Genomic DNA, 42,758 nt, shown 5'->3' with positions numbered 1-42,758 from the left:
CGTCCATTTCGGCTTCCAGCATTTGCTCAATCGTTTCTTTAAACAAGTCTTTGAGTAGTTGCTGAATGTCTTGCATATTATTGCATTCCTGTGCCAGTAGTCTCACCAGTTCGTTTTTGCTCACTTCCATGGGTAATATCTCCTTTATGGATATTGTTACCAATTACACGGAAGTTTAAACGCTCTCGCAATAACACGCTCAAAGGACTAGGATTCCTCTTCTTTTCAGATTATTATCGACAAGTAACTGCGTGAACTAAGGAACCGCCGTATACCGAACGGTACGTACGGTGGTGTGGGAGGTCGGCTACTCAATTAATGGGTAGCCTCCTACCCGATTATCCGGTTATCCGATAGTTTTACCAAAATGTGTTTCAAAAACATGCAACTTACGTTATCATGTAAGATATGTGCATTCTTTATTCTTTGTGTTAATGTACATCGGGGTTAAACAACGAGGGGAGAGAAAGAGTAATGAGTAAAAGAATTGCGGCTTTGACGCTCGCTATGATTCTTGTACTGACGGTCGCGCTCGTGGGTTGCAGCAAGAAGCTGGAACCGAAGGAAGCGGCTACAACAGCAGCAACACAAGCGATGACCATGACATCCTACGCAATGACCAGCAAGTTTACGATCAATGATTTGTCTTTTACGTCTCCGGAGACGCAGAGCGATCCAAGTGTCGGTATGGTTGTGAGCATGCTGAAAAATGCTGAAATGACACTGGACGGTCTATATCAGAAAGATCCGATGCAGACGGAAATGACTATTGGTATTAAATTAAAGGGTGACATGGCTATGGAGTTCTCCATTCCTATGGTCATGACTCAAGATAAAATGTACGTCAAAATCCCGAGCATTCCGTTCTTCCCGATGCCGGAAAGCATTGTAGGCAAGTTCCTTGTGCTGGATTTGAAAGAGCTTGCGGAGGAATCCGGTACGGAATTTAATCCTGCTTCCATGGATCAGGCTAAAGCTCAGAAGTTCTCCAATGAAGTGGTGGATGCTGTCCTGGCAGAATACGATGCTTCCTACTTTACGGATATCGCTCCTAAAGACGCGGCATTGCCGGAAGGCATTGACGCCAAACAGGTGGTTCAATTCAAAGTAACCAATGACAACTTCCAGCAGGCTGCAACGACATTTATCAACAAAGCGCTCCCTAAAGTGCTGGATATTATGTCCAAAGAAGAATATGCTGATATGCTGCAAGTGGAGAAATCCGAAATTGATAAATTCAAATCTGAGCTGGCATCGAACAGCGGCGAAGTAGCGAAGGATCTGGAAGAAGCGAAGAAATATCTGAAGGTGAATCAGTTTGATCTGAACACCGCAATCAATGCGGATAATTTCCCGGTATATCAAAGCCTGAACGCCAATGTTGATTTTAATGATCCGGAAACGCAGGAGAACATTAAGCTTTCTGTAACCGGCAGCGGTCAATACACTAAAATCAATGAGAAGCAAACCTTTGTGATCGGCATCCCTTCCGGCGACCAGGTGATTACGATGGATCAACTGGAACAGGAAATGTCGAATCTCGGATATTAATGTAAAAAGAATAGGCAATCACTTAACAAGGAACCATCCGGCCTCACAAAGGCAGGGTGGTTCCTTGTTTTCTGAGCTTATCGGTATATCGGTCGATGTATCAGTGCTTAGGGGTATCAGTTGTCTTGCAAAATGTCCTCTGCGAGGAGCGCATACCTGCGATGGTCCTGCCATTCCCCGTTAATGCACAGCATTTTACGGGCGATGCCTTCCTCCTGAAAGCCTGCTTTCTCCAATACCCGCTGGGAGCCTTTGTTGTGCAGAAGTGTGGCCGCCTGCAGCCGGTGCAGGCCCAGCGCTTTGAAGGAATATTGTACAATCAGCTGGATTGCTGCGGTCATATATCCTTTTCCCTGCTCTTGCTGAGCCATCATATATCCGACATCGGCATATTGGGCAACTCCCCGTACAATGTTGGAGATCGCGATCGTCCCGGCAAGACGCTCATCTTCAAGCGCAAATATCCCGAACTGGCAGCCGCTTCCGCTCTCCTCGCTCTGGATACGCTGCATCAGGAACTGCTGCTGCCCAGCCAGCGTGAAGAAGCTTTCCTCCCGCAATGGTTCAAAAGGAGCGAGAAAATCCTTGTTGGCACACCGAAGCTCAAGCAGCGCCTGAGCATCCTCCAACCGAAGGGGACGAAGCAAAATACCCTGCGAATGGTTATACAGCGTTAAAGACATGATAAGACCCTTCCTTTACAGAGGTAGTTCAAAAAGTCATCTTTTGATCACGAAGTAAGTCAGGAAGCGGACTCGACATCGAATCTTGAATTCAGCCGGGCCTAAGCGCATGCTTCCGAAGCATGTTTCCTACGGAAACATTTCAGGTGCTCACGTACCCCAAAGTACGCTCCGCTCCTCAGTCCCTAGCTTCATCCAACCTTCTCGGTGCTGAAAACCTGACTTTTTGAACACGTACTTACGATTATTCATTTCCCGCGCAGCTTGCGGAAGAAATTGGTCAACAGAGCCGAGCACTGCGGCTGCAAAACCCCTTGGATGACTTCGGTTCGATGATTGAACCGGGGCTCCTGCAGCAAATTCATCAATGTTCCGGCACAGCCGGCCTTGGGGTCGGTTGTTCCATAGATTACTGTTGGAATACGGGATTGTACAATAGCCCCTGCACACATTGGGCAGGGTTCAAGTGTTACATATAGGCGGCAATCCAGCAGCCTCCATGCGCCCAGGATTTCACTCGCCTGCTTGATGGCGATGATTTCGGCATGAGCCGTTGCGTCATGGGTGGTTTCCCGAAGATTGTAGCCACGGCCGATTATTTCGTCATTTTTTACAATAATAGCCCCGATGGGGACTTCCCCGATAGCTTCCGCCTTATTTGCTTCCAAAATGGCCTGATTCATCCAGTATTCATGCTGCTCGTCTGTCACTGGGGATAAGACTCCTTTCGATCATTGAATTATCCAGCGAACAAGCATTCCGTTGTTAACATGATGTGCACAAAATTGTGGATAAGTATATACTTACCCACAGAGTTATGCACAGCCTGTGTAGAATTCTGTGCATTTGTGGATAGGTTGTGGACTATTTATATTGTAGGCAAACCTTATAAAAATAACAACCACAGTCCGCGTTCAAACTCCCAATAGAGGAGCCCTCCGTGCCTCGTGGATACGATGTATGATGGTAAAAGGGGACACTTCTTCATTGGTTGTGCTTGTACAGGGAAAACGTTAAAATTGTCATCAAGGATGAGATTACAGAACGGGGTGTAAGTCAGTTGCGTATCAATAAATTTATAAGTGAGACGGGGTACTGCTCCCGGCGTGAAGCAGATAAGCTGGTGGAGAGCGGTAAGGTAACCATTAACGGGGTCGTCGCCGTACTGGGCAGCCAGGCCGAGGAAGGGGACGATGTTCGTGTTCACGGGCAGCCCCTGGGCAGTAAAGCCTCTGGACATGTATATATTATACTGAACAAGCCCGTAGGGATTACCAGTACAACAGAACTTCATGTTCGGGGCAATATTGTAGATTTTGTCGGCCATACGGAGCGCATCTTCCCAATCGGCCGTTTGGACAAGGATTCCGAAGGTCTCATTCTGCTCACGAATGACGGTGATATCGTCAACAAAATACTGCGGGCAGAGGGCAAGCATGAGAAGGAGTACATTGTAACGGTGGATCGGCCGGTAACGCCATCTTTCCTTCAGGGCATGTCCAGCGGTGTCAGGATTCTGGGACAGCGTACCTTGCCTTGCGAGGTTACCCGCATATCCGACAGCGTATTCCGGATCATTCTGACAGAAGGGAAAAACAGGCAGATCCGGCGTATGTGCGCTGCCTTCGGATACGAAGTGAAGCGTCTGCAGCGTATACGCATTATGAACATTCATCTGGGATCGCTTCGCACAGGCGCCTGGCGGGATCTAACGGACCGTGAAAAAGAGGAACTGGGCCGGATGCTGAACTATAAGCTGTTATAAAATACAGAAAGGGCCGCTGACATTCATTGTCAACGGCCCTTTCTTGGCGTGGCTCTTAGTTATTTCCGCCAGAGGTTGCACTGATGACCTGGGTGCCGTTCTGATACTTGCGGATGATGGAAATCTCCACCCGGCGATTCTTGGCACGTCCGACATTCGTGGAATTGGTGGTGGTTGGACGGTATTCCCCGTAGCCGATAGCGCTGAATTTTTGCGGATTGAGCTGCTTGTCCAGCAGCAGGATACGCATGAAATTCAAAGCACGGTCGGCGCTCAGCTCCCAGTTGGAAGGATATTTGCTGTTGGAAATGGGAACATTATCCGTATGTCCGGAGACAATAACATCATAATCCGGAAATTCATCCAGCAGAGCGGCAATTGAAGTAGCGAGCTTGCGGGCTTCAGGCTTAACGACCGCCTGTCCGGATGCAAACAGGGCATTATCAGAGATCGTAATCATCAACTGGGATTGGTTCAGCTTGGTGCTCAACTGCTCGGTTAATCCGCTTTCTTTGATATACTGATCTATTCGGCGTTTGAGCTTCTCCAGATCTTCCTGCTCACGGCGGGCAAGCTCCTTCTGGAGCTCGCTGGATGACTTGCTCTTCACGGGGTTCTCAACGTTCTCCTTATTCTTGCCCATATCCATGGACGGATTGTCGATTGGATTGGCGGAGGTGTTATCCAGTACACCGCTTCCTCCGCTGAAGGCGGAGCTCATCGACTTTGCCATTTGTTCGAATTTCTTGGCATCCAACGAGCTCATACCGAACAGAACGATGAACAAGGCGAGCAGCAGGGTCATCAAATCGGAATAAGGAAGCAGCCAGCTCTCGTCCGCATGCTCCTCATGCGGCTCGTGTCTGCCTTTTTTACTCACTGTCGCTCGCTCCCTTCTCATCGTCACTCATTTGAGCCCGCTCCGTAGGCGTGAGGAATACGGACAGCTTCTGACTGATGGCTATAGTGGATACACCGGATTGAATGGACAGCAGGCCTTCCACCATCATTAGCTTGATATCGACTTCCCTTTTGGACAGCCGTTTTAATTTATTCGACATAGGGTGCCATAATACATAACCCGTAAAAATACCCAAAAGTGTGGCGATGAAGGCGGCAGCGATCGCGTGAGAGAGCTTCTCCATGTCACTGAGATCGGCAAGAGCCGCGATCAGACCGACTACCGCCCCGAGCACCCCCAGTGTCGGAGCATACATACCGGCCTGGGAAAAGATCTGCGCACCGGACCGGTGCCTTTCCTCCGTTGCATTGATATCCTCCATAAGCACATCCCGTACGAATTCCTGATCATTGCCGTCAATAATCATCCGCATTCCGCTGCGCAGAAAGGCGTTGTCGATCTCTTCCACCTTGGGCTCAAGGGCGAGCAGACCTTCACGGCGGGTAATGGAGGCCCATTCCATAAATGTAGTGATCAATTGCTGGCGGTCAGGCAGCTTTTGCTCAGTGAAAATAATTTTGAAAAGCTTGGGTACTCTCTTCATGTCCGACATCGGGAAGGCCATGAATACACTGGCAGCTGTGCCTACAAAGATAATCATGTAAGCTGCAGGGTTATTAACCAAATTGACGACAGGCGCCCCTTTGAGGATCATGCCGACAACCAGGGATATGATCCCGAGTGCAAGTCCTATAATTGATGAAATTTGCATTGTACACCTCGTCCATGAGAAATTGGTAGAACATCCGGTCCGGCCAGGGGACATCCTTGCCCTCCAACGCATTTTGGTGAAACGGACTACCATATTTATCGACAAAAGCCCCTTTTTTTTTAAGGGGGATTTCACTGTATAATGAAGACAACGCTGTTAAATGACAATTTTGAGAACAGGATTCCAAATCCGGAATGGAGAAGAGTGGAGGGCTCACATGGGTGTTAAGCATGGAAGAGAATATGAACTTATTCTGAAGGAGTTGACAGACGCAGTAGGTCGTATTCCGGATAGTTACCTTTTTTTTGAAATGGAAGAGGAGGAATGGGAGCGTCTGGAGAGTGCGGAACGAGCTGAGGTTCAGGAAGCTCTGGCCGAGGATCTCTTTTACGCGCTTGGAGAAGAGTCTGTGATTACGGTCGGGAGCGGTGTCATCATTCATGACCGAAACCGTTACCGGATCGACATTCTGATCGGTGAAGAGGAGCTGACCTTCGTATCCCTCGTATAACATAGCCATTGGATTTCTCACCGGAGCCATGGTAATATGAACACGGTCATAAGGGCTGGCCCCAATAACATCAGGAACGGCTTCCGTATCACGGAGAGGAGCAGGAATACTATGCCTTTTACATTAGAAGAAATAGAGGCTCATCTGGAGAGATTAGAGGGCTGGGAGCTTGAGGAGGGACGCTGGATTGTTCGGAAATACGTCTTTTCCAGCTTTATGAGAGGAATCGCATTCGTGGATGAGGTAGCCGGTATTTCGGAAGCATTCAATCACCATCCGTTTATTACCATTGATTACAAGACGGTCACGCTGCGCCTCACCTCGTGGGATGAAGGCGGGATTACAGCAGTAGATATAAAAGAAGCACAGCAGTACAATGAAGCATTCGAACACATGCGTTCGGAGGATTAATCCTGGATTAACCTTGCAGCGGCAACTCAACGGACCGCAATAAGCGATCAAATGGCCAACGCCCTGGGTAGAGCTAAGACTCTGAATCCAGGGCGTTTGATATAGGGTCTGCGTCTTTTCCGCTATTGTAGACCATACAATAAAAAGGCTTCATCCCGTCCGGAGTTTGCCGCTCATAGGCATCGGTAATGCGAAAGCCTGCAGAACGGTAGGCCCTGATGGCCCGTTTGTTCCAGACAAGAACTTCGAGGTCGATCTCATTTTGCGGCGCCCGGCGCCTGGCTTCCTCAGCGATAGCCCGGACAAACTCCGCACCGTGTCCATGACCGCATAATTCCGGCCGCATTCCGAGCCCGAGACGGGTCACCTCTTCCATAGGAAAATATTGGGCAAACCCGCATAGGCCGCCTGACTCATCCAATACAGCGACATATTGGGAGCTTCGCAGCTCCGGGTTGGCAAATTCGATGTCGAGAGCCTTCATCTGCTCCCAAGGCAGCCAGCCATAAATGTCATAGGGCGGTTCATATTTCCACTCACTTATGGCAGTTGCCTGCTCTTCACTCATCGGAACGATCTGATAGCTTGTTGATCCGGTGGACATATTTTTCCCCCCTTACATATCCCTTCTTAAAAAGGGTACTTTGGTTAAGCCTGTTTGGCAACAAAAAAAGCCTCAATTCCGGCGGGAATCGAAGCTTCTGAAGTTATGATGTAAAAAATTTCTAATCAAGGGCAACAGATTCGTAAGTAGATGTACTCATGACACGTTTGGCACCAAGGTATCGATCAGCGTAGTAGCTTTCGCCCAACGAACTGACGGTGACACCACGTGATGAGGAGGAGTGGGCAAATCTGCCGTCACCTACATAAATTCCTACATGAGAAACTCCTCTTCCATTCGTGTTGAAGAATACCAGGTCTCCAGGTCTCATTTCATCCCGCGAAACAGCGGTTCCCGCTTCGAACTGGGTGGAGGATTGGCGGGGAAGATCAAGCCCAAGCTGGTCAAACACATAGCTCGTAAATCCGGAACAGTCAAATCCGCTCAGCGTGGTGCCGCCTGCTCTATAAGAGGTGCCTTTGGCATCCTGGATGACCAGGTCCATTTTGGAGTCCGCATATACGCTCCCTGCGCCGAATGAAAGGCTCACGAAGGCGATTGCTGCACTCATGGCTGCGATAGCTAGCTTCTTTTTCAAAAAAATACAAACCCCTTCCAACGCCTGCGAAGTTAGCTTAAGGGTTCGGTAGAAGGCTCCCCTATGATCCCTCTGATGCGAGATCAATTCACCCAAAACTGGTTCCCCCGCTTCCCGGTGCCGGGAATTCGGCTTTACTAGATATGCACCTTGAAGCATATGATCGTTCATGAACAGGTTGTCTAAAAAGGTTACAGCAATAATTACAAAGTTGTTACTATCAGTTCACAGGGACTATTGTAACAAAGGAAGCATAGTTTGGCAAATGTTTCATACGAAAAAATATAAGAAAAACGCCTATATGTTGGTTTGTAAAACCAATGTCAATGTGGGATATAACGGAGGATCACAGGTTGTCTAGTTTGACATCTCAGGCAGTGTGATCCAGGCTGAACAATTGGGTGAAACGACCAGAGGAACCGCCCATGGACCAAGGCGGTGGCAGACTTGCTGGGCAGCAGCACAGATAACAGAAACTACCGGGACAGTAGGTGCAACGGTAACGGAATAAGGGGCACAATTCTTTCAAAGAATGTGGCGCTCCATCATGATGTGTTTACCTGTTGTTTCAGAGATACTTTCTTTTTTTTGGCTGACTTGGTTAGAGCTGATGTTCAGTGTACTATTTGCAGAACATACATTTTTTACTTTGAACCTTGCAAGGATTCTGTGATTTAAAATTACATTCCATAGTTGCACAAAATTTTCCTATAGGCTATACTCTATTCATTGTAATTATTTGTATAATTCTTTGAATGGAGTGTTTGAGTGGCAGAAGATATTTTTCTTTCACCTAAGAATCTCTCGAAAATGAGAGTAGCAGTAGATATAACTGTTCCTACCGTTCCTGAAGCGCATGTTGTTACGCCGTTGATTTTTTTAACGAAGAATGGCGGAGAGTTGGCGGTTATGGATAAAAAACTCGCTCATAGCTTGCTGGAAGTTATGGTTATTGAAACTAGCAAGAGAGAGAAGAGGACGATAAATCAACTATCAGCAGAGGAAAATGTTCTGTATGTTGAACTTCTATCGTTATTCATTACTTTTATTAACAAAAAAGAGATTATTGAGAAATATAATCTAGATGGTACAGCGGCAAGAATCGTATTTAATTACGATCCATGGACACAAGATCGTGACGGTTTGCAGCCTGTAAAAAGATTTCATACCCACCTTTATATAGTAAATAACCAACATATAGATCAAATCGAAACGAATTCGACCACTTATGGCGAGATAGAAGATAGGTATTTAAGAAGGAGGTTGGTGGATCCTTTTAGTTTCTTAGGAGCGAGCCTTTTATTTGATATTCACCAGAATTTATTGGAAACAACGGATGTTGTTGCTCAGGTTAAGGAACCCAATCCTGAACAAATGATTGAAAACGGTTTACCGATAGGGTTAAATGTAAAAATCATTAATGAAAGCGCTGCCTTGAACAGAGAAGGTCTGCGAAAGTACATAGTGAAATTAAATGCACTTATTGAGCGTTCCTATAATGAATTATACCGGGCAATTACAGGTGAGGCTTCACCAGCAGAAAAATTTAAGCGTCATGATATTTTGAACAAGAAGGATGCTTTGGAAAATTTATCGGAAATAAGTTGGTTATCAGAAAGGAGTCTTCAAGGTCTGGAAGAAGCGATTGTAAAACTGAGATCGCCATCAGACAGGTTGTTTAAAAGGAAGCATCATCTTGATATGTTAATTTTTCATAATATATTAAATGGACTAGCCTATACTTTTTCTATTAGTTTATTAATACCTTCTGATTGTTCAAGAAGCGACGCTCTAGATATCAATATTTCGGTTAGATTGTTTGGAGATTCGGGTGGGGCAGGCATGTTTGGCTATGGGAATAAAAGCGCTGTTATGTTGCAACGTGGTAAGGGGATCTATAACAGCTTAGAATTAGCCGAAAGGCATAGTTTCCAGGCTGATCTTCAAAAATATTTAATGGAAGAGTTGAGTTCTAAATATGCATATAGGAAAATGGAGGCCGCACAAGCAAATAGTCTATTAAATCAATATTATGCAAATAAAGCAAAAATTAACTCCGAGATATCGCAAGAGATAATATTGAAAATTATCAATCATCATAGAAATAAATGAGAAGTTTCGTATGTAGGAGTAAAAAATTGAAGGAGATTAATGAGTAATGAATATCTATTCACAAACACCCCATGCAGCCGGAATTGATAATTATTATGATCATATCATTGAGCTATCACAGCTTTCTGAAAAATATGATTACAAAGGTATTCTTATTACTTACTCTACGAGTAATGTGAATCCTTGGTTAATAAGTAGTCTAATTCTTGATAAAACGAAAAAAATTAGGCCTCTTGTTGCTGTGCAACCGGATTCATTACCAGTCGATACACTGGTTAATATCTTAAAAAGTTCTATGTATTTGTACAATCGGGAAATCTCACTGAATTTAATTGACGGTACCTCGAAAAGACTGAAGGGTAGTATGGAAGCAAGTCATAAAAATGATCGCTATGAGTGGCTCATAAAGTTCATGGAGGAAACGAGAAGAGTTTTGTCAATTTCAATAAGTGATTACGATCATGGTTTATATAATCAAAAAGTATGCTTTTCCAACGAGAACAATTATCCAATTGATTTTTTTATGTCTGGAACTTCAAAAAATGCATTCGAGACGGCAAAGAGCGGAGCAGATGGTTTTTTAACAGTGCCTGGGCCAATCCATTCGTTTAAAAAAACGTTCAGCCCAATAGAGAATTGTGACTTTGGTGTTTGTTTTGGCATTATTGCCAGACCTACGAGTGATGAGGCCTGGAGGGTTGCTAAAGAAACATTTCCGCACTCAAGAGAAAATGACATTCAATTATTGCTTAAACGGAATTCTAAAATGAATGCAGTGAGAGGCTTAGCCGACTTAGCATTGGAGCAGGAAGTTTACGATGATGTGTATTGGTTAGGGGTATTTAAAAATGGTAAAAATATTTATCCTTATCTGGTTGGGAGCTACAATCAAGTGGCTGATTATTTGAAAGAGTATAAGAGGCATGGGGTCAGGTCGCTTATCCTGAATACACCATTTTCAAGAGAAGAATTTAGACATAGAGAGCAGGTATTTAAGAGAATTTAATATTGGACCTGGAGGAAATATGGATATTATACAAGTCGATCATTTATATAAGAAATACTCGGTGAAACAACAAAGAGAGGGATTAATAGGTGGTATTAAAGACCTTATTAAGCCAATATGGAACGAAAAAGAAGCAGTTAAACATATTAATTTTTGCGTGAAAAAAGGGGAGACGGTTGGTTATATAGGCCCAAATGGGTCAGGCAAATCTACTACAATTAAAATGCTGACCGGTATTTTGACCCCTTCGAGTGGGAAAATCATCGTGAACGGACTGGAACCTTATAAAGAAAGAAAGAAAAATGCAGTTAACATAGGTGTTGTTTTTGGGCAGAGAACACAGTTATGGTGGGACTTGGCTATAAGAGAATCACTGGAATTATTCAAATACATTTATCGGGTACCTGACAAGGTGTTTAGAGAAAATCGAGATAAAATGGTAGAACTGTTGAAGCTTGATGAATTTTATTCCACTCCCGTCAGACAGTTAAGTTTGGGACAAAGAATGCGTGCAGAGATAGCGGCGGCTTTTTTACATAGTCCATCTATCGTTTTTTTAGATGAGCCAACGATTGGTCTTGATGTTGTAGCAAAGGAGCAGGTGAGAAAGTTTCTTAGAGAGATCAACAAGGAAAAGGAAACGACAATCATACTGACTACTCATGATATGGATGATATTGAACAGGTTTGCGATCGATTGCTAATGATAAATGACGGAGTAATTATTTTTGATGGGAAGATGAAATCTTTCATCGATGCATATGGGAATGAAAGGATTATAACGGTCCAATTCGAGGAGCCTATAGCGAATATCGATATCGATTATGGAGATGTTTTATCTATTGAAGAAAACAAAGTGAAAATCTTGTTCCAGAAAGAAAAAATATCGGCTACACAAATTGTTCAGAACATGTCTCAAAAATATCCTGTAGTTGATTGCCACTTGGAAGAGCCCAAAATTGAATTTTTAATTAGACAGGTGTATGAGGGCAGGGAGTTGAATGGCAATGATAAAATTTTTGCATCCCGTTAAGACGTTTTATTATATTGCTCGTCAATCATTTCTAAACTCCATGGTATTTCGAGCCAATTATTTTATTGATTTTTTTATTGATATTGTATTTATCTATTTGAGTGTTTCACTTTGGAGTGTCATTTTTATGGATAATCCTGAAAACAGTATAGTAAGTAAATCTGAGCTTATTACTTATATGGGGTTGGCCAGAATTGTTGCCCGAATAGATATGGGGTTTGTTTGGGAGATACAAAACAGAATATTGAATGGAGAAATAGCGAGTGAGCTCACAAAGCCTATAAATATAAAATTTTATCATTTCTCGCAAGAGGTAGGGAGTTACTTTAATAACCTGATTATAAAAATACTTCCTATTTATTTATTAATGATTATAGTGTTTGACATGAAAACGCCTATTAATATAACTCAATTTTCATTATTTTTAGTAAGCTTGCTGTTTTCGTTCTTACTCATTTTTAATATCAATTTTATTACAGCTATTATGGCATTTTGGATTACTAAGTTATTTAGTCTTAGTGTTTTTAAGGATCAAACTATTCGATTATTGTCAGGAGCAATAGTTCCCTTATGGTTTTTTCCAGACTCTGTATTATCGGTAGTGAAATATTTGCCGTTTTCCGGAATTGTGTTTATGCCTATCAATATTTATTTGAATAAAATAACAAATGAAGAGATTATTAACGCTTTTTTAGTCCAGATAATTTGGATAATAGTCACTTCAAGTATAGGGAGATATTTGTGGTTTAGAGCCACGAGAAGGATCTCTATTAATGGAGGATAAGTATGTATGCTATCAAGCTGTATATAAGATCCATGATAGTTCAGATTAAGGGAAATCAGCAATATAGATTTAATTATTTTTTAACGATTTTTACTGTTATATTTCATTATTCTGTACAATTAATAGCAATTTGGATCACTTTAAACCATTATGAAAATATAAGAGGTTGGGATATTTATGAAGTAAGCTTTATTTATATGTTTTTTATTCTATCCTATGGGATCATGATTACTTTTTTTGCAGGTTTTCGGGACTTTTCCGGAATGATCCATAATGGCGAGTTTGATGTTATACTCGTTCGGCCTCACAATCCAATGCTTCAAGTGATGAGTGGACGATTAGAGCTTACATCGATTGCCCAAACAGTTAGTGGTATTATTTTGTTTTTTTGGTGTGACCATTATCTGAATATCAGTTGGTCCGCATATAAAATCTTTTTATTGATTCAAGGATTAATAGGAGCTGCTTTTATTCAGGCTGGTTTATTGCTTTTGTGGTCATCTTTAAGCTTTCGATTAATTAATACTTCGGCTTTAACCAGATTTGGTTGGATATTAAATGCTAATTATTTGACTTATCCGCTTGGCGTATTCAACAAAACCACAAGATTTCTATTTACACTCTTTCCTTTGGCTTTTATCAGCTATTATCCTGCTAATGCCATTCTGGAAAAAGATAATTTCGCTTTATCTTTATTGGGAAATATCAGTGGAGTAATAGGGGTTATATTTTTCTTGTTGATTTATTTATTTTGGGAACATTCCATACGTTATTATAAAAGTTCTGGAAATTAATTCATAATATGAAGGGGAAGCACTGTGATAATAAAAAATCAAGCTAAGGAGCTATATTCGTTTCTAATTTCTTCTTATTTGAATTCTGAAAATCCTTTTATTCTCTACGGAACGGAAAGAATATTATATGCAGAACTACATGATGAGATTGAAAAGTTAAGCAAATATCTTGAAGTGAATGGCATATCAGAAGGAGATTTAATTGCAGTAAAACTCCCTAGTTCGTATACGCTCATTTATATGTTATTAGCTTTATGGAAGCAAGGAGCGAGCGTATTTTTAATGGACACTCGATTGAAGCAGAATGAAGTAGAACTGCTTTTTGAACGAGTTAGGCCTAAGTTTTTTATAAAGAATGAGGATTTGCTCTCAATTGGCAGTATTTCAAAGCTTGATATTCTCATTGAGAGGATAAGTAAGCCTGCTCACATAGTAGAGGCTCCTCTATTGCTATCTACCTCAGGATCTACAGGACATCCTAAAATTGTGGGTAGATCCTTTGAGTCGATTTATAAGGAAATCATACGATATACAGCCAGTCCTAATAGTGTAAAGACTGAAGACGTTGTCATGATTCTCTCGCCAATTACTTTTTCGTACGGGGTGATGTCCGCTCTTCTACCAAGCTTGTATATGGGCGCAAGTATTGTGCTGCCCACTATTAGAACGAAGGATATTGTTTCTAACATCAAAACACATAAAGTATCAATGATTTATGGTGTTCCTTACCATTACATGTTGCTTCTTGCAACAAGCGATGGAGACATCAAGGATTTTTCATCTTTAAGGGCTTGTATTTCGGCTGGAGAGCGACTAAATGAAGATATTCATGAACAATTTGAAAATAAGTTCGGAATAAGAATAGGTCAATTATATGGGATGACCGAATTAGGTTTGATTGCTGTCGATCTCGAAGGTAAGTCTAAAAATTCAGTTGGTGTTCCGCTACTCCCTATAAAAATAGAAGAAAATCAAATTTTTGTTGAACAGCAGCATTCTCCTTACTTATTTACCCAGGCTGAATCCTTGTATGTTAAGCCTTGGTTAAAGACAGGTGATGTAGGGGATTTAGACGAGAGTGGATTATATATAAGAGGCAGAACCGATTCATTAATAATTAAAGCTGGTATTAAATTCTATCTGTCTGAAGTAGAGGAAATCATGAGAAGGAGTGATTATATCAAGGAGGTGGTCCTTACAGAAGAGTCTTCAACAAAGGATATCATTGCTTATGTGGAAACAAAGGGTGACATATCTCCAGAAGAAATTGTGAAGTATTGCAAGGGGAATATATCCAGTCACAAACTTCCTAGAAAAATAATGATTATACCGAGTATGCCACGGACGATGTCAGGAAAATTGGATAAAAAACAATTAACTAAAGTTGTAGCCAGGGAAATAATATTGTTATAGGTATTTATTGAAATAGAGATGGAGTGAAAAATATTGAATTCAGAAAAGCTGATTATCAAGAGCCTTGAGAAAGAAGAGTATATCAAGTATTATTTAACACTTGATTTGAATCAGGTTCATACCATATCTGAAATTAGAAAGGAATATAATGATGTCTACCAGTATCTTATTGATCAAAACATTCATGTCATTTATGAGAAGGGTTTTGGATTACTGGAGGCCAAGGAAATATTATTTAAAATAAGAAATGAAGTATCTTCTGCTTATAAAACGGAACTCGCACCATTTTCATATATAGAAGGAAGTCCGGCATACGGGTCAATGATTTCGAGTATTACGATTCACGGTATTTATAAGAAAAGCGACCATATTGATATCGAATATATAAGAAGCTCAGGCAGCTTCAATATCGGCACTAGAGTAACAACTAATGAAAAAGAATTAATCTATTTGATGAATCTCAATAATGTTCAGCGTGAATCCAATACTACGGAATTCGCAGCTACTTTCGAATGGCTTGAATCTTTTATGAAGCATAATCAATTACTAGGCCCTCATCTGGTAAGGACCTGGATCTACTTAAAAGATATTAACGACCATAACAACTATGAGAAGCTTAATACGGCTCGAAGAGCATTTTTTGAAAAATGGGACATTGATTATAGTGAAAAATCCAATGTTCTGCCAGCCAGCACTTGTATTGGGGGGATTGCAACCAATGATACAAGTATCTCTATGGATGTTATGTTTTTGAAAAATAAAACCAATCGCTCTTTAATAGATAGAGTATACACTTCTTTGTTAAATGAAGCAGAGGGGGAGGAGTACTTGTTTAGACCTACTTTTTCAAGAGCATTAAAAATAGAGGATGATGAGCATATCGAGATACAGCTTTCGGGAACAGCAAGCGTTAATGCAGCAGGAAAAACTGTGTATAAAAATGATGCTTACCAGCAAATCAAAAAGGCGTTAGAAAATGTTTCAAGTATGCTTGAAAAACACAAGCTTTCCTTTGATGATTTTTATCAATCGACTTGTTTTTTTAAGAGCAGAGAATATGTAAATATTTTTGAAGCTATATTAAATGAACTTGGAATGAAATGCTTCACGAAGACTTTTGTTGTTAATGACGTTTGTCGAGATGATTTACTGTTCGAAATTGATGGAGTTATTATGAAAAAAACATCTTAAATTACAATAATTGATCAAAGGGGAGATATTCTATGAAAAATGATGTAGCTGTACTAACAAAACTGGAAAATCTAATAGGAGATCTATTAAATACTCAAGAAAAGATTTTAACGGAAGAGAGTTTATCCAAATGGGGACTCGATTCGTTAAAGACGATAGAGCTAATTGTTATCTTAGAAAAAGAATTTGATATAATTTTTGATAATAATGATTTATTACTTGATAATTTTGGAACTATAGAAAAAATACTATTGCTATTGGCAAAAATGGACGTAAGAGTTTGTTAACAATTTAGGGATGTAATTTGGGGGTGGATGCTATGAATGAAAGAAAACTGCCGATAATAAGGCCAGATGTACATGGCTATTTGTGTAATGCCTACCCGCTTTCTATTGCAATGCAGCATAGTAAATCAGAAGCTTGGTTTTACAGTAATTACATTCAATTGATTTGTGCCGGTAATTTCCCGGAAGGTAAATTTTTTTCGTTCTATACATCTAACTTGCCTTGGTATGATTTCTTTTTAAGTTGCCCTCTCATCAACTATCAAAAAATCAACCAACGGTTTTTGGAAAAATATGAAGGTGGCCTAATCCGCTTTATTTGTGATTCTATCGATCAAAATCAATATATTCACCTGTACGTGGATGAAAGTTATATTTCTCATAAGAAGGCGTATAAGAAAAACGCTTTACCGCATGAAATGTTGATTTTTGGTTATAACAAAGAGAATTCAAGTTTTCATGTATCCGGTTACAATTCAAATGTTATATTTGGCGAATATGAGGTTACTTTTGAAGAGTTTTTATTGGCTTTTAACAATTGTGATAAAACTAAAAATAGAGAGTATATTTGTTTGTTGGCTTATAACGAAGAACATAACTATCATTTTGATCTCGAATTAGTTATTCAATCTCTGAAGGAACTTAGGTATAGTCTTAATTCATCCTACCATTATCGCTCGATGAGCCCGCCTTCTAACTGGATATTCGGATTATCTATCTATGATCATATTATTAAATACCTTGATACCGAAGTTAATTTCTTAAAGGAAAAGATTGATTTTCGGATTTTCCATACCCTGTGGGAGCATAAGGGTGTAATGCTGAATAGATTGAAATATTTGAAAGAGCATCATTATTTAAACGATGCTGACGAACTTATCAAGATTTATTCTGAAATTGAATCGGATTCTTTGATTTTAAGAAATATGGCTATGATGTATAACTTAAATGAAAACTCCGCTATTATTACTTCTATAACAGAAAAAATGACGCAGATTAAAAGCATAGAAGAAGCTGCTTTAAGTCGCTTGATTTCACAGTTGGAAAGTGTAGAGAAAAGTGAGAAGCTTCTGAGTCATTATTATCTATAAAGTGTTAGTTTTATGGTGATACATTGGCCATTTCCCCCCACTTGGTGGACAATGACGGCTAATTTTCCATGGGCAAATAAGGTGACCACTTGAATGACATCCCTTGTATCCCATCGCTCGTCGCGGCAGACTCAGCGTGGGTTTGCTCGGCTATAGGATAGCTTTGCAGGTTGGAACCACCCGTCAAGGCTGAATGAACGCTTCACGGCCTTGACGGGTTCACGGTCCCGGACAACTACTCCATCATCTTTTAGACGTTATGTGGCGGCAAAAACACCGGAGTATTACAGGGAGTACACGGGTATGGATACAAGATAAGTGATGGGAAAAAATGAAGTTGGGCCCGAGAATGGGCCCGCACCCAACGAGAAATATTCGTATGAATAGGCGCTCGAATCTAAAGGATGCCGTCAGGCGTTTTTTTTCTTGCAATTCTAGGAAGTTTATACTTTCTGAGTCTTAAAAAATAACTTCTGCCGCAAGCAGAGACATGAAGGATCAATATATCTCTTATCACTTGAAAGGCAAGTCTGGCATCATTTTACTCCTTGGTGAACGAATCACAAGCAGTATTCCATAAATGAAACTGTGCAGATGTGTGCCATATTGTAAAAAGTGAAGAAATGAAATGATAAGTCTGGTGAAGGATGAGTGCAAGCAACCCTGTCCACAGCCAGCCAGAAACGCTAAAGATAGAGAGCACGACGATGACAGATGCTCCGAGCACTGCGGATATTCCGATGCCGGGGAGAATACTCCGCATGCAGCAGGCGAGCGAGAACCATGCACCCCTCCCGCTGATCGTTCCGAACTGCATGTACATCACACATTGACGGATGAGCCAGGCCAAAATGCCCCATAAAACGATGTAAGGGAGAAGGTGGACGGCGGCAAGAAGCGGCTCTTGCAGCGAACCGGACAGAGTCTGCAACAGACTTGGTATAATCCAGTACCCGGGAAGCAGCAGCAGGCAGGTTTCAACCGTGTAATATAAAAGGGACGAACGCCAGAACAGGCGAATACCGGTGAGAAAGGAGCGCCGTCCCTGCTGTCTCTTCATATGCAGGCTGTAATATACACCCGCCCGGACCAACGGGGTCAGCAGCATGCGCAGCACGATGACCGCAAGCAGAACCCACAAATACAGATGGACGGAAGAGCTTTGTGTCAATGCAATCTGGCTTTCCATCCAGAATAAGGTCCGGTTGAGCTCGCTCTGGCCGCTTCCCGGATAGCGCAGCAGCAGGGGCACGATGCCCGACTCCGTGTACTTATAGTTGAATACTCCCCAAGCAAGACGGTAGATAAACAGCAGAATTACGATAAAAAAATGCAAGCGGACGAGCGTCCATCCCTCTTTGACAGAATTCATCACCTGCGGACACCTCACCATGACAGACTTCTAATCAAAGCTTCAGCCAGCCTGGTCATCCCCAGAAGCCAGCGTGTTTCGGTTTTCTCCGGCAGCTCAGCCAGCAGTGTGTTATTCAGGTGGTTGTTCTCCAGCGGGATCGTATGAAGAGGATCAATAGCCACCGAGACTGCAGGGGATTTGCTTTGAAAACGGTAGGTTACCTTCTGCTGTTTGCCGTCCCATGTCTTCTGTATGCTGCTTTTATCCTTGAATGCTACTTGGATAGGTATGGCCGGTACGTCGCCACCCTTTTTGGACACGGTAACGGCAGACTCGTACATGCCATTCTCCAGCTTGCGCAGCTGAATGCTGTCCACCGCAAAATCAGCCATTTGGCTGCCATATACGTACTGATTGAAATATGGGGACCATGAACGGCCTGTCACGGTTTCCACTACACGCTGAAAATCACGGGTGGATGGATGCTTGAAGCGGTATTTCCGCACATAGGAACGGAGCAGGGCGTCCATTTTGGTGCTCCCCAGCTGTTGTTCCATCCCGAGCAGCACCAGCTTGCCGCGCAGGTAGGCATTCTGTGCATAGTGGTCGGGCGAGCTGTATTTCCACGCCTCGCGGGTCAACGACTGAGGGGCATAGACCTGTCCCGACTGCAAAGGAATATTCGGGATGAGACCGTATTCCTGTTCCATTAATTTATCCTCCGCATAGGAGGCAAACCCTTCGTCCAGCCACGGTTCCTCAAATTCATTGCTGGCCACAATGCCGTAAAAATATTGATGGGCAATTTCATGCACCACGGTCCGCTCCAGGTTATATCCTGGTGCAGCATCGTCAGCCCCGAAAGCCGTAACCAGTGTCGGGTACTCCATCCCGCCGGCGCCGTTTGCGTTTTGCGGAGGAACGACGATGGACAAGGTGGAGTAGGGGTAGGGCCCGTACCACTTGCTGAAGCTGTCCAATGCGGCCTTGGCTGCATACATATACCGGGCTTTCAGCTCTTTGTGAGAGGAATCCAGGTACAGCTTGATCTTGACACCCGGCACCTGCGCGGTGGAGAAGGGCTCTTCATAGGTGACGAAATCAGGCGAGGCCGCCCAGGCGAAGTCATGCACATCATCGGCATAGAATTGATACATTTTCCGTCCGCCTTGGCTGACCGGAGCCCGGATAGGAAAGCCGGTGGCAGCTACAGTATAGGAATCGGGCACCTGAATGCGTACGCTGTAAATTCCGAAATCGGCATAAAACTCGGAATTGCCGTGGTATTGGTGCAGATTCCACCCCTCTTCAGCACGGTCACGCCGCCCGGCGGGCTCATAGACGCTGATTTTCGGAAACCACTGCCCGGCCATGACAAAATCATCGGCATACCCCATCCGCGCAAAGATTTTAGGAAGCTTCACTTCAAAGGTCATATAAAGGGTGATGCTCTCTCCCCCTTTCACGGGCCTGGGGAGCCTGACCTTCATCAGCGTCTGGTCTGCGGTATTGCCGTCGTCAGGCTGCACGTACTGGATGCGGTGCATCAGTGGAAGCCCGTCTTCTGTCTTCAGATCCTTCAGTGTGATTGAGCCGTAGCCGTTCGCGGGCATCGTGTCATTGCGCAGCTTCCCGCCCGTTTCCTTCATAAACGTCGTTTCCGGCGATGCGAAGGCATTCGGGTACATATGGAAATAAAGCTCATTGACGGGTTTGCGTCCGGGATGCTTCCAGGTGATGGTTTCCTTTCCCTGTAGAATCCGCCCTTCTTCCAAAGACACATCGATGTGATATTCCACGACCCGGTTGCTCAGAACCTCAGCCTTGGATTGTGAAGGCACGGCAGGAGCCTGGGGCATGGAAGAGGGAGCCGGAGGCTTGGCCTGTTCCGGCGCAGCCGCAGCGGGTGACTGACGGGCGGACACAGCAGCTCCCCCGGACAGGATGGAAAGAACAAGCAGCAGACAGAGAAAGGTTTTGCGGCGCTGTAGCTTCATATTGATTTGGATACCTCCCGTTGACAAGCATCTACAGCATGTATATGTTTGCTTTCGGGGGATTATTAGTTAAAATAATTTGTAGACGTTGAATGGCCGACAATGATATGGAGGAATAGGTTATGAATCAGAACCAGCCGGACGGCAAGAAGCAAATCGCTTTGAATATTGTAAGCAGCAAAAGCAAGCATAAAGGCTTTGGAGCCGGCTCCATCGACCTGAACAACATGTCCCCGGTTATCATTGACCGCGGTGAAGCGAAGATTGATATTGGAGCCATGCACGCAAAGAGCAAGGTGGAGCGCGGGATCAAATTTTCGGCCAGCAAAGAGGACGTGCCTAACGGCCGTCAGGTGTGGGTCGTATGGGTAGCGGTGGACCGGACGGCGGATAGCCGTTTTTACGGCGGCGCGACGGCCTGTGAGATGCTGATTGATGAAGAGGCCAAGCGGGGCTGGAAAATTCTCGCCGACCATGTGAACCGGATGGATTATGCGCTGAAGCGCAGATTTATGCTGGATGAGTTGGGCGGTGAGGAGAAGACTGTGCTGAAGAAGCTGCTGATCTCGCATAATGAAGAATGGTGGAATGCTTCTCCGGATGAGTTGAAACAGGCGCTTGAGAGCTAAATATTCCAGATAACGAACGAAAGGCGGCTTCCACCCGGGAGCCGCCTTTCGTTTAAACAAGCTGTTCATACCTGCAGTACCATTCCAGAGGTGCCTTCCTGGCGGAATTGTACGCATGGTTCTCAATGACGAAGCGCCAGGGCTTGCTAGCATACTCTTCGGCATAATCGATATTGATGCGCGGGCCGTGCATGATCCCGAAGTCCGGTGCGGAAGGTGGCGCGGCTTTCAGCCACAGAGGGCCAGACGGATTTCCCAGCGAGATGCCGTTCAGGCTTTTGTCGATGCGCAGCGCCTTGCACAGTCTGCCGGGTCCGCCGCTTAACTCGTATGGCCGTTTCGGGGCTCCGCCTTTGTAGCTTGCCATCAGGGCGGCATCCCTGTCTGTAAGCGGTTCGACAGCGCGGATCAGGACCGCCTGCGGATCATCTTCTGCACCGGTCACGACGTTCAGGCAGTGGTACATCCCGTAAATGAGATATACATAAGCACAACCGCCCGGCTGAAACATCGTCTCTGTACGGGCGGTTCTGCGGTTGTCGTAGGCATGGCTTCCTTTGTCTTCCGCGCCGCCGTAGCTCTCCGTTTCAACGATCCGGCAGCGGATTTCCCCATCCTCCGTTAACCGGACGAGCGTTTGGCCGAGCAGTCGCGGGGCCGCTTCCAGCGCACTCATGGCGAACAAGCGGGCAGTGAGCGGGATGGGCTTGCCGGCAGCCTCAGGGCTGCCCGAGAAGGCCGTTCGGGAATGCGCTGTCTGTTCATGCTGTTGATTCACGAGTACACCTCTTCCTGCTATGATCTGTACTCATGATAACATAACCTATTCCATCAGCCAGCGTTTGAAATCAGCCCACCAGGATTTTTTCTCCTCCTGTTCGTTCGCCTGCAAGCCGTCCTGCAGCATCTCCGTGTTCTCCGGCTTCGTGCTTCCTCCGTGCCCTGGACAGGCTTCCTTGGGCTCCGTGCCTTTCAAGAACACCTCCAGACGCTGACTGGGGCAGTCGGCGGTAGCGAGCTTGCCGGAATCCGGATCGATGTATGCACTGACGACACCTTCCGGGATGGGGAATATTTTGGGCGGGACGTTCTCCAGCGCCTCCTCCGTATATTCAGCGAAAATGGGAGCCGCACGGTGAGCGTCCGTGGCCGTGATGCTCTTTCCTTTGTCATAGCCGACCCATACGGCGGTCGTCAACTCGGGTGTAAAGCCAACCATCCAGGCATCGGTATCAGTGGTGCCGCTCTTGCCCGCCACCGGCCGCTTCATCAGATCGGCCACGCGGCTTCCGGTGCCGCCTTCCTCGAATACGCCCTCCATCAGGCGGGTGAGCACATAAGCGGCCGCAGGCTTGACGACTTGCTTGCCAGAAGGCTTGGGAGCCTCGTATATGATACGTCCGCCCGCGTCGGTAATGCGCAGGATGGCGGTCGGCTGCACCTGCACGCCGCCTCCGCCAATGACCGAGTAGGCAGCGGCCATTTCATACGGGCTGACGGGCGAGACCCCCAGCGCGAGTGACGGGACGTTCTCCAGCTTGCTTGTGATGCCCATGCTATGAGCCGTGGATATCACTTGTTCCGTCCCGATCTTCAAAATGGTATTTACCGCATAAATATTGTCCGAGGCCGCGATAGCGCGTCTCATATCGATCTCTCCGAGATACTTGTCCCCGAAGTTGCGCGGCTGGTACGTTTTCCGGTCGTCGTCATACCGGAAAAGTGTGGGTCGGCTCTCGAACATCGACAGGCTCGTCATCTCGCCAGAGTCCAGCGCAGTCAGGTACATGATTGGCTTGAAGGCCGATCCGGGCTGGCGGGTCGCGGCGAATACGTGGTTATATTGATTTTCCACATAGTTTTTCCCGCCGACCATGGCCTTGATATAACCGGTACGGGGGTCCATGGAAATGAGGGCCGTTTCCAGTCCGCTGCTGCCCTTCAGCCCCTTGCTGACAGATTGCTCCGCTGCCTGCTGCATACGCATATCCAGCGTCGTATAAATGCTCAGGCCGCCATGTTCAAGCAGCTTCTCGTCAATTCCCAACTTCTCCACGGCCAGCTTCCGGATATAATCGCGGAAATAAGGGGCAGCTTCCACGCTTCTCCGTTCGCTCTCGGGCTTGAGTGAAAGGATCTGCTCGTAAGCTGTGTCCGCCTCGGCAGCCGTGATGCTGCCCGTTTCAACCATGGAGTCGAGCACAATTTTCTGCCGGTTTTTGGCGTTCTTCATATGATTGTAGGGAGAGTAGTAGGTCGGCCCCTTGGGGATGCCTGCGAGCAGAGCGCTTTCCGCCAGATTCAGCTTGTCCGCCGATTTGCCGAAATACATTTGCGCTGCCGCCTCGATCCCGTATGCACCGTGTCCGTAGTACACTTCGTTAAGATACATTCCCAGAATTTCATCCTTGCTATACTTCATTTCGAGCTGGGCAGTATAAAAAGCTTCCTTGGCCTTGCGCGTCCAGGTCCGTTCATGGGAGAGATACAGATTGCGTGCCAGCTGCTGGGTCAGCGTGCTCGCCCCCTGCGCCATTTTCCAATTTTCCAGGTTTACAAGCACCGCTCTGGCCATGCCTTTAAAATCAAAGCCGGGATGGCTGTAAAACTTGCGGTCCTCCACGGCCAGGGTGGCGTCGATCACATCCTTGGAAATGGCGTTTAACGGCACGGGGATTGAATTCTTGCCGCCAGCCGAGAAAGTGGCAATCACCTGCCCCTCGCTGTCGAGCAGCCGGGAATTGCGATCTGTATCCGCCAGCGGGAGACTGGTGCCGTATAAGTAGACAAGCAGCCCCGCGGCCGCGATCAGCCCAATCAGGGTGGTAACGAAAGCTATTTTAATGAACAAAAAGAATCCATGTCCTCTGCTTATTGAGTTGGGTCGCATCCCGCATTTGCCCCCCTTCTTCTCACTTGTTGATTACTCATTATTGTCAATCCCCGGGGGTCTATTCAAACAGAACAAGATTCGTAATGGGGAAGTTCGGGGGTTTCTACGAAAAACAGCAGATTTCATCCCCTTCGGCAGGGTAAATTAAATACAGGAAAGTTTCAATAAAAACATGTTTTGCAGTCTCGGCAGGGGTAACTTATAATGCAAGACATATGCAGCGCCAAGGCGATGAGATGAGGGCCCAACACTAATTCTGACGGGAAAGAAGGTAAAACGATGGAATTGTGGTTTACAGAGAAGCAGACTCCCTCTTTCGGCATCACGGCCAAAATTAAACAGACCTATGTAAATGAAAAAACGGAATATCAGGATCTCGCCATGGTGGAGACCGAAGAATTCGGCAATATGCTCGTCCTGGACGGCATGGTGATGACTACGGTAAAGGATGAATTCGTCTATCATGAGATGGTGGCCCATCCGTCACTGAACACACACCCGAAGCCGAAAAAGGTGCTGGTCGTTGGCGGCGGGGACGGCGGCGTGGTCCGCGAAGTCATCAAGCATTCTGAAGTAGAGAAGGTCGTTCTGGTTGAAATTGACGGCAAAGTTATCGAATATTCCAAAAAGTATCTGCCTGAAATTGCCGGCAAGCTGGATGAGCCCAATGTAGAGGTGCTGGTCAACGACGGGTACATGCATATTCTGGAGCACAAGAATGAATATGACGTGATTATGGTCGACTCCACCGAACCGGTCGGCCCGGCTGCTCCACTCTTTGAGAGAGGATTCTATCAGGGCATCTATGAGGCGCTGAAGGATGACGGGATATTTGTCGCCCAAACGGACAATCCGTGGTTCAAGGCCGATCTGATCCGGAAGGTGAACCAGGACGTGAAGGAAATTTTCCCGATCGTACGCGTCTATGGCGCCAACATTCCTACTTACCCAAGCGGGTTGTGGACGTTCACGCTAGGCAGCAAAAAATATGACCCGCTCGAAGCGGATGAAACGCAGATTCCTGAAATGGATACGAAATATTACAGCCCGCGCTTGCATAAGGCCGCGTTTGTTTTGCCCAAATTCGTGGAGGACCTGACCAAATAAAAGCTGTTGATCAGTTGAGGATCTGCAGCGCATTATCCATCACGAGAGCCCTGACTCTGTCCGAGCCGCCAGGTTGATCCTGCGCTTCGGAGAAGACAGGGTTTTTTGCTGTTTGAATTGAATTGCGGCGGGGAACTGGCTATAGTAGTACAGTAGGAATGCATAGAATGGGAGCCGAAAAGACGATGCCGCAGCATATACCGGTCCGCATCCGTCTGCACAGCCGCCATGACGGTGAGAATGTCGTGCAGGAGCTTCCTGCGGAAGCGACGATCCGCGGCGGCAGCCTCTACGTCAGGTATGAGGATTCACAGGAAGGGCCGCAGGGCGGAACAACACGGACCACTGTTAAAATCGGGAAAGACGAGCTTAAGCTGATCCGCCACGGAGATGTCCAGTCCGAGCAGACATTCAAGCCGGGCAGCAAGCTGCCCGGGTTTTACCGTTCGCCATACATGAACTTCATGTTGTCGACTGATACCGGCCAGCTGGATATCCGGCTGCACGGCCATTCCGGCAGTGTAGAATGGGCATATGATCTGTATGTATATGAAGAGTTTTCCGGACATTTCGCGATCAGTTTGTTGATACAGGAGGAGCAAGACACATGACCAGTAACCCGCTTGAACAGGTGAATCAGAAAGTAAAAGAAGCCATTGAAGCCGCCATCCTGGCGGCAGGCATCGTAAGCCGGGAAGAGCTGCCGGCCGTTGCGCTGGAGGTTCCGAAGGATAAGGCGCACGGGGATCTGGCCACCAACGCAGCCATGCAGCTGACCCGTATTGCCAAGAAGAATCCGCGCCAAATCGCGGAACAAATTATCGAGCATATGGATCTGGCGTCCGCTTCGATTGAAGGAGCTGAAATCGCCGGTCCGGGCTTTATCAATTTCAGACTGAACAAAAGCTATTTGTATCCGGTGATCGGCCGTGTGCTGGAGCAGGGAGACGAGTACGGGCGCACGCAGGATGGAGCGGGCAAAAAGGTGCAGATTGAGTTTGTCAGCGCCAACCCGACCGGCAGCCTGCATCTCGGGCATGCACGTGGCGCGGCTGTCGGCGATTCGCTTTGCAATGTGCTTGATTTTGCCGGTTACCAGGTTACCCGCGAATACTACATTAATGATGCCGGCAACCAGATCTACAACATGAGCCGCTCCATCGAGGCCCGTTATCTGCAGCAGCTTGGCCAGCAGGCGGAAATGCCGGAGGACGGCTACCACGGGGAGGATATTATCGGTTTCGCCAAGGAATTGGTCGAGGAGAAAGGCGACTCTCTGTTGTCCATGAGCCCGGGTGACCGCGCGTCCTTTTTCCGGGAATACGGCTTGGAGAAGGAACTGGATAAAATAAAGCGGGATCTCGGGCGTTTCCGGGTTCCGTTCGATTCCTGGTTCAGCGAAACCTCCCTGTACGAGAACGGGGAAGTGCTCAAGGCGCTGAATGAGCTTCGTGACCGCAATGAGGTGTACGAGAAGGAAGGCGCAACCTGGCTCAGCACGACGAAATACGGGGATGACAAGGACCGGGTGCTCATCAAGAACGATGGCACCTATACCTATCTGACGCCGGATATCGCTTACCACCGTGACAAATACGAGCGCGGATACGACATCATCATCAACATCTGGGGGGCCGACCACCATGGCTATATTCCGCGTATGAAGGCCGCCATGGAGGCGCTCGGCAATGACCCGGACAAGCTTAAAGTGCTGATTGCCCAAATGGTAAGCCTGTTCCAGAACGGGGAAAAGGTGAAAATGTCCAAACGTACCGGCAAGGCCGTTACGATGGAGGATCTGATGGATGAAGTGGGCGTTGATGCGATCCGCTACTTCTTCACGATGCGCAGTATGGATTCGCATCTTGATTTCGATATGGACCTGGCAATTTCCACGTCCAATGAAAACCCTGTTTTCTATGTGCAATATGCGCATGCCCGCGTATGCAGCGTCTTCCGTCAGGCGGAGGAGCAAGGACTCACTGTACTGCCGCTGTCGGAAGTGAACCTGTCCAGACTGAAGGCCGAGCATGAATACGACCTGCTCCGCAAAATCGGCGAGATGCCGGACGAAGTGACTACTGCAGCGGCATCCTATGCCCCGCACCGTATGATTCGTTACGTATACGAACTGGCGTCCATGTTCCACAGCTACTACAAGGCTGAACGCGTGATTACGGAGGATGTGGAGCAGACGCAGGCCCGGCTCGCATTGCTGGCTGCCGTCCGCACGGTGATTGCCAACGTGCTGAGACTGGTGGGAGTAACGGCGCCGGAACGCATGTAACTGGCAGACAAATTACAAAACATCCGGTCCTGGAAATGATAAACCTGGGACCGGATGTTTTTGATATTATTTAAACTTAATCCCTTCCCGAACCAGCCGGCAGGCATCCGCTTCCCCCAATATGTTGGTTTTGGACACAGTGCCTGACCGTCGGCGAATGGGCGAGGCTGTCCTTTTCAGCAGCGCCTTGATCTCACCTGGTGAAAGACCGGGCCTTTTTTCGAGCAGAAGCGCGATGGCGCCGCTAACATGAGAGGTCGCCATGGAGGTGCCGCTCATTTCATGGTAGCGGTTGTTGACCCATGAGGAAATAATTTTTTCACCGGGCGCATAAATATCCACATGTGGACCACGGTTGCTGAATAAAGCGATGCGTCCGAAACGGTCCGTGGCTCCGACGGCGATCGTCTGCGGATAACGGGCGGGATAATCGATCGTCTGTCTTTTGCCGTCATTGCCCGAGGAAGCGACGATCACAATTCCGTTGGCATAAGCTTTATTGACGACATCAAGCAGCGCCTTGCTGCGTGTTTTCATGCCAAAGCTCATGTTGATAATATGGACCCTGTTGCGAACACACCAGTCAATGGCAAGGATGATGTCGGACACGTACGCCGACCCGTTATGGTCGAACGACTTGACAGGATAGATAATTGAGCCCGGGGCCACACCGACGGCCCCCCGCTCATAGCTGGCAGCTGCGATAGCTCCGGCGATATGGGTGCCGTGCCCGTTATCATCGTGCGGCAGAAGGGCCCGGTTCAGCAGGTTGACCCCGCGGGCAAGACAATGCCGAAGGTCAGGATGACGAAAATCGACCCCCGTATCAATGACGCCGATCCGGATCTGCGAGCCTGTAGACAGAGGCCATGCCTGATGGGCTTTTATTTTCTTGACTCCCCAAGGGAGAGTGGAGACGGTCTCCGCGGAGAGCGGGGCGGTCCCGCCGTGAACGCGGATGCGTGAGTCTTCCTCAATGGCAACACCGTTCTGGTATTTGCCGAGCCGGTCTCTGCAGGCCAGCGGGGCGATCAGGGCCCTGATCAGGTGGGAGGACTGAACGCTCCTCAGCCCGGATAAACCCGGCTTCATTTTCTGCAAATACGATAGACATTCCTTGTATTGAGACGCTTTATTGAACCGGATAATCTGTTTTGGTTGTCTGGAGCGGGCAGGCTCCTGAATAGCCTTGTTTAATAGCTGCAAAAATCCCGGATAGTCCATGTAGAAGCGCTCCCCCCTGTTGAGCCGTACTGAGTTATTGTATGAACAGTGCTGGAGAGCTGTATGAGAAACATGCCCCATTTTACAATTAATAGGCGTCCCATCGTGTCATTCATTAACTGCGGACATAGGATACTGTTAGAGCCACAAGGCTCTTCCGCATCACCTTTGAAGGCATGCCTTCAAAGGGGATACAGTCAGGGGCGGGGAAACCCGCCTTTTTTGCATGCCTGCACCCCGTATTCTGAAATCCTCTCCCGGAACGGGGTATTTGACTTGCAATTTACGCCTAAATAAGGTTTACTTAGGTGTGATAATGGATAAGTTAGTCTGCATAGAGCTGTTTGCAGGCTAGAATGTTCGTGTGAATTACGCGTGAGAGGAAGTGTCCTTAAGTGAGTACGCCACTCAACTTGAAGATTGACCCTGAGAAAGTCCATGAAATTCCGATGGTAGATCTGGCATTCATGGTGCTGAAAACAGCCAATACGCCTTTTTACTACCGCGATTTAATGAATGAAGTTGCCAAGCTGCGCGGCTTGTCTGAAGAAGAAATCAATGAAGTCATTGCTCAGCTATATACCGAGATCAACATTGATGGCCGGTTTGCCTGTGTAGGCACCAACCTGTGGGGGCTCAAGCGCTGGTATCCGGTAGATAAATCGGAAGATGCTATTACAGGCGGCAAGCGTCCGCGCATCATCAATGATGAGGACGATGAGGAAGAAGATTATCATGAGGAAGAGGAAGAAGTCTACGACGCTGACGATGATTTCGGAGATGTCGATGATTCCGAAGATGCCGATGATGATCTGTTCGATGGCGACGATGATGATGACACCGATGAGGACGTCGTGCTGGATGACGAGGACCTCGAGGAAGAGGAAGAGGAAGATCTGGAAGAAGAGAATGAAGATGGGCCGACGGAAGAAGAGGAATACTAATATCGGAATATGAGGGAGATAGAATCTCCCTCTTTTCCTTTTTGCTCCATTTTCTGCTTGCCTGGGAAGTGGTCCAAAGTTTCTTGACAGAGGTATGAACAAAGGGTAAACTATTGCTTGGGCTTATGATTGAGTTATATAATATGTGCATTTAGAGTGCTAAAAGTGCCCCGTCACAACGGGTGTGCTTTTTTGTTTTTTATAGGGTTTTTACGGCACGGCTCGGTGCTGTTGATCTGAACATGCAAGCGGTAGGCGGCGGAGTTGGGAAATTGATCCGCTGCTTTCTTTGTGGATGATAATCCGTGCAAACGGGTTACGCTAACATCATATGTCGCCTGAATTTCTGGACTTTTTTTAGGAGGGTTTTAAACAGTGACAAAGTATATTTTCGTGACAGGCGGAGTTGTATCTTCCCTGGGCAAAGGAATTACGGCTGCTTCGCTCGGCAGGCTGCTCAAGAACAGGGGATTGAAAGTAACGATCCAGAAATTTGATCCATATCTGAACGTGGATCCGGGCACCATGAGTCCTTATCAGCATGGTGAAGTATTCGTAACAGATGACGGCGCGGAAACGGATCTGGACCTTGGCCATTATGAGCGCTTCATTGATATCAATCTGTCGAAGAACAGCAACGTTACCACAGGTAAAGTATACTCCAGCGTCATCAGCAAGGAGCGCCGTGGCGAATACCTTGGGGGAACCGTTCAGGTCATTCCGCATATCACCAACGAGATCAAGGAACGCGTATTCCGTGCAGGTCGTGAAGCAGGCTCGGATGTTGTTATTACGGAAATCGGCGGTACAGTAGGGGATATTGAAAGCCTTCCTTTCCTGGAAGCGATCCGCCAGATCAAAAGCGAAGTCGGACGCGAGAATGTGATGTACATCCACGTTACGCTCATTCCTTATATCAAGGCCGCAGGGGAAGTGAAGACAAAGCCAACCCAGCACAGTGTAAAAGAGCTGCGCAGCATCGGCATTCAGCCGAATGTAATCGTCTGCCGTACGGAGCATAAGTTGTCTGCCGACATGAAGGCGAAGATCGCGCTCTTCTGTGATATTGACCCTAATGCGGTGGTGGAATGCCGCGATGCTTCAACTTTGTATGAGGTGCCGCTCAACCTGCGGGAAGAAGGGCTTGATGAAATTGTCGTCAACCATCTGAAGCTGACTACCCCTTCTGCGGATATGACGGAGTGGGAAGCGCTCGTAGATCGGATCAGCAGACTGGAAACGACCGTGGAAATTGCCATTGTCGGCAAATACGTCGCGCTGCATGATGCCTATCTCAGCGTGGTGGAGTCCCTTTCCCATGCCGGCTTTGCTGCCAATGCGGACGTAAAAATCCGCTGGGTTAACGCGGAAGAGCTGACGGATGAGAATGTGGATAGCATTCTTGGCGGTGTAGGAGGCATTTTGGTGCCAGGCGGCTTTGGAGATCGGGGGATCGAAGGCAAAATCAGCGCGATCCGCTATGCCCGCGAGCGGAGAATCCCGTTCTTCGGCATCTGCCTTGGCATGCAGGTATCCGTCATTGAAGTGGCCCGCGCGCTGGCGGGACTGGACGGAGCCAACAGCTCGGAAATTAATCCGGCGACGGAATACCCGGTGATCGACCTGCTGCCTGAACAGAAGGATATCGAAGATCTGGGCGGAACGATGCGGCTCGGATTATATCCGTGCAAGCTGGCTGAGGGCTCCCTCGCCATGTCTTGTTATAACGACGAGCTAGTGTATGAAAGACACCGTCACCGGTATGAATTTAATAATGAGTACCGTGAAGTGATCGAAAGAGCCGGTCTGAAAATTTCCGGCACCTCTCCGGACGGTCGCTTGGTAGAGATTGTGGAGTATCCGGATCATCCCTGGTTCCTGGCCGTACAGTTCCATCCGGAGTTTATATCCCGTCCGAACCGTCCGCAGCCGCTGTTCCGTGAATTTGTCAAAGCATCCTTGCAGCATCAAGCTTGAGCAACGAAGGCCTCCCACGGGAGGCTTTTTCTTTGCCACAATTTTGAACAGGGGAAGGATTTCATCCATTAAGAGCGAATACCTTGAATGATCAGTTACATCGACGGCTCGCTGCTTCAGAATTTGCTCAGGACAGCCGTTGTTGCTTTTCGAGACCCGGGAGGTTAGAAAATTGGAGAAGAAAAAGGTTTTGATAGTCGATGACCAAAACGGTATCCGCATTTTGTTGATGGAAGTGTTCAGCAGTGAGGGGTATGAGACCTTTCAGGCGGCCAATGGAAAAGTCGCTCTGGAAATTGTTGAACATGAGACACCGGATCTTGTGCTGCTGGATATGAAGATTCCCGGCATGGACGGGTTGGAAATCTTAAAACACATTAAAACCGGAAATCCTGAGATCAAAGTCATTATGATGACAGCGTACGGTGAGCTAGATATGATTAAGGAAGCGACTGAACTGGGCGCTCTGATGCATTTCACCAAGCCGTTTGATATCGATGAGATGCGCGTCGCGGTGAACGGTCAGTTGAAGGATGGGCAAGAAGAGCCGAACCCGTTCCGGTAAAACCCTGTTATTTGCACAGGGTTTTTTGTTTTTTTGCATTTTACAGCGTTCTGGCCCTTTTTTGTGCCTGTAAAAGCTTGTTTAGTATTTGACATGGGATGTGGTATAATAAGCCCTGTGTGAATGTCGGCTATAAAACATAGACAAACCCAATACCCCTTAGGAGGATGAAACCATGCCATTAGTATCCATGACAGACATGCTGAACAAAGCGCTTGAAGGGAAATATGCTGTAGGTCAATACAACATCAATAACCTGGAGTGGACCCAAGCTATTCTCGCAGCCGCTGAAGAAGAGAAATCCCCGGTGATTCTTGGTGTATCCGAGGGTGCCGCACGCCATATGGGCGGCTTTTATACTGTTGTAAAAATGGTAGAAGGCCTCTTGCACGACATGAAAATTACGGTTCCGGTTGCCATTCATCTTGACCATGGCTCCAGCTTTGAAAAATGTAAAGAAGCGATTGACGCCGGATTTACATCCGTTATGATCGACGATTCCCACAGCCCGATCGATACCAACATTGAGACAACCAAGAAAGTCGTTGAATACGCACATTCCAAAGGTGTTTCCGTTGAAGCCGAAGTCGGTATGGTCGGCGGCCAGGAAGACGATGTTATCGGTGACGTAATGTATGCCAAGCTGGATGACTGTGTTCGCATCGTGAATGAAACCGGCATTGATACGCTTGCTCCTGCATTGGGTTCCGTACACGGACCTTACAAAGGCGAACCGAACCTTGGCTTCAAGGAAATGGAAGAAATCTGCAATGCGGTTAAAGTTCCGCTGGTTCTGCATGGCGGTACTGGAATTCCTACTCATGATATCAAAAAAGCCATCTCTCTCGGGACTTCCAAAATCAACGTTAACACCGAGAACCAAATTGAGTTCACCAAGGCTGTCCGCGAGGTTCTGGCTGCCAAGCCTGATGCCTATGACCCGCGCAAATACATTGTGCCAGGCCGCGATGCGATCAAACAAACGGTTGTTGGCAAAATCCGCGAGTTCGGTTCCAACAACAAGGCATAAGACAGGATTATTCATAGGAAGCCGTTGCTATCCTGCAGAGCTTACTGACACAGTAGATTTTACAGCGGATAGACCCTTCGGGGCTGTCCGGTATCATACGGATATGGAAGCACACCGCTGAGCCGGTGTTTTTCCATTTCAGTTACCAATTGACTTCCATGTGAACATGTTTGCAGCTGTGAAGTGAAGTAGGGGGACCCTAAAGCTTATGGAAAAATTGATGATTAGCGGTGGACGTCCACTGCAGGGCATGGTATCCATCAGCGGAGCCAAGAATAGTGCAATCGCCTTGATTCCTGCCGCTATTCTGGCGGAGTCGGAAGTGATACTGGATAATTTGCCTCTTCTTAGCGACGTTGCGGTGTATGCCGAGATTTTGGAGGAGCTTGGGGCAAAGGTTGCCTGGGAAGGCAGCCAAATGCGCATTGATCCTTCAGCCATCAAATCCATTCCGATGCCTAACGGCCCCGTCAAGAAGCTTCGCGCTTCCTATTATATGATGGGGGCAATGCTCGGAAGGTTTAAGGAAGCGGTAGTCGGACTCCCGGGGGGATGCAATTTTGAGCCTCGGCCTATAGACCAGCATATCAAAGGTTTTGAGGCTTTGGGAGCGACCGTCACCAACGAGCATGGATCCATTCATTTGCACGCTAAAGAGCTGCGTGGCACGAAAATCTATCTGGATGTCAGTAGTGTCGGAGCGACCATTAATATCATGCTGGCGGCCGCCCGGGCCAAAGGCGCTACAATTATCGAAAATGCGGCCAAAGAGCCTGAGATTATAGATGTAGCCACACTGTTAAATTCGATGGGCGCCGTCATCAAGGGAGCTGGCACCGAAACGATCCGGATCGAGGGTGTGTCGGAGCTTCACGGTTGCCGCCACTCCATCATTCCGGACCGGATTCAGGCCGGCACCTATATGATAGCTGCAGCCGCCACGCGCGGTGATGTGCTGATCGACAACGTCATCCCCAAGCATCTGGAGGCCATTACCGCCAAAATGCAGGAAATGGGCGTGGTCATTGAAGAATTCGATGAGAGCATCCGGGTCAAGGGAGCGCCTTCATATGAGCATGTTGATGTCAAAGCGCTGATCTATCCGGGTTTTGCCACAGATCTCCAGTCCCCGATGACCAGCCTGCTGACACAGGCCCGCGGAGTAAGCGTGCTGAGCGACTTCGTGTACAGCAATCGCTTCAAGCATGTGCCGGAATTGGTCCGCATGGGTGCCAAAATTCGTGTGGAAGGACGCTCGGCCATCATCGAGGGCGGTAATTTGAACGCCGCCAAGGTCAAAGCTGCCGATCTGCGGGCAGGCGCAGCGCTAGTTATTGCCGGGCTCACGGTAGAGGATGGAGTTACCGAAGTAACCGGTGTTGAATATATTGATCGCGGTTATGATCATCTCGTATCCAATTTGCGGATGCTGGGAGCGGATGTATGGCGCCAGAGTGAGTGATAGTGCACCAGATGGTGTCGGATTAACGCTGCAATAGCTGGCGCAAGGAAGCAAAAGGCCTTGCGTCTGCGCTTTTGCTGCATAATTTATACCTTTTTGGGTAATAATAAATGAATGAAGATTTTGTCCTTTATCTTAAAGAGGTAGTTCAAAAAGTCATCTTTTGATCACGAAGGAAGTCAGGAAGCGGACTCGACATCGAATCTTGAATTCAGCCGGGCCTAAGCGGATGCTTACGAAGCATGTTTCCTACGGAAACATTTCAGGTGCTCACGTACCCCAAGTACGCTCCGCTCCTCAGTCCCTAGCTTCATCCAACCTTCTCGGTGCTGAAAACCTGACTTTTTGAACTCGCATTTAAATGGACTTATTAATTGAATAGGTGGTTATTACATGGATCTGCAACTTTCCGATTTGGAAGAAAAGAAGCTGACGGATTTATACAAGCTTGCCAAGCAGTATCAAATCCCGTATTACGGTCAGTTGAAGAAAAAAGAGTTGATTTTTGCCATCTTGAGGGCACAGGCGGAACAAAGCGGCCTGATGTTCATGCAGGGGGTCCTGGAGATTTTGCCGGAGGGCTACGGGTTCCTGAGGCCGATTAACTATCTCCCGAGCGCCGAGGATATCTATATATCGGCTTCGCAAATTCGAAAGTTCGATCTTCGAACAGGAGATTTGGTATCCGGGAAATGCCGTGCTCCGAAAGAGAATGAACGATACTTCGGGCTGCTCCAAGTGAACGCAGTCAATGGTGAAAGTCCAGAGCATGCGGCGGAACGACTGCATTTTCCGGCCCTGACTCCACTTTATCCGCAGACCAAGCTGGCTCTTGAAACCTCCCCCAACAATTTGTCTACGCGAATCATGGATATACTTGCCCCTGTTGGACTAGGACAACGCGGATTGATCGTAGCCCCTCCAAAAGCTGGGAAGACGTTACTCCTCAAAGAAATTGCCAACAGCATCTCAACCAACAATCCCGAGATCGAATTGTTTGTTCTTTTGATCGATGAACGCCCTGAAGAAGTAACCGATATGTCGCGTTCGGTGAAAGGGGAGGTTGTGGCTTCGACGTTTGACGAGCTGCCCGAGAATCATATTAAGGTGGCTGAGCTGGTGCTGGAGCGCGCGCTGCGTCTGGTGGAGGCGAAGAAGGATGTTGTTATTTTGCTGGACAGCATTACACGGCTGGCTCGCGCCTACAATCTGGTCATTCCTCCTTCCGGCCGCACGTTGAGCGGCGGTATCGATCCGGCGGCATTTCACCGTCCGAAGCGGTTCTTTGGCTCTGCCCGGAACGTGGAGGAGGGCGGCAGCCTGACCATTCTGGCAACTGCACTGATTGATACAGGCTCGCGTATGGATGACATCATTTATGAAGAATTCAAAGGTACGGGCAATATGGAGCTGCATCTTGACCGCAAGCTGGCAGAGCGCCGCATTTTCCCTGCCATTGATATCAGACGTTCGGGAACGCGCCGTGAAGAAGTTCTGCTTAATAAGGATGAGCTGGACACCATCTGGGCCATCCGTAGAAATATGACGGAAAGCCATGAATTTGTGGAAGGCTTCCTGAAAAAGCTGCGCAATACCAAAACCAATCCCGAGTTTTTGGCTTCCTTTGACATTACTGCTCCGGCGGGGGGATCTAGCAACGCCAGCGGTCAGCGCAGAACGCCAAGATCTGCGGCAGCTACGGTTACTGCAACTACGAATGGGTAAAATATGATCAGACCTCGAAAGCTGCAACGCTTGAAGGAACGAAAGGAGTTCCGTTATGTATTTGGTATACGCTGATGAAAAGGGCAACGTCTTTGACCATTCTTCGCTGTTCGGTCTTGCCCGCAGCGCCGATATGATCGTCGAAATTATGGAGGATGAGCTGATACCGCTTCCTGATGGGGCTACTCTGGTTGGGCTGCCAAATACACGACCGGTAGGCATAAATCCGGATACGGGGGAAATGGTGCCGTTGCCGGGAAACGTACAGGCTGTAGGCGCCCTTTTGCCCCAGGGATATACGCGACTCTGTTTGCCGGGTTATGTGAAGACGGACAAGGAATACCGCCTTCCGTTATTCGGATATTCGGCCGTTGTGTGGAAAGACGGTTCGTTTTACGTCACAGCGGAACAAAGCGATCAGCCAGGCAAATGGAATCCGGACAACTGTGATCGCAATCAGGTGAGACTTGGTGTTCAGCGGCTGACGGAGCAGTATCCGGACAACCGCTTATATCAGCATTTGTCCAATTGTGCGCTTGGTTATGAGTGCCTGACCTCCTCGAATACCTTTCTGAACCGGTGGGAAGGCGGTGTGCCGGTGTCCTACTCCTGTAATGCGGGGTGCTTCGGATGCATATCCGAGCAACCGGATGACAGTGGATTCGTATCCCCGCAGACCCGTATGAACTTCCGGCCGCGAGTGGAGGAAATTGTAGAGGTTATGCTAGAGCACCTGAAAACCCCCGAATCCATCATCAGCTTTGGACAAGGGTGCGAGGGCGAGCCCTCCACGCAGGCCAAGCTCATTATCGAAGCGATCCGGGAAGTCCGTAAAACAACGGACATGGGATACATCAATATCAACACGAATGCCGGGTTGACTGATCATATCCGGGGAATTGTGGATGCCGGGCTTGATCTGATGCGGGTCAGCACAATCAGCGCGCTGGATGATCATTACAATGCGTATTACAAGCCGCGCGCCTACTCCTTGGCCAATGTGGAGAAATCCTTGAAATACGCGGCCGAGCAGGGAGTGTATACATCGATCAATTACCTGATCTTTCCGGGTGTAACCGACCGGGAGGAGGAGATTGAGGCGATGATCGAATTTGCCAAGCGCACCAAGCTGAAGCTTATTCAAATGCGCAATCTCAACATCGATCCGGAGGCGTACATGGAGCTTATTCCTCCAGCCCAAGGCGAGGTTTTGGGGATGAAACAGATGCTGGAGATTTACAGGGAGGAGCTTCCCGATGTCGTGATCGGATCGTATACCCATGTTCCACCTTCGGGGCAGGCGCGGGCGAAGATACCGGTGATGTCACGCTGAGTTGTACGAAAATCGTTGCGGATAACTGCAATGGGTGATATACTGTATTCATATGTCCATATAACTCTGGGCTGACAAGATGCTCAGGGCGGAAAGAGGTGAAACTCATGCAAGAAGCTATTCAACCGAAATACCACGTTACTACTGTAACATGCGCTTGTGGCAATACGTTTGAAACAGGCTCTGTCAAAGAAAACCTGCGCGTGGAGATTTGCTCCAACTGCCATCCGTTCTTCACAGGCAAACAGAAGTTTGTTGATGCTGGCGGACGTGTCGATAGATTTAAGAAAAAATACGGAATGTAATCCGGTGTGCTGCGACGCAGCTAACCGTGAGTGGACAGACCTTTGCCTTATGCAGAGGTCTTTTTTGTTGCTCAGAAGGAGAGACCATTTTATCCCGGTTGATTTTTGTACATGCATAAGATATACTTATTTTCACCGTGCTAGATGGGGAGGTAGCGGTGCCCTGTAACTCGCAATCCGCTGTAGCGAGGTTGAATTCCTGTTAGCGGTATTGTCGATGTGAGGCTGGTCCCTGAGCACAATGTTGACGGTTGGGTCCTCCGCAATGAGTACTTGTGAATCTGGTCAGGTCCGGAAGGAAGCAGCCATAAGCAAGCCCGCTCATGTGCCGGAGGGCAGCCTAGCCCGAGTTGCCGCGCAGGTTTGCCGCTCGGATCGCAATTATCAATAACAGGTGCACGGCTTAATAGTAGCACACAACATCTTTTGCCGAGGGCAAAGGATGTTTTTTTGTGCATAAAAACCGGGGCATGTTAAAGTTTAGATTCGTGCGGGAATATAGTATAATGTAGTAACGACGAAGGTCGCGAAAGTGATGTTGAAAGAGGGTAACGCGAATTGGAACATATAGCGTTGTACCGTGCTTGGCGGCCTCAGTCGTTTCAGGACATGGTAGGACAGCAGCATATTATCCAGACCTTGCAGAATGCCATACGGGAGGGGCGAACGTCCCACGCGTATCTGTTCAGCGGCCCCCGGGGCACCGGTAAGACGAGTGCAGCCAAAATTCTGGCCAAGGCCGTGAATTGTGAGCGTGGTCCGGCGACCGAGCCCTGCAATGAGTGTGAATCCTGCAAGCGGATCACAGCCGGGGCGGTTATGGATGTACAGGAGATTGATGCGGCCTCCAACCGTGGTGTTGAAGAAATTCGTGATTTGCGGGATAAAGTGAAATATGCGCCGACAGAAGTCCGGCAAAAAGTGTATATCATTGATGAAGTGCATATGCTGACGACGGAAGCGTTCAACGCTCTGCTCAAGACGCTTGAAGAGCCGCCTCCGCACGTCATGTTTATTTTAGCAACCACTGAGCCTCACCGACTTCCTGCCACTATTATTTCCCGATGCCAGCGTTTTGATTTCCGGCGTGTGTCGCTGGAAGAACAGACGGACCGACTGGAATTGATTTGCAGACAGGAAAATATCGAAGCAGATCGCGATGCACTGCAGTATATTGCGCGTTTGTCTGACGGAGGTATGCGTGATGCGCTCAGTGTGCTGGACCAGATTTCGTCCTTTTCGGACGGTCGGGTGACATACCGGCAGGTCATCGATATGACCGGGGGCATTGCTTCCGAGCAGTTCAGCAAGCTGGCCTTAGCGCTGCAGCAGGAGGATGTTGCCACGGTTCTGCAGATGATTGAGGGCTTCATGCAGGAAGGCAAGAGTGCCGATAAATGCATGGAGAATCTGCTATATTATTTTCGTGACCTGCTCATGATCAAAATGGTGCCACAAGCGGATAAGCTGACGGAAAGAGTGCTTGAGCCGGCCCAGTTTCAGGAAGTGGCTGCCGTATTCACGAAAGAGCAGCTTTTCCAGATGATTGATACGCTGAATCGCTATCAAAGTGAAATGAAATATTCCGTCCAGCCCCAGACTCTGTTTGAGGTAGCTTTGTTGAAGCTTTGCAGTATCCAGCAGAAGCAGGCCCCGTCCTCTCAAGAGGGGCAAGTGTCCGCAACTGACAGCGCGGAAATTGCTGCACTTAAGAGGCAGCTCTCGGAGATGGAGAAGAAACTGGAGCGCGCTTTGCAGGCTGGACTGTCCGGTGGAGCTGGACAAGAGGGCTCTGGGAATCGGCCTGCGGCTTCAAGAGCGCCGACTCCGCGCATTTCGGCACCGACCAAGCTGCCTTCCCGGTTGAAGGAATTTATAGCCGCGAAATCCAGCCCTGAATTTCTGGAGGCTGCCCGCAAGTGGAGCCAGATTTTACAGCGTGTTAAGGAAGAGAGGGTTACCGTGCATGCCTGGTTTATGGATGGTGAACCTGTATCGCTGTATGAGGATTCCGTATTGGTGGCTTTCAAAAATAATATTCACCGGGAGACGACCGAGAAACCGGCCAACAAGCAGGTGATTGAGAAGGTGCTGAACGAGCAGCTTGGCAGGCCGTTTCGTCTCATTACAATGATGCAGCGGGATTGGTCTGAGGCGATTGAAGGGACTAACGCCCAGCCGGAAGAGGAATTCAAGCTTGAGCATGAGGGTGATGAGCCGGGAAAGTCCAAGGAGCCATGGATTGATGAGGCGATTGAGCTCTTTGGCGAAGACCTCATCGTAATCAAGGAATGAGATGGTTTTTTAGATGAAAGAAAGTTTAGTTTAAGGAGATGATGATTAATGAATAACATGAACCAAATGATGAAGCAGGTCAAGAAGATGCAGGAGCAGATGCTTAAGGCTCAGGAACAGCTCGGGGAGAAAATGGTTGAAGGCACTTCAGGAGGCGGGGTGGTAACTGTACAGGCTAACGGGCACAAGAAGATCCTGTCTATCGCCATCAAGCCTGAAGCCGTTGACCCTGATGATGTTGAAATGCTGCAGGATCTTGTGCTGACTGCTGTCAATGATGCGCTGACCAAAGCCGACGAGGTTGCCAACAATGATATGAGCAAATTTACAGGCGGAATGAAAATTCCGGGCCTGTTCTAATCTAGAATAACGAAGGGGCAACAGACTTTGTACTATCCGGAGCCGATTGCGAAGCTGATCGATGCATTTACCCGCCTGCCGGGGGTTGGTCCGAAAACCGCCGCCCGACTCGCCTTTCACGTGTTGAACATGCAGGAAGATCACGTGATCGATTTTGCCAAGGCCTTGGTGAGTGTCAAACGGAATCTCCATTACTGTTCGGTCTGCTGCAATATTACAGATACGGATCCATGTCGAATATGCCAGGATAAAACGCGGGACTCGTCTATCATATGCGTCGTTCAGGATTCCAAGGATCTTGTTGCCATGGAGAGAACGAAGGAGTATGACGGATATTATCACGTTCTGCAGGGTGCCATCTCGCCGATGGAAGGTGTAGGGCCTGAAGATATCCGGCTTAAGGAACTGCTTACCCGTCTGAGTGATGAGCGGGTAAAGGAGTTGATTTTAGCGACCAACCCAAATATTGAGGGGGAAGCTACAGCCATGTACATTTCGCGGCTGGTCAAGCCTTTTGATATAACCGTTACCCGTATTGCGCACGGGCTTCCAGTGGGCGGAGATTTGGAATACGCCGACGAAGTAACCTTATCCAAGGCGCTTGAAGGAAGACGCCAATTGAATTAGAGATCGGGGAGTGTCCTGAAAGGTCCATTGACCTGGGGCACTCCTTTTGTATAGTTGCGACCCTCCTGGATCGAACTATTTCTTCAACTTGGCGGCATTTGTGAACCAATTACAGGAGCACTTCAAAATGATTTCGATCCGGGTCCAGATACGGGTTCTAAGTTTGTCCATTTCCCGAATAAGTATGTAGAGACGGTAGGAACTATTGCCGAGTAACATTGGTTGGGAGTGAGCAATGTGTGGACCTGGAGTAGAAGAAAACAAAATGGGCTGGATAATACCGAATTTCAAACAGAACTGTTTGCGGATGTGTGCGCTGCTCGTGAGGACTGGATCAGAGCAGAGCGCATGTTTCAAGAAGCTGTCGAAACAGATCAGATTGATTACGCTATTTTTGTGCTCGAAGCGGCTGAACGGAACTACCAGATCCAATTGAAAAAGGCCAAACAAAGCGGGCTTCACCGCCTTCGGCTCCCTGCTGATGAAGCGGGAGCAATAGAAGGTATTTTCCTGAGCAGAGGGAGGAAAGCGGAATGAAAACGATAGCGTGGGTGGTCATGTCGGTCTCTGTCCTGTTGTTGGCTTATTTGTTTGTTAAGAAAAAAGCGAGGGCGGCCTGGTTGGTCACATTTGGTGCACATTTGGCAATAGCTGCAATCGGTATTTATCTCGTTAACTACTCCGGTTGGATTACCCAGGTACATATCCCTCTTAATCCGGTAACCATAGGGACGGTGGCCATCCTGGGGCTGCCGGGCGTGGGGTTGCTGTATGGCCTAAAGCTGGTTTTACTCAGTTGAAATCAAGATGTCGGCAAGTATCTGAGAATTGCAGTTGACGGGCAAAATGAATCTATGATACATTTGTCATTGTTGTTTTGAGCATTGAGTGACTCAGCAAGAATAAAGAAAATTATTCCTTTAAAAAAAGTTGTTGACTCATCTGAGGATCGTGTGTTATATTATTAAAGTCGCCGCTGAGATGCGGTGATGATGAAAAGCAAGTGCTTGATCTTTGAAAACTGAACAACGAGTGAGTAGGTTTTACATCGTAAAACCGACGCGCGAAGCCATTTGGTTCGTGTATATGACAGAATAAATGGCGGAGCGAAATTGAGATATTAAATCTCGTCAGATTCAA

General features: G+C 47.4%; 41 protein-coding genes, 1 other RNA gene and 1 riboswitch. Of the genes, 31 read left to right on the top strand and 11 right to left on the bottom strand.

What is annotated here, in order from left to right; genetic code table 11:
- Positions 1-474 precede the first annotated feature (474 nt).
- Positions 475-1,551, top strand: coding sequence for a hypothetical protein (locus tag ACE5LO_RS24815; RefSeq protein ID WP_375522610.1), 1,077 nt, complete (start codon positions 475-477; stop codon positions 1,549-1,551).
- Positions 1,552-1,667: 116 nt separating this feature from the next.
- Here the strand turns inward: ACE5LO_RS24815 and ACE5LO_RS24810 are convergent, their stop codons facing one another.
- Both ACE5LO_RS24810 and tadA read right to left on the bottom strand, forming a co-directional pair.
- Positions 1,668-2,234, bottom strand: coding sequence for a GNAT family N-acetyltransferase (locus ACE5LO_RS24810; RefSeq protein WP_375522609.1), 567 nt, complete (start codon positions 2,232-2,234; stop codon positions 1,668-1,670).
- A 248-nt stretch (positions 2,235-2,482) separates the two neighbouring features.
- A complete protein-coding gene (gene tadA / locus ACE5LO_RS24805; protein ID WP_375522608.1) occupies positions 2,483-2,944 on the bottom strand; it encodes a tRNA adenosine(34) deaminase TadA in 462 nt (153 codons plus the stop codon).
- A 350-nt stretch (positions 2,945-3,294) separates the two neighbouring features.
- Between tadA and rluF the strand changes: the two genes are divergently transcribed.
- Complete coding sequence (gene rluF / locus ACE5LO_RS24800; protein ID WP_375522607.1) at positions 3,295-3,999, top strand: 23S rRNA pseudouridine(2604) synthase RluF; 705 nt, start codon at positions 3,295-3,297, stop codon at positions 3,997-3,999.
- Between the two features lie 55 nt (positions 4,000-4,054).
- Here the strand turns inward: rluF and motB are convergent, their stop codons facing one another.
- Both motB and motA read right to left on the bottom strand, forming a co-directional pair.
- Positions 4,055-4,879, bottom strand: coding sequence for a flagellar motor protein MotB (gene motB, locus ACE5LO_RS24795; protein ID WP_375522606.1), 825 nt, complete (start codon positions 4,877-4,879; stop codon positions 4,055-4,057).
- A complete protein-coding gene (gene motA / locus ACE5LO_RS24790; protein ID WP_375522605.1) occupies positions 4,872-5,672 on the bottom strand; it encodes a flagellar motor stator protein MotA in 801 nt (266 codons plus the stop codon). Before motA ends, motB begins: the two co-directional genes overlap by 8 nt.
- Positions 5,673-5,889: 217 nt before the next feature.
- Here motA and ACE5LO_RS24785 point away from each other — a divergent pair, with 217 nt between their 5' ends.
- The gene (locus ACE5LO_RS24785; RefSeq protein ID WP_375522604.1) at positions 5,890-6,183 is read left to right on the top strand and encodes a hypothetical protein; all 294 of its coding nucleotides are present in this window, start codon (positions 5,890-5,892) and stop codon (positions 6,181-6,183) included.
- Positions 6,184-6,294: 111 nt separating this feature from the next.
- On the top strand, positions 6,295-6,594 hold the full coding sequence (locus ACE5LO_RS24780) for a 4a-hydroxytetrahydrobiopterin dehydratase (protein WP_375357405.1): 300 nt from the start codon (positions 6,295-6,297) through the stop codon (positions 6,592-6,594).
- A 73-nt stretch (positions 6,595-6,667) separates the two neighbouring features.
- Here the strand turns inward: ACE5LO_RS24780 and ACE5LO_RS24775 are convergent, their stop codons facing one another.
- A complete protein-coding gene (locus ACE5LO_RS24775) occupies positions 6,668-7,198 on the bottom strand; it encodes a GNAT family N-acetyltransferase (protein WP_375522603.1) in 531 nt (176 codons plus the stop codon).
- Positions 7,199-7,319: 121 nt separating this feature from the next.
- Entirely contained in the window at positions 7,320-7,796 is a 477-nt protein-coding gene (locus ACE5LO_RS24770; RefSeq protein ID WP_375522602.1) for a C40 family peptidase, read from the bottom strand.
- Positions 7,797-7,802: 6 nt separating this feature from the next.
- Positions 7,803-7,940, bottom strand: a riboswitch (cyclic di-AMP (ydaO/yuaA leader).
- A 624-nt stretch (positions 7,941-8,564) separates the two neighbouring features.
- Between ACE5LO_RS24770 and ACE5LO_RS24765 the strand changes: the two genes are divergently transcribed.
- Genes ACE5LO_RS24765 through ACE5LO_RS24725 form a run of 9 tightly spaced genes read left to right on the top strand, consistent with a single transcriptional unit; the run spans position 8,565 to position 17,504 of the window.
- Complete coding sequence (locus ACE5LO_RS24765; protein WP_375522601.1) at positions 8,565-9,908, top strand: hypothetical protein; 1,344 nt, start codon at positions 8,565-8,567, stop codon at positions 9,906-9,908.
- A 46-nt stretch (positions 9,909-9,954) separates the two neighbouring features.
- Positions 9,955-10,914 carry an LLM class oxidoreductase gene (locus ACE5LO_RS24760; protein ID WP_375522600.1) on the top strand — a complete coding sequence of 320 codons (960 nt, stop codon included), beginning with the start codon at positions 9,955-9,957 and terminating at the stop codon, positions 10,912-10,914.
- Between the two features lie 19 nt (positions 10,915-10,933).
- A complete protein-coding gene (locus ACE5LO_RS24755; RefSeq protein ID WP_375522599.1) occupies positions 10,934-11,947 on the top strand; it encodes an ABC transporter ATP-binding protein in 1,014 nt (337 codons plus the stop codon).
- The gene (locus tag ACE5LO_RS24750) at positions 11,916-12,731 is read left to right on the top strand and encodes an ABC transporter permease (RefSeq protein WP_375522598.1); all 816 of its coding nucleotides are present in this window, start codon (positions 11,916-11,918) and stop codon (positions 12,729-12,731) included. Before ACE5LO_RS24755 ends, ACE5LO_RS24750 begins: the two co-directional genes overlap by 32 nt.
- Positions 12,732-12,733: 2 nt before the next feature.
- Positions 12,734-13,525: an ABC transporter permease gene (locus ACE5LO_RS24745; RefSeq protein ID WP_375522597.1), complete on the top strand. Its 792-nt coding sequence runs from the start codon at positions 12,734-12,736 to the stop codon at positions 13,523-13,525.
- Between the two features lie 24 nt (positions 13,526-13,549).
- On the top strand, positions 13,550-14,938 hold the full coding sequence (locus tag ACE5LO_RS24740) for a class I adenylate-forming enzyme family protein (RefSeq protein ID WP_375522596.1): 1,389 nt from the start codon (positions 13,550-13,552) through the stop codon (positions 14,936-14,938).
- Between the two features lie 33 nt (positions 14,939-14,971).
- Positions 14,972-16,129 carry a chorismate transformation FkbO/Hyg5 family protein gene (locus tag ACE5LO_RS24735; RefSeq protein ID WP_375522595.1) on the top strand — a complete coding sequence of 386 codons (1,158 nt, stop codon included), beginning with the start codon at positions 14,972-14,974 and terminating at the stop codon, positions 16,127-16,129.
- A 32-nt stretch (positions 16,130-16,161) separates the two neighbouring features.
- Positions 16,162-16,416, top strand: a complete 255-nt coding sequence (locus tag ACE5LO_RS24730) for an acyl carrier protein (protein WP_375522594.1) — start codon at positions 16,162-16,164, stop codon at positions 16,414-16,416.
- 32 nt (positions 16,417-16,448) lie between these two features.
- Positions 16,449-17,504 (top strand): hypothetical protein, encoded by a 1,056-nt coding sequence (locus ACE5LO_RS24725; RefSeq protein WP_375522593.1) that lies wholly within the window; start codon positions 16,449-16,451, stop codon positions 17,502-17,504.
- Between the two features lie 541 nt (positions 17,505-18,045).
- On the opposite strand, the gene ACE5LO_RS24720 is transcribed toward ACE5LO_RS24725, so the two are convergent.
- Together ACE5LO_RS24720 and ACE5LO_RS24715 are read right to left on the bottom strand one after the other, a co-directional pair.
- Entirely contained in the window at positions 18,046-18,876 is an 831-nt protein-coding gene (locus tag ACE5LO_RS24720; protein WP_375522592.1) for a hypothetical protein, read from the bottom strand.
- 14 nt (positions 18,877-18,890) lie between these two features.
- The gene (locus ACE5LO_RS24715; protein ID WP_375522591.1) at positions 18,891-20,855 is read right to left on the bottom strand and encodes a M1 family metallopeptidase; all 1,965 of its coding nucleotides are present in this window, start codon (positions 20,853-20,855) and stop codon (positions 18,891-18,893) included.
- A gap of 122 nt (positions 20,856-20,977) precedes the next feature.
- On the opposite strand from ACE5LO_RS24715, the gene ACE5LO_RS24710 reads away from it, so the two are divergent.
- Positions 20,978-21,484: a YwhD family protein gene (locus tag ACE5LO_RS24710; protein ID WP_375522590.1), complete on the top strand. Its 507-nt coding sequence runs from the start codon at positions 20,978-20,980 to the stop codon at positions 21,482-21,484.
- Positions 21,485-21,536: 52 nt separating this feature from the next.
- Here the strand turns inward: ACE5LO_RS24710 and ACE5LO_RS24705 are convergent, their stop codons facing one another.
- Together ACE5LO_RS24705 and ACE5LO_RS24700 are read right to left on the bottom strand one after the other, a co-directional pair.
- Complete coding sequence (locus ACE5LO_RS24705) at positions 21,537-22,262, bottom strand: DNA-3-methyladenine glycosylase (protein WP_375522589.1); 726 nt, start codon at positions 22,260-22,262, stop codon at positions 21,537-21,539.
- A 45-nt stretch (positions 22,263-22,307) separates the two neighbouring features.
- Complete coding sequence (locus ACE5LO_RS24700) at positions 22,308-24,374, bottom strand: transglycosylase domain-containing protein (RefSeq protein ID WP_375522588.1); 2,067 nt, start codon at positions 24,372-24,374, stop codon at positions 22,308-22,310.
- Positions 24,375-24,656: 282 nt separating this feature from the next.
- On the opposite strand from ACE5LO_RS24700, the gene speE reads away from it, so the two are divergent.
- The 3 genes from speE to argS all read left to right on the top strand — a co-directional run bounded on the left by speE (position 24,657) and on the right by argS (position 27,771).
- Positions 24,657-25,484: a polyamine aminopropyltransferase gene (gene speE / locus ACE5LO_RS24695; protein ID WP_375522587.1), complete on the top strand. Its 828-nt coding sequence runs from the start codon at positions 24,657-24,659 to the stop codon at positions 25,482-25,484.
- Positions 25,485-25,669: 185 nt separating this feature from the next.
- A complete protein-coding gene (locus tag ACE5LO_RS24690; RefSeq protein WP_375522611.1) occupies positions 25,670-26,095 on the top strand; it encodes a YwiB family protein in 426 nt (141 codons plus the stop codon).
- Entirely contained in the window at positions 26,092-27,771 is a 1,680-nt protein-coding gene (gene argS / locus ACE5LO_RS24685) for an arginine--tRNA ligase (RefSeq protein ID WP_375522586.1), read from the top strand. The genes ACE5LO_RS24690 and argS overlap by 4 nt, the downstream gene beginning before the upstream one ends.
- Positions 27,772-27,837: 66 nt before the next feature.
- On the opposite strand, the gene ACE5LO_RS24680 is transcribed toward argS, so the two are convergent.
- Positions 27,838-28,995 (bottom strand): S8 family peptidase, encoded by a 1,158-nt coding sequence (locus tag ACE5LO_RS24680; protein WP_375522585.1) that lies wholly within the window; start codon positions 28,993-28,995, stop codon positions 27,838-27,840.
- A gap of 395 nt (positions 28,996-29,390) precedes the next feature.
- Here ACE5LO_RS24680 and rpoE point away from each other — a divergent pair, with 395 nt between their 5' ends.
- The 14 genes from rpoE to ACE5LO_RS24610 all read left to right on the top strand — a co-directional run bounded on the left by rpoE (position 29,391) and on the right by ACE5LO_RS24610 (position 42,418).
- Complete coding sequence (rpoE, locus tag ACE5LO_RS24675) at positions 29,391-29,939, top strand: DNA-directed RNA polymerase subunit delta (RefSeq protein WP_375522584.1); 549 nt, start codon at positions 29,391-29,393, stop codon at positions 29,937-29,939.
- Positions 29,940-30,314: 375 nt separating this feature from the next.
- Entirely contained in the window at positions 30,315-31,916 is a 1,602-nt protein-coding gene (gene pyrG / locus ACE5LO_RS24670; protein ID WP_375522583.1) for a CTP synthase, read from the top strand.
- Between the two features lie 172 nt (positions 31,917-32,088).
- On the top strand, positions 32,089-32,481 hold the full coding sequence (locus tag ACE5LO_RS24665; protein ID WP_375522582.1) for a response regulator: 393 nt from the start codon (positions 32,089-32,091) through the stop codon (positions 32,479-32,481).
- A 175-nt stretch (positions 32,482-32,656) separates the two neighbouring features.
- The gene (gene fba, locus ACE5LO_RS24660) at positions 32,657-33,511 is read left to right on the top strand and encodes a class II fructose-1,6-bisphosphate aldolase (RefSeq protein WP_375357418.1); all 855 of its coding nucleotides are present in this window, start codon (positions 32,657-32,659) and stop codon (positions 33,509-33,511) included.
- Between the two features lie 208 nt (positions 33,512-33,719).
- Positions 33,720-34,973 carry a UDP-N-acetylglucosamine 1-carboxyvinyltransferase gene (gene murA / locus ACE5LO_RS24655; protein WP_375522581.1) on the top strand — a complete coding sequence of 418 codons (1,254 nt, stop codon included), beginning with the start codon at positions 33,720-33,722 and terminating at the stop codon, positions 34,971-34,973.
- A 393-nt stretch (positions 34,974-35,366) separates the two neighbouring features.
- Positions 35,367-36,698 (top strand): transcription termination factor Rho, encoded by a 1,332-nt coding sequence (rho, locus tag ACE5LO_RS24650; RefSeq protein ID WP_375522580.1) that lies wholly within the window; start codon positions 35,367-35,369, stop codon positions 36,696-36,698.
- A gap of 55 nt (positions 36,699-36,753) precedes the next feature.
- Positions 36,754-38,031 (top strand): radical SAM family protein, encoded by a 1,278-nt coding sequence (locus tag ACE5LO_RS24645; protein ID WP_375522579.1) that lies wholly within the window; start codon positions 36,754-36,756, stop codon positions 38,029-38,031.
- Between the two features lie 107 nt (positions 38,032-38,138).
- The gene (rpmE, locus tag ACE5LO_RS24640) at positions 38,139-38,336 is read left to right on the top strand and encodes a 50S ribosomal protein L31 (protein WP_375357422.1); all 198 of its coding nucleotides are present in this window, start codon (positions 38,139-38,141) and stop codon (positions 38,334-38,336) included.
- 135 nt (positions 38,337-38,471) lie between these two features.
- Positions 38,472-38,738, top strand: an RNA gene (ffs, locus tag ACE5LO_RS24635) — signal recognition particle sRNA large type.
- A gap of 156 nt (positions 38,739-38,894) precedes the next feature.
- On the top strand, positions 38,895-40,631 hold the full coding sequence (gene dnaX, locus ACE5LO_RS24630; RefSeq protein WP_375522578.1) for a DNA polymerase III subunit gamma/tau: 1,737 nt from the start codon (positions 38,895-38,897) through the stop codon (positions 40,629-40,631).
- A 48-nt stretch (positions 40,632-40,679) separates the two neighbouring features.
- Entirely contained in the window at positions 40,680-40,991 is a 312-nt protein-coding gene (locus ACE5LO_RS24625; RefSeq protein ID WP_375522577.1) for a YbaB/EbfC family nucleoid-associated protein, read from the top strand.
- 27 nt (positions 40,992-41,018) lie between these two features.
- Positions 41,019-41,618, top strand: a complete 600-nt coding sequence (gene recR / locus ACE5LO_RS24620) for a recombination mediator RecR (RefSeq protein ID WP_375357425.1) — start codon at positions 41,019-41,021, stop codon at positions 41,616-41,618.
- Positions 41,619-41,855: 237 nt separating this feature from the next.
- Positions 41,856-42,155 (top strand): DUF2508 family protein, encoded by a 300-nt coding sequence (locus ACE5LO_RS24615; protein ID WP_375522576.1) that lies wholly within the window; start codon positions 41,856-41,858, stop codon positions 42,153-42,155.
- Entirely contained in the window at positions 42,152-42,418 is a 267-nt protein-coding gene (locus tag ACE5LO_RS24610) for a pro-sigmaK processing inhibitor BofA family protein (RefSeq protein ID WP_375522575.1), read from the top strand. The genes ACE5LO_RS24615 and ACE5LO_RS24610 overlap by 4 nt, the downstream gene beginning before the upstream one ends.
- Positions 42,419-42,758: the final 340 nt, after the last annotated feature.

Source organism: Paenibacillus medicaginis (assembly GCF_042138635.1).
In the GTDB taxonomy this organism is placed as follows: Bacteria; Bacillota; Bacilli; order Paenibacillales; family Paenibacillaceae; genus Paenibacillus; species Paenibacillus medicaginis.
This window is presented reverse-complemented; position numbering and strand designations above follow the sequence as displayed.

Bases quoted from the DNA above. Each gene is read 5' to 3' on its own strand.
- ACE5LO_RS24710 (WP_375522590.1), top strand. From the start codon at position 20,978: ATGAATCAGAACCAGCCGGACGGCAAGAAGCAAATCGCTTTGAATATT.
- murA (WP_375522581.1), top strand. From the start codon at position 33,720: ATGGAAAAATTGATGATTAGCGGTGGACGTCCACTGCAGGGCATGGTA.
- ACE5LO_RS24750 (WP_375522598.1), top strand. From the start codon at position 11,916: ATGGCAATGATAAAATTTTTGCATCCCGTTAAGACGTTTTATTATATT.
- ACE5LO_RS24775 (WP_375522603.1), bottom strand. From the start codon at position 7,198: ATGTCCACCGGATCAACAAGCTATCAGATCGTTCCGATGAGTGAAGAG.
- ACE5LO_RS24645 (WP_375522579.1), top strand. From the start codon at position 36,754: ATGTATTTGGTATACGCTGATGAAAAGGGCAACGTCTTTGACCATTCT.
- ACE5LO_RS24680 (WP_375522585.1), bottom strand. From the start codon at position 28,995: ATGGACTATCCGGGATTTTTGCAGCTATTAAACAAGGCTATTCAGGAG.
- ACE5LO_RS24785 (WP_375522604.1), top strand. From the start codon at position 5,890: ATGGGTGTTAAGCATGGAAGAGAATATGAACTTATTCTGAAGGAGTTG.
- ACE5LO_RS24700 (WP_375522588.1), bottom strand. From the start codon at position 24,374: ATGCGACCCAACTCAATAAGCAGAGGACATGGATTCTTTTTGTTCATT.
- motA (WP_375522605.1), bottom strand. From the start codon at position 5,672: ATGCAAATTTCATCAATTATAGGACTTGCACTCGGGATCATATCCCTG.
- ACE5LO_RS24690 (WP_375522611.1), top strand. From the start codon at position 25,670: ATGCCGCAGCATATACCGGTCCGCATCCGTCTGCACAGCCGCCATGAC.
- ACE5LO_RS24755 (WP_375522599.1), top strand. From the start codon at position 10,934: ATGGATATTATACAAGTCGATCATTTATATAAGAAATACTCGGTGAAA.
- ACE5LO_RS24815 (WP_375522610.1), top strand. From the start codon at position 475: ATGAGTAAAAGAATTGCGGCTTTGACGCTCGCTATGATTCTTGTACTG.
- ACE5LO_RS24625 (WP_375522577.1), top strand. From the start codon at position 40,680: ATGAATAACATGAACCAAATGATGAAGCAGGTCAAGAAGATGCAGGAG.
- ACE5LO_RS24810 (WP_375522609.1), bottom strand. From the start codon at position 2,234: ATGTCTTTAACGCTGTATAACCATTCGCAGGGTATTTTGCTTCGTCCC.
- rho (WP_375522580.1), top strand. From the start codon at position 35,367: ATGGATCTGCAACTTTCCGATTTGGAAGAAAAGAAGCTGACGGATTTA.
- speE (WP_375522587.1), top strand. From the start codon at position 24,657: ATGGAATTGTGGTTTACAGAGAAGCAGACTCCCTCTTTCGGCATCACG.
- fba (WP_375357418.1), top strand. From the start codon at position 32,657: ATGCCATTAGTATCCATGACAGACATGCTGAACAAAGCGCTTGAAGGG.
- ACE5LO_RS24760 (WP_375522600.1), top strand. From the start codon at position 9,955: ATGAATATCTATTCACAAACACCCCATGCAGCCGGAATTGATAATTAT.
- ACE5LO_RS24730 (WP_375522594.1), top strand. From the start codon at position 16,162: ATGAAAAATGATGTAGCTGTACTAACAAAACTGGAAAATCTAATAGGA.
- ACE5LO_RS24720 (WP_375522592.1), bottom strand. From the start codon at position 18,876: ATGAATTCTGTCAAAGAGGGATGGACGCTCGTCCGCTTGCATTTTTTT.
- rpmE (WP_375357422.1), top strand. From the start codon at position 38,139: ATGCAAGAAGCTATTCAACCGAAATACCACGTTACTACTGTAACATGC.
- ACE5LO_RS24610 (WP_375522575.1), top strand. From the start codon at position 42,152: ATGAAAACGATAGCGTGGGTGGTCATGTCGGTCTCTGTCCTGTTGTTG.
- ACE5LO_RS24715 (WP_375522591.1), bottom strand. From the start codon at position 20,855: ATGAAGCTACAGCGCCGCAAAACCTTTCTCTGTCTGCTGCTTGTTCTT.
- ACE5LO_RS24725 (WP_375522593.1), top strand. From the start codon at position 16,449: ATGAATGAAAGAAAACTGCCGATAATAAGGCCAGATGTACATGGCTAT.
- argS (WP_375522586.1), top strand. From the start codon at position 26,092: ATGACCAGTAACCCGCTTGAACAGGTGAATCAGAAAGTAAAAGAAGCC.
- ACE5LO_RS24745 (WP_375522597.1), top strand. From the start codon at position 12,734: ATGTATGCTATCAAGCTGTATATAAGATCCATGATAGTTCAGATTAAG.
- ACE5LO_RS24780 (WP_375357405.1), top strand. From the start codon at position 6,295: ATGCCTTTTACATTAGAAGAAATAGAGGCTCATCTGGAGAGATTAGAG.